Source organism: Methylobacterium sp. E-016, from assembly GCF_022829745.1.
Lineage (GTDB): Bacteria > Pseudomonadota > Alphaproteobacteria > Rhizobiales > Beijerinckiaceae > Methylobacterium.
Genome location: NZ_JAKSYF010000151.1, coordinates 1 through 54,698, shown reverse-complemented (window position 1 = coordinate 54,698; position 54,698 = coordinate 1). Strand labels below are relative to the sequence as shown.

Annotated in this window: 56 protein-coding genes, 1 pseudogene and 1 riboswitch; of the genes and pseudogenes, 36 read left to right on the top strand and 21 right to left on the bottom strand. The window is 69.6% G+C overall.

All coding sequences use genetic code 11. The features are described 5' to 3' along the window. Positions 1-299 precede the first annotated feature (299 nt). From recR to truA, 4 genes are all read left to right on the top strand, one after another. Entirely contained in the window at positions 300-905 is a 606-nt protein-coding gene (recR, locus tag MKK68_RS22190) for a recombination mediator RecR (protein WP_147730063.1), read from the top strand. Positions 906-1,009: 104 nt separating this feature from the next. Next, positions 1,010-1,525: a peptide deformylase gene (locus MKK68_RS22185; RefSeq protein WP_147859132.1), complete on the top strand. Its 516-nt coding sequence runs from the start codon at positions 1,010-1,012 to the stop codon at positions 1,523-1,525. A 13-nt stretch (positions 1,526-1,538) separates the two neighbouring features. Further along, complete coding sequence (gene fmt, locus MKK68_RS22180; protein ID WP_244032958.1) at positions 1,539-2,468, top strand: methionyl-tRNA formyltransferase; 930 nt, start codon at positions 1,539-1,541, stop codon at positions 2,466-2,468. Positions 2,469-2,577: 109 nt separating this feature from the next. After that, positions 2,578-3,366 (top strand): tRNA pseudouridine(38-40) synthase TruA, encoded by a 789-nt coding sequence (gene truA / locus MKK68_RS22175; protein ID WP_244032957.1) that lies wholly within the window; start codon positions 2,578-2,580, stop codon positions 3,364-3,366. On the opposite strand, the gene dapE is transcribed toward truA, so the two are convergent. After that, positions 3,321-4,517 carry a succinyl-diaminopimelate desuccinylase gene (gene dapE, locus MKK68_RS22170; RefSeq protein ID WP_244032956.1) on the bottom strand — a complete coding sequence of 399 codons (1,197 nt, stop codon included), beginning with the start codon at positions 4,515-4,517 and terminating at the stop codon, positions 3,321-3,323. The genes truA and dapE overlap by 46 nt on opposite strands. A 186-nt stretch (positions 4,518-4,703) precedes the next feature. On the opposite strand from dapE, the gene MKK68_RS22165 reads away from it, so the two are divergent. Then, positions 4,704-5,045 carry a PilZ domain-containing protein gene (locus MKK68_RS22165; protein WP_147859128.1) on the top strand — a complete coding sequence of 114 codons (342 nt, stop codon included), beginning with the start codon at positions 4,704-4,706 and terminating at the stop codon, positions 5,043-5,045. 55 nt (positions 5,046-5,100) lie between these two features. On the opposite strand, the gene MKK68_RS22160 is transcribed toward MKK68_RS22165, so the two are convergent. Both MKK68_RS22160 and MKK68_RS22155 read right to left on the bottom strand, forming a co-directional pair. Then, on the bottom strand, positions 5,101-7,419 hold the full coding sequence (locus MKK68_RS22160) for a glycogen debranching N-terminal domain-containing protein (protein ID WP_244033002.1): 2,319 nt from the start codon (positions 7,417-7,419) through the stop codon (positions 5,101-5,103). A gap of 226 nt (positions 7,420-7,645) precedes the next feature. After that, positions 7,646-8,779, bottom strand: coding sequence for a glycosyltransferase family 4 protein (locus MKK68_RS22155; RefSeq protein WP_244032955.1), 1,134 nt, complete (start codon positions 8,777-8,779; stop codon positions 7,646-7,648). A gap of 538 nt (positions 8,780-9,317) precedes the next feature. Between MKK68_RS22155 and rpmI the strand changes: the two genes are divergently transcribed. From rpmI to MKK68_RS22120, 7 genes are all read left to right on the top strand, one after another. After that, a complete protein-coding gene (gene rpmI, locus MKK68_RS22150) occupies positions 9,318-9,521 on the top strand; it encodes a 50S ribosomal protein L35 (protein ID WP_018044555.1) in 204 nt (67 codons plus the stop codon). Positions 9,522-9,569: 48 nt separating this feature from the next. Then, positions 9,570-9,947, top strand: a complete 378-nt coding sequence (rplT, locus tag MKK68_RS22145; protein WP_147725894.1) for a 50S ribosomal protein L20 — start codon at positions 9,570-9,572, stop codon at positions 9,945-9,947. A 140-nt stretch (positions 9,948-10,087) separates the two neighbouring features. Continuing rightward, positions 10,088-11,170 (top strand): phenylalanine--tRNA ligase subunit alpha, encoded by a 1,083-nt coding sequence (gene pheS, locus MKK68_RS22140; RefSeq protein WP_147725893.1) that lies wholly within the window; start codon positions 10,088-10,090, stop codon positions 11,168-11,170. 20 nt (positions 11,171-11,190) lie between these two features. Beyond that, on the top strand, positions 11,191-11,544 hold the full coding sequence (locus tag MKK68_RS22135; protein ID WP_243933787.1) for a hypothetical protein: 354 nt from the start codon (positions 11,191-11,193) through the stop codon (positions 11,542-11,544). Next, positions 11,544-12,029, top strand: coding sequence for a hypothetical protein (locus tag MKK68_RS22130; protein ID WP_243949159.1), 486 nt, complete (start codon positions 11,544-11,546; stop codon positions 12,027-12,029). The genes MKK68_RS22135 and MKK68_RS22130 overlap by 1 nt, the downstream gene beginning before the upstream one ends. 16 nt (positions 12,030-12,045) lie before the next feature. Next, complete coding sequence (pheT, locus tag MKK68_RS22125; RefSeq protein ID WP_244032954.1) at positions 12,046-14,466, top strand: phenylalanine--tRNA ligase subunit beta; 2,421 nt, start codon at positions 12,046-12,048, stop codon at positions 14,464-14,466. 76 nt (positions 14,467-14,542) lie between these two features. Further along, on the top strand, positions 14,543-15,418 hold the full coding sequence (locus MKK68_RS22120; protein ID WP_244032953.1) for a DUF1186 domain-containing protein: 876 nt from the start codon (positions 14,543-14,545) through the stop codon (positions 15,416-15,418). Here MKK68_RS22120 and MKK68_RS22115 read toward each other — a convergent pair. The 3 genes from MKK68_RS22115 to MKK68_RS22105 form a co-directional block, all read right to left on the bottom strand. After that, a complete protein-coding gene (locus MKK68_RS22115; RefSeq protein WP_244032952.1) occupies positions 15,407-16,192 on the bottom strand; it encodes a HesA/MoeB/ThiF family protein in 786 nt (261 codons plus the stop codon). The genes MKK68_RS22120 and MKK68_RS22115 overlap by 12 nt on opposite strands. A gap of 154 nt (positions 16,193-16,346) precedes the next feature. Continuing rightward, positions 16,347-16,868 (bottom strand): translation initiation factor IF-3, encoded by a 522-nt coding sequence (gene infC / locus MKK68_RS22110; RefSeq protein WP_243933822.1) that lies wholly within the window; start codon positions 16,866-16,868, stop codon positions 16,347-16,349. Between the two features lie 257 nt (positions 16,869-17,125). Continuing rightward, complete coding sequence (locus MKK68_RS22105) at positions 17,126-18,355, bottom strand: glycosyltransferase family 4 protein (protein WP_244032951.1); 1,230 nt, start codon at positions 18,353-18,355, stop codon at positions 17,126-17,128. 157 nt (positions 18,356-18,512) lie between these two features. Between MKK68_RS22105 and MKK68_RS22100 the strand changes: the two genes are divergently transcribed. Next, entirely contained in the window at positions 18,513-19,304 is a 792-nt protein-coding gene (locus MKK68_RS22100) for an alpha/beta hydrolase (RefSeq protein ID WP_244032950.1), read from the top strand. Here the strand turns inward: MKK68_RS22100 and MKK68_RS22095 are convergent. Together MKK68_RS22095 and MKK68_RS22090 are read right to left on the bottom strand one after the other, a co-directional pair. Beyond that, complete coding sequence (locus MKK68_RS22095) at positions 19,291-19,575, bottom strand: DUF1150 family protein (RefSeq protein ID WP_147729167.1); 285 nt, start codon at positions 19,573-19,575, stop codon at positions 19,291-19,293. The genes MKK68_RS22100 and MKK68_RS22095 overlap by 14 nt on opposite strands. 111 nt (positions 19,576-19,686) lie before the next feature. Beyond that, complete coding sequence (locus MKK68_RS22090; protein WP_147729168.1) at positions 19,687-20,115, bottom strand: Hsp20 family protein; 429 nt, start codon at positions 20,113-20,115, stop codon at positions 19,687-19,689. Positions 20,116-20,491: 376 nt separating this feature from the next. Between MKK68_RS22090 and MKK68_RS22085 the strand changes: the two genes are divergently transcribed. The 7 genes from MKK68_RS22085 (at position 20,492) to MKK68_RS22055 (ending at position 25,026) form a co-directional block, all read left to right on the top strand. Continuing rightward, a complete protein-coding gene (locus MKK68_RS22085) occupies positions 20,492-20,983 on the top strand; it encodes a hypothetical protein (RefSeq protein ID WP_243949163.1) in 492 nt (163 codons plus the stop codon). 115 nt (positions 20,984-21,098) lie between these two features. Next, complete coding sequence (locus MKK68_RS22080) at positions 21,099-21,593, top strand: Tat pathway signal protein (RefSeq protein WP_405044425.1); 495 nt, start codon at positions 21,099-21,101, stop codon at positions 21,591-21,593. Positions 21,594-21,714: 121 nt separating this feature from the next. Continuing rightward, the gene (locus MKK68_RS22075) at positions 21,715-22,404 is read left to right on the top strand and encodes a MotA/TolQ/ExbB proton channel family protein (RefSeq protein WP_244032948.1); all 690 of its coding nucleotides are present in this window, start codon (positions 21,715-21,717) and stop codon (positions 22,402-22,404) included. Positions 22,405-22,518: 114 nt separating this feature from the next. Continuing rightward, a complete protein-coding gene (gene tolR / locus MKK68_RS22070; RefSeq protein WP_147729000.1) occupies positions 22,519-23,016 on the top strand; it encodes a protein TolR in 498 nt (165 codons plus the stop codon). 3 nt (positions 23,017-23,019) lie between these two features. Next, positions 23,020-24,057 carry a TonB family protein gene (locus MKK68_RS22065; protein ID WP_244032947.1) on the top strand — a complete coding sequence of 346 codons (1,038 nt, stop codon included), beginning with the start codon at positions 23,020-23,022 and terminating at the stop codon, positions 24,055-24,057. Positions 24,058-24,384: 327 nt separating this feature from the next. After that, the gene (locus MKK68_RS22060) at positions 24,385-24,765 is read left to right on the top strand and encodes a hypothetical protein (RefSeq protein ID WP_147842349.1); all 381 of its coding nucleotides are present in this window, start codon (positions 24,385-24,387) and stop codon (positions 24,763-24,765) included. A gap of 9 nt (positions 24,766-24,774) precedes the next feature. Next, positions 24,775-25,026, top strand: coding sequence for a BrnA antitoxin family protein (locus tag MKK68_RS22055; protein WP_147842350.1), 252 nt, complete (start codon positions 24,775-24,777; stop codon positions 25,024-25,026). Between the two features lie 12 nt (positions 25,027-25,038). On the opposite strand, the gene MKK68_RS22050 is transcribed toward MKK68_RS22055, so the two are convergent. The 3 genes from MKK68_RS22050 to MKK68_RS22040 are packed head-to-tail and all read right to left on the bottom strand — an operon-like array spanning position 25,039 to position 26,806. Next, the gene (locus tag MKK68_RS22050; RefSeq protein WP_244032946.1) at positions 25,039-25,503 is read right to left on the bottom strand and encodes a YaiI/YqxD family protein; all 465 of its coding nucleotides are present in this window, start codon (positions 25,501-25,503) and stop codon (positions 25,039-25,041) included. Next, positions 25,500-25,736, bottom strand: a complete 237-nt coding sequence (locus tag MKK68_RS22045) for a hypothetical protein (protein WP_243933859.1) — start codon at positions 25,734-25,736, stop codon at positions 25,500-25,502. Before MKK68_RS22045 ends, MKK68_RS22050 begins: the two co-directional genes overlap by 4 nt. Next, complete coding sequence (locus MKK68_RS22040) at positions 25,733-26,806, bottom strand: adenylate/guanylate cyclase domain-containing protein (RefSeq protein ID WP_244032945.1); 1,074 nt, start codon at positions 26,804-26,806, stop codon at positions 25,733-25,735. Before MKK68_RS22040 ends, MKK68_RS22045 begins: the two co-directional genes overlap by 4 nt. Positions 26,807-27,100: 294 nt before the next feature. Here MKK68_RS22040 and MKK68_RS22035 point away from each other — a divergent pair, with 294 nt between their 5' ends. Both MKK68_RS22035 and MKK68_RS22030 read left to right on the top strand, forming a co-directional pair. Then, entirely contained in the window at positions 27,101-27,940 is an 840-nt protein-coding gene (locus MKK68_RS22035) for an aldo/keto reductase (RefSeq protein ID WP_147729258.1), read from the top strand. A gap of 134 nt (positions 27,941-28,074) precedes the next feature. Continuing rightward, the gene (locus MKK68_RS22030; protein ID WP_244032944.1) at positions 28,075-29,298 is read left to right on the top strand and encodes an OprO/OprP family phosphate-selective porin; all 1,224 of its coding nucleotides are present in this window, start codon (positions 28,075-28,077) and stop codon (positions 29,296-29,298) included. A 29-nt stretch (positions 29,299-29,327) separates the two neighbouring features. Here the strand turns inward: MKK68_RS22030 and rfbH are convergent, their stop codons facing one another. Further along, complete coding sequence (gene rfbH / locus MKK68_RS22025; RefSeq protein WP_244032943.1) at positions 29,328-30,674, bottom strand: lipopolysaccharide biosynthesis protein RfbH; 1,347 nt, start codon at positions 30,672-30,674, stop codon at positions 29,328-29,330. 164 nt (positions 30,675-30,838) lie between these two features. Here rfbH and rfbF point away from each other — a divergent pair, with 164 nt between their 5' ends. The 10 genes and pseudogenes from rfbF to MKK68_RS21980 all read left to right on the top strand — a co-directional run bounded on the left by rfbF (position 30,839) and on the right by MKK68_RS21980 (position 40,273). Beyond that, the gene (gene rfbF / locus MKK68_RS22020; RefSeq protein ID WP_244032942.1) at positions 30,839-31,606 is read left to right on the top strand and encodes a glucose-1-phosphate cytidylyltransferase; all 768 of its coding nucleotides are present in this window, start codon (positions 30,839-30,841) and stop codon (positions 31,604-31,606) included. Then, positions 31,591-32,682 (top strand): CDP-glucose 4,6-dehydratase, encoded by a 1,092-nt coding sequence (gene rfbG, locus MKK68_RS22015; protein ID WP_244032941.1) that lies wholly within the window; start codon positions 31,591-31,593, stop codon positions 32,680-32,682. The genes rfbF and rfbG overlap by 16 nt, the downstream gene beginning before the upstream one ends. After that, on the top strand, positions 32,679-33,539 hold the full coding sequence (locus MKK68_RS22010; RefSeq protein ID WP_244032940.1) for a class I SAM-dependent methyltransferase: 861 nt from the start codon (positions 32,679-32,681) through the stop codon (positions 33,537-33,539). The genes rfbG and MKK68_RS22010 overlap by 4 nt, the downstream gene beginning before the upstream one ends. A gap of 167 nt (positions 33,540-33,706) precedes the next feature. After that, positions 33,707-34,033 carry a hypothetical protein gene (locus MKK68_RS22005; RefSeq protein WP_244032939.1) on the top strand — a complete coding sequence of 109 codons (327 nt, stop codon included), beginning with the start codon at positions 33,707-33,709 and terminating at the stop codon, positions 34,031-34,033. Between the two features lie 10 nt (positions 34,034-34,043). Next, a pseudogene (locus MKK68_RS29585) lies at positions 34,044-34,733 on the top strand (N-acetylneuraminate synthase family protein); the annotation flags it as partial. 168 nt (positions 34,734-34,901) lie between these two features. Further along, positions 34,902-35,234 (top strand): cupin domain-containing protein, encoded by a 333-nt coding sequence (locus MKK68_RS29580; RefSeq protein ID WP_279605466.1) that lies wholly within the window; start codon positions 34,902-34,904, stop codon positions 35,232-35,234. 55 nt (positions 35,235-35,289) lie between these two features. Beyond that, on the top strand, positions 35,290-37,164 hold the full coding sequence (locus MKK68_RS21995; protein ID WP_244032938.1) for a thiamine pyrophosphate-binding protein: 1,875 nt from the start codon (positions 35,290-35,292) through the stop codon (positions 37,162-37,164). Positions 37,165-37,195: 31 nt separating this feature from the next. Then, positions 37,196-38,032: a sulfotransferase gene (locus MKK68_RS21990; RefSeq protein ID WP_279605460.1), complete on the top strand. Its 837-nt coding sequence runs from the start codon at positions 37,196-37,198 to the stop codon at positions 38,030-38,032. Positions 38,033-38,102: 70 nt separating this feature from the next. Beyond that, positions 38,103-39,215, top strand: coding sequence for a class I SAM-dependent methyltransferase (locus MKK68_RS21985; RefSeq protein WP_244032936.1), 1,113 nt, complete (start codon positions 38,103-38,105; stop codon positions 39,213-39,215). A 5-nt stretch (positions 39,216-39,220) separates the two neighbouring features. After that, positions 39,221-40,273 (top strand): NAD-dependent epimerase/dehydratase family protein, encoded by a 1,053-nt coding sequence (locus MKK68_RS21980; protein WP_244032935.1) that lies wholly within the window; start codon positions 39,221-39,223, stop codon positions 40,271-40,273. Positions 40,274-40,388: 115 nt separating this feature from the next. Here the strand turns inward: MKK68_RS21980 and MKK68_RS21975 are convergent, their stop codons facing one another. From MKK68_RS21975 to MKK68_RS21965, 3 genes are all read right to left on the bottom strand, one after another. Next, a complete protein-coding gene (locus MKK68_RS21975) occupies positions 40,389-41,537 on the bottom strand; it encodes a hypothetical protein (protein WP_279605465.1) in 1,149 nt (382 codons plus the stop codon). A gap of 30 nt (positions 41,538-41,567) precedes the next feature. Beyond that, positions 41,568-42,551, bottom strand: a complete 984-nt coding sequence (locus MKK68_RS21970) for a tetratricopeptide repeat protein (protein WP_244032934.1) — start codon at positions 42,549-42,551, stop codon at positions 41,568-41,570. 139 nt (positions 42,552-42,690) lie between these two features. Continuing rightward, positions 42,691-43,890: a flagellin gene (locus MKK68_RS21965; RefSeq protein WP_244032933.1), complete on the bottom strand. Its 1,200-nt coding sequence runs from the start codon at positions 43,888-43,890 to the stop codon at positions 42,691-42,693. Between the two features lie 210 nt (positions 43,891-44,100). Here MKK68_RS21965 and MKK68_RS21960 point away from each other — a divergent pair, with 210 nt between their 5' ends. Next, a complete protein-coding gene (locus MKK68_RS21960) occupies positions 44,101-44,478 on the top strand; it encodes a flagellar biosynthesis repressor FlbT (protein ID WP_147729760.1) in 378 nt (125 codons plus the stop codon). Positions 44,479-44,571: 93 nt separating this feature from the next. On the opposite strand, the gene MKK68_RS21955 is transcribed toward MKK68_RS21960, so the two are convergent. Then, positions 44,572-46,770: a transglycosylase domain-containing protein gene (locus MKK68_RS21955; RefSeq protein WP_244032932.1), complete on the bottom strand. Its 2,199-nt coding sequence runs from the start codon at positions 46,768-46,770 to the stop codon at positions 44,572-44,574. Positions 46,771-47,041: 271 nt separating this feature from the next. Here MKK68_RS21955 and MKK68_RS21950 point away from each other — a divergent pair, with 271 nt between their 5' ends. Further along, the gene (locus MKK68_RS21950; RefSeq protein ID WP_244032931.1) at positions 47,042-47,293 is read left to right on the top strand and encodes a PilZ domain-containing protein; all 252 of its coding nucleotides are present in this window, start codon (positions 47,042-47,044) and stop codon (positions 47,291-47,293) included. Positions 47,294-47,322: 29 nt separating this feature from the next. On the opposite strand, the gene MKK68_RS21945 is transcribed toward MKK68_RS21950, so the two are convergent. From MKK68_RS21945 to MKK68_RS21935, 3 genes are all read right to left on the bottom strand, one after another. Continuing rightward, a complete protein-coding gene (locus MKK68_RS21945) occupies positions 47,323-48,408 on the bottom strand; it encodes an acyltransferase family protein (RefSeq protein WP_244032930.1) in 1,086 nt (361 codons plus the stop codon). A 125-nt stretch (positions 48,409-48,533) separates the two neighbouring features. After that, complete coding sequence (locus tag MKK68_RS21940) at positions 48,534-48,902, bottom strand: HNH endonuclease (RefSeq protein WP_244032929.1); 369 nt, start codon at positions 48,900-48,902, stop codon at positions 48,534-48,536. Positions 48,903-48,969: 67 nt separating this feature from the next. Further along, complete coding sequence (locus MKK68_RS21935) at positions 48,970-49,803, bottom strand: alpha/beta hydrolase (protein ID WP_244032928.1); 834 nt, start codon at positions 49,801-49,803, stop codon at positions 48,970-48,972. Between the two features lie 118 nt (positions 49,804-49,921). Beyond that, a riboswitch (TPP riboswitch) is annotated at positions 49,922-50,030 on the top strand. 75 nt (positions 50,031-50,105) lie between these two features. Between MKK68_RS21935 and thiC the strand changes: the two genes are divergently transcribed. Continuing rightward, positions 50,106-51,995 carry a phosphomethylpyrimidine synthase ThiC gene (gene thiC / locus MKK68_RS21930; protein ID WP_147727249.1) on the top strand — a complete coding sequence of 630 codons (1,890 nt, stop codon included), beginning with the start codon at positions 50,106-50,108 and terminating at the stop codon, positions 51,993-51,995. 365 nt (positions 51,996-52,360) lie between these two features. Beyond that, complete coding sequence (locus tag MKK68_RS21925) at positions 52,361-52,651, top strand: hypothetical protein (RefSeq protein WP_147727250.1); 291 nt, start codon at positions 52,361-52,363, stop codon at positions 52,649-52,651. Positions 52,652-52,815: 164 nt separating this feature from the next. Here MKK68_RS21925 and flaF read toward each other — a convergent pair whose 3' ends face one another. Continuing rightward, entirely contained in the window at positions 52,816-53,178 is a 363-nt protein-coding gene (gene flaF, locus MKK68_RS21920) for a flagellar biosynthesis regulator FlaF (RefSeq protein ID WP_147727251.1), read from the bottom strand. A gap of 197 nt (positions 53,179-53,375) precedes the next feature. After that, positions 53,376-54,566 (bottom strand): ABC-F family ATP-binding cassette domain-containing protein, encoded by a 1,191-nt coding sequence (locus MKK68_RS21915; protein WP_244032927.1) that lies wholly within the window; start codon positions 54,564-54,566, stop codon positions 53,376-53,378. Positions 54,567-54,698 lie beyond the last annotated feature (132 nt).

Sequence of the window (54,698 nt, the reverse complement as noted above, 5' to 3'; positions counted from 1 at the left end):
TCCGGGCGCGCCAGGCGCCGGATCATGGGAGCGTCCGTGCGGTCGTACAGGACCGCCGCACGCAGGTTCGCCGCTCCCGGCTCGTCTTGGATAGGCGGCAAGCTTTCGCCGTCAACTTGGACGAAGGGCGGTGGGGGGACAGACGAGGGCCGCTTGTCAGGGGGCCGGAAACCGTTCACCCGAGCGCATCGCATCGCCGCCGCGTGGGACCCCACGCCGCCTTCATCCCGGCCGCGTTCGGCGGTATCGCATGGGCGCCCCCGCCCCGACCCGGCCCCGCCCAGGAAAACGAACCGTTCATGCCGCAAGCCGTCGCCGGCCCCGAGATCGAGCGCCTGATCCAGCTGCTCGCGCGGATGCCGGGCCTAGGGCCCCGCTCCGCCCGGCGGGCGGCCCTGCAGCTCATCAAGAAGCGGGACACGCTGCTCGCGCCGCTGGCCGACGCCATGCGGGTCGCGGTCGAGCGCATCGTCGTCTGCCGCGAATGCGGAAACGTCGACACCTGCGATCCGTGCACGATCTGCAGCGACCCGTCGCGCGATCCGACGCTGCTGGTCGTGGTCGAGGACGTGTCCGATCTCTGGGCGCTGGAACGCTCGGGCGCGGTGCAGGCGCGCTACCACGTGCTCGGCGGCGTGCTCTCGGCCCTCGACGGGGTCCGGCCCGAGCACCTCAACATCGCCAGCCTCGTGGAGCGGGCGGCCCGGCCGGAGGTGAAGGAGATCATCATCGCGCTGAACGCCACGGTCGACGGGCAGACCACGGCCCACTACGTCACCGACGCGATCAAGGACCTCGGCCTGACGGTGACGCGGCTCGCCCACGGCGTGCCGGTCGGCGGCGAGCTCGACTATCTCGACGAGGGCACGCTGACGGCGGCGATCCGCAGCCGCACGGCGTTCTAGGACCTGCCGCGGCGGCGGCGGCGCGGGCATTTGACCGCCCTCCCCCCGCATCCTATTCCGGCGACACGCCCGCCCCGCCACCTGCCCCGTCACCCGGTCGAGCCATGACGATCCGTCCCCTCGTGATCCTGCCCGATGCGCGCCTGCGCCTGCCGTCGGAGCCGGTCGGCCCCGTGACGAAGGAGATCCGCACCCTCGCCGACGACATGCTCGAGACGATGTACGACGCGCCCGGCGTCGGCCTCGCGGCGATCCAGATCGGCGTGACGAAGCGGATGGTGACCATCGACACCTCCAAGGAGGAGGGCGTGCGCAACCCGCAGATCTTCCTCGATCCCGAGATCGTCTGGGCCTCCGAGGAGACGCGGGTCTACGACGAGGGGTGCCTCTCGATCCCGGAGGTCTACGGCGAGGTCACGCGGCCGGACAAGGTGCGGGTGCGGTTCCGCGACCTCGACGGGGCGGTGCAGGAGATCGAGGCGTCCGGCCTGCTCGCCACCTGCATCCAGCACGAGATCGACCACCTCAACGGCGTGCTGTTCATCGATCACCTGTCGAAGCTCAAGCGCGACCGGATCGTGAAGAAGTTCACCAAGGCGGCCAAGCGCGACGCGGCCTGATCGGACACCGGACATGCGCGTCGTCTTCATGGGCACCCCGGATTTCGCGGTGCCGACGCTCGCGCGTCTTTCCGAGGACGGCCACGCCATCGCGGCGGTCTACACCCGCGCGCCGGCGAAGGCCGGGCGCGGCATGGCGCTGCGCCCCTCCCCCGTCCATGCGCTCGCGGACCGGCTCGGCCTGCCGGTCCTGACCCCGTCGACCCTCAAGGACGCCGAGGCCGCCGAGACCTTCGCGCGCCACCGGGCCGACGTCGCCGTCGTCGTCGCCTACGGCATGCTTCTGCCGCAGGCGATCCTCGACGCGCCGCGCCACGGCTGCCTCAACCTGCACGGCTCGCTGCTGCCGCGCTGGCGCGGGGCGGCGCCGATCCACCGCGCGGTGATGGCGGGCGACGGGATGAGCGGCGTCGGCGTGATGCGGATGGAAGCCGGCCTCGACACCGGGCCGGTGGCGCTGGAAGCCCGCATCCCGATCCGCCCCGGCATGACCACGGGCGACCTGCACGACGCGCTGATGCCGGCGGGCGCCGACCTGATGGCGCAAGCTCTGCAGGAGCTCGACGCCGGCACCCTGACCTTCCGGCCGCAGGACGAGGACGGCGTGCTCTACGCCAGGAAGATCATCAACGACGAGGCGCGGATCGACTGGGCCCGGGATGCCGCCGCGGTCGCGGCGCAGATCAACGGGCTGAGCCCGTTCCCGGGCGCTTACTTCGAGGTGGACCTCGGGAAGGGCGCCGAGCGGGTGAAGGTGCTGCGGGCTCTGCCCGCCACCGGATCGGGCGTCGCCGGAACGCTCCTCGACGCCGACGCCACGGTCGCCTGCGGCTCGGGCGCCGTGCGGATCCTGGAGGTCCGACGCGCCGGAAAGAGCGGCAGCGCCAGCGGCGCGGAGTTCCTGCGCGGGGCGCGGGTGATTGCCGGCGCGCGTTTCGGATGAGGGAAATCGACAACCGCCCGTTCCCTCCCCCTTCTGCGGGGGAAGGTACCCTGCGCCGCAGGGGGGGAGGGAAAGGCGCGTCCTCCGCTCACCCGCAGAGACGACCCTGATGCCGCGCTACAAGCTCGTCATCGAGTACGACGGCGCGCCCTTCCGTGGTTGGCAGCGGCAGGCCGACGCGCCGAGCGTGCAGGGCGCGATCGAGACGGCGGTGACGCGGTTCTCGGGCGAGACGCAGGGGCTGACCTGCGCCGGGCGCACCGATTCCGGCGTGCACGCGACGCATCAGGTCGCCCATCTCGATCTCGCCAAGGCGTGGCGGACGGACGTGGTGCGCGACGCGCTGAACGCGCATCTACGCCGGGTGCCGGTCTCGATCCTCTCGGCGGAGATCGTCCCCCCCGACTTCAACGCGCGGCATTGGGCGATCCGGCGGCACTATCGCTACCGCATCCTCGACCGGCGCAGCCCGCCGACCTTCACCGGCGGCCAGGTCTGGCACGTGCCCTGGGCGCTCGATGCGGCGGCGATGCACGCGGCCGGGCAGAGCCTGCTCGGCCTGCACGACTTCACCGCCTTCCGCGCCGCCGAGTGCCAGGCCAACAGCCCGGTGCGCACCCTCGACCGCCTCGATGTCACCCGCCGTGCGATGGGATCGATGGAGGAGATCGTGGTCGAGACCCACGCCCGCTCCTTCCTGCACCATCAGGTCCGCAGCATGGTCGGCACGCTGATGCTCGCCGGAAGCGGACGCCTCGATGCGGCCGGCGTCGCCGACATCCTGGCCTCGCGCGACCGCAGCCGCTGCGGCCCGATGGCGCCCGCCTGCGGGCTGTGCTTCGTCGGCGTGGATTATCCCGCCGAGGGCCCACCCGTCTGGCCCGACGCCGGGAAGTAGGCGTCGAGCATCCGGCCGTAGATCGCCGTCAGGCGGTCGAGGTCGGCGACCGGCACGCACTCGTCGACCTGATGCATGGTCTCGCCGACGAGGCCGAACTCGATGACCGGGCAGAAATCCTTGATGAAGCGCGCGTCCGAGGTGCCGCCGGTGGTCGAGAGCTTCGGGCGCAGCCCGGTCTCGGCCTCGATCGCGTCGGAGACGAGCGCGACGAAGGCGTCGGGCTGGGTCAGGAAGGCCGGAGAGTTCGAGGGCGCGAGGTCGAGGGCGTAGCGGACCGTGCCGCCGGCGGCCGCGTCGAGGCGGCGGCGGATCTCGGCGGCGAGCGTCTGCGCGTCCCATCCCTCGTTGAAGCGGATGTTGAACACCGCCCGCGCGTCGGCCGGGATGACGTTGGTCGCGGGGTTGCCGACGTCGATCGTCGTGAACTCGAGGTTCGAGGCGTCGAAATGCGCGGTGCCGCCGTCGAGCGGGTCCGCGGCCAGCGCCGAGGCGAGGCGCAGCATGCTCGGGATCGGGTTCTCGGCCCGGTGCGGGTAGGCGACGTGGCCCTGCCGCCCGTGGACGGTGAGCTTGCCGGTGAGCGAGCCGCGCCGCCCGATCTTGATCATCTCGCCCAGGGTGCTCGGGTTCGTCGGCTCGCCGAGCAGGCAATGGTCGAAGCGCTCGCCCCGGGCCTTCGCCCAGTCGAGCAGCTTGACGGTCCCGTTGACCGCCGGTCCCTCCTCGTCGCCGGTGATCAGGAAGGCGATCGAGCCGTGAAGACCCGAGCCGCGCGCCTGCAGGAACCGGAGTGTGGCGGCGAGCATGCAGGCGATGCCGCCCTTCATGTCCACGGCGCCGCGCCCGTAGAGAACGCCGTCGGCGACCGCGCCCGCGAACGGGCCGCTCCGCCACGCGGCGGCGTCTCCCGGCGGCACCACGTCGGTATGGCCGGCAAACAGCAGGCAGGGCGCGCCGGTGCCGATCCGGGCATAGAGGTTCTCGACGTCCGGCGTGCCGGACTCGGAAAAGACCGGGCGCGAGACGGCAAACCCGGCCGCGGTGAGGATCCGGTCGAGCAGCGCGAGCGCCCCGCCCTCCTCCGGGGTCACCGAGGGGCAGCGCAGCAGCGCCTGCGCCAGGTCGAGCGGGCTCGCCTCGGCGCTCACGCCGACACCTCAACGATCACCGAGGCCTCGCCCGTGGAGCTACCGTGACGGTGTGGATCCGTCGGCGCGATGGGGGAGGACGGCGGCTGCATCTTCAACCCTTCTTGAGAAACCGAGCTTACGACAACCCGGAGCAGGAACAGGCACCGCACCGCAAGGGCCGCGGCAGGATAGGAGCATCGCGGCATGGTTGCGAAGGCGTGGTCCGAGCTCGCCGCTTCCCGCAACCATCTCAGTCTGATGGAGCCTCCGCCGGAGAAGCGATCGGGCGGGGGCCGCCACACGGTGATGATCCCGGCGACGATCACCTGTCCCGACGGGACGACCCATGCCTGCGTGATCCGCGACATGTCGGTCGCGGGCGCGAAGCTCGCGATCTCGCGCCGCCATCGCCTGCCGCCGGGCTTCGCCCTCACCGTGCCCGGGTACGACCATGCCTATCCGGTCGCACGCAAGTGGCAGCGCGGAGACTTCGCCGGCGTGGTGCTGACGCTTCCAAAGCCCGACGGCGAGCCGCATCCGGAGTGATGCGCGGCTGCGCGAGGCGACCGCCGCCTCGCGCTCCGAGACCCGCGCGCGGCGGCTACTTCAGCACCGCCACCTGTGCGTCGCCGAGGCGACGCGTGACGCTGACGGTGACGTCGCTGCCGTGGCGTTGGAACCGCAGGTCGACCCGCGAATCGCCCAGGCGCACGTTGTAGAGCGAGACCCCGTCGAGGAACGCCGGCAGGATCGGGTTGCGCAGGCGGACGCGGTTGCGCGCGTGGTCGAGCTCCAGCCCGAGGCAGGCCGAGAGGAAGGCGAACGGCGCCGCCGCGGCCCAGGCCTGCGGGCTGCACGCCACCGGGTAGGAGACCGGCCCGCGCTGGCGCCGGCGCATGAAGCCGCAGAACAGCTCCGGCAACCGCTTCTGGTCCTGGTACAAGGCGGTCTCGAACATGCCCTGGAAGATGCGCGCGGCCTCGTGCTTCAGGTCGTAGCGGGCGAGCCCCATCGCGATGATCGCGTTGTCGTGCGGCCAGATCGAGCCGTTGTGGTACGACATCGGGTTGTAGCGCGCCTCGCCGCGGGCGATCGTGCGCACGCCCCAGCCGTTGAAGCCGTCCTTCGACAGCAGCGTCGCCGCCACCTGCGCCGCCCGCTCGGGCTTGGCGATGCCGGTGAACAGGGCGTGGCCCGCATTGGACGAGCGCACGGCGCATTGGCGCTTCTCGCCGTCGAGCGCCAGCGCGTAGGTGCCGATCTCGGCGTTCCAGAACGCGGCGTCGAACTTTTCGCGCAGGTCGTTCGCCTCGAGCGTCAGGCTCTCGGCCATGGCGTCGTGGCCGAGCATCGCAGCGAGCTTGGCCATGCCGTTCTTGGCGGCGTAGACGTAGCCCTGGACCTCGCACAGCGCGATCGGGCCCTTGGCCAGGTGCCCGTCGGTGTGGAAGATCGAATCGTGGCTGTCCTTCCAGCCCTGGTTCTCCAGCCCCTTGTCGGTGTCGCGGGCGTACTCGACGAAGCCGTCGCCGTCGCGGTCGCCGTACTCGTTCATCCAGGCCAGCGCGAGCTCGAGCGCGGGCCAGATCCGGGTGATGGTCTCGCGGTCGCCGGTGACGGCGTAATAGTCCCAGGCCAACATCACGAAGAGCGGCGTGCCGTCGATGGTGCCGTAATAGTGCCGGAACGGCACCTCGCCGAGCATCGCCATCTCGCCGCGGCGGGTCTCGTGCAGCACCTTGCCAGGCTGCGCGTCGGCGGCCGGATCGACGGTCTTGGCCTGCGTCACCGCGAGGTAGCGCAGCACGCCCTTGGCGAACTTCGGATCGATCCACAGCGCCATCATCGCGGTGATGATGCCGTCGCGCCCGAACACCGTGGAGTACCAGGGGATGCCGGCGAACGGGTAGATGCCCTCGGGCGTCCGGCTCGCCAGCATGTAGAGGTCGGCGGTGGCGCGGCAGGCGGCCTCGTTGAATTGGTCGTTCGACGAGATGATCGTGGTGATGCCGGCGGTCAGCTCGCGCAGGTCGCGCCGCGCGTCGCGGTAGGCGCGGGCGAAGACCATGCCTTCGTAGAGGCCCTTCGGCGGCCGCACCGCGGTGCTGCCCGAGGCGAGCGAGAGCGCGGCGGCGGCATCCTCGCCGGTCTTCTCGGCGGACGGCGCGCTGGTGAAGGCGCGATGCGCCTCGCACACCACGCGGACGAACAGCGAGGCGCGGCCCTCGGGCGCCAGCGTCACCTCGAAGACGGCACGGCCGGGCTCGAGCAGCTTCGGCTTGGGCCCGAAATGCAGGGCGGTGGTGCGCACGATCTCGTCGAGGCCGACGTAGCGGAACTGCACCTCCTGGTCGCTCGCGACCTGCACCGCGCGCTTGCCGCGGCTGGTGCGCGCCGTGCCGCGGACCTCGAACAGGTCGCGGTAATCGGCATCGAACGTCACCTCGATGCGCAGGGTGCGCTGGCGGGAATCGTAGGAGCGCAGGCCGATCCGGTCGTAGCAGGCGCCGCGGAACAGAAATTTCGTGCGCTCGATCGCGATGATCTCGCGCGCCAGCGTAATCTCGTCGCCGCCGTCGAGGCGGATGTCGGGGGTCGTCATGTCGACCGAGAGCGCGCCGTTGTCGTCCTGCATCACCGAGGACAGCATCAGCGGGCGCTGGCCCTCGATGGTGAAGTGCAGGCGCGACAGGTAGCGCGTATCCTGAAAGTACAGGCCTTCCGGGCCGGGCTGCACGCCGATGTCGCCGAACGAATCCAGCACGGCGAAGGCCTCGCCGAACTTGAGCGAGCGCAGCGGCCGGTCCACCAGCGAGGTCTGCGCCTCGATGTGGTACTGCGGAAGCACCTCGTCGGCATCCTGGAAGCCGCGCGGAATCTTCTGCTGCGCCTCGCTGCCGGGCTGCGCCTTTGCCGTCATCGTGTCCGCCATGCGTGACCTGCTCCGCGCATCCTGGAATGCGAATCGAAAGGGCCGCCGGATCGCGCCTTTGCGATGCGGCGGCCCTGGTGACCGTCTGATTGAGCCGTTTGTACGACGGGGCGAGGACGGAGAAAACCCTGCCCGCGCCGCTTCGACGGCCCTTGGGCGGCCCTTGCAAGCCGAGTGCCGGATGCGGCGGCGGGCGAGGCCCGCCGCGACCGGATCAGGCCGGCATCGCGGCGATCGAGATCGCCGGGCGGGCCGAGCCGTTCATCTCGCCGTAATGCGGGGCGAAGGCGGAGGCGGTCGGCAGGGCGATCACCGAATCGCGGGCGGCGAGCAGTTCCTCGTAGGCCGCGACGTACTTCTTGACCATGCACTCGGCGGTGAACGCGCTCTCGAAGTGGCGGCGGACGCCGGCGCGGCTCATGGTCTTGACCTTGGCCACCGCGGCGACCGCGTCGTCCATCGTCTCGCACAGCACGCCGCTGACGCCGTCGGCGATCACCTCCGGCACGGAGCCGTTGCGGAAGGCGATCACCGGGGTACCGGCCGACATCGCCTCGATCATCACCAGGCCGAAGGGCTCCGGCCAGTCGATCGGGAAGGCGAGCGCCAGGGCATTGCCGAGGAATTCCTTCTTCTGCTCCTCGTTGATCTCGCCGATATACTCGATCAGCGGGTGGTGGATCATCGGCTCGATGACCTCGTCCCAGTAATCCTGATCGGCCTTGTCGACCTTGGCGGCGATCTTCAGCGGCGTGCCGGAGCGGATCGCCATCTCGATGGCGCGGTCCGGGCGCTTCTCCGGCGAGATGCGGCCGAGGAAGGCGAGGTAGCCGCCCTTGGCCTCGGGGGAATACGGGCAGTTCTGGGCCGGCAGGCCGTGATGGATCGTCGACAGCCAGTTGACGTTCGGCGGCATCGGCTCGCGCTGGTTGTCGGAGATCGACACCAGCGGCATCCCGGTGAAGGTCTTGTAGACGGGCATAAAGTCCGGCACGTCGAGGCGGCCGTGCATCGTGGTGATGCACTTGTGGTTCAGATCCTCGAACATGGGATACTGAAGCAGATCGATGTGAAAATGCAGGATGTCGAACTCGTGCGCCCGACGATGAACCTGGTGCAGCATCGCGAGATGGCTCGCGGTATGATCGCGATAGCCCAGAAGACGCAGACCTTCGGGCGTGCAGGCCGCGAGCTTGGCGGACGTCTCGGAATCGCCGCTCGCGAACAAGGTGACGTCGTGGCCCTGGCGGACCAGTTCTTCGGTGATCCAGCTGACGACGCGCTCTGTGCCGCCGTAGAACTTGGGCGGTACGGCTTCCGAGAGCGGGGCGATCTGGGCAATGCGCACGAAAGGTCTCCTGAGTAGCCTGCGTTTCGGGGATCTAACCCGACCCGGGCTGAGTGGGACATGAACGAAACCCACGGCCAAGGTTATGGTTCCTTGTGCGGTGCAAAGGCAGCGCTTCGTCGTCATCGCCGGGACTTGTCCCCGGTATCCTCGACGACCGGTCGCGCGCCCTCGGCTCGCGAGGATCCGGTACTGAGGTGAGCGTTTCGAGCGCAGGACGAAAGGCCGGCGACACGCGGGCTTCGAACGCGGTCGACGGCCTCCTCCTGCAGCGAAGCCGACGATCGGGCGCCTCTCTCACGCGACCGAGCCGGAGGCGAGCGCAGCGGGCTCCGGGTGCTGCGGGCCGACGGGACGGACCCGTTGGGGCGCCGGGCATTGAAGCGGCGCGCGGTTTCTGCCATAAGCCGCCCCGCGTGGAACCGCCCGGCCGGTTAGGGCTGCCGTGGCGGTTCATGCTGCTCCACCAGAAGCATCCATCGAGCGCACCCCTCCGGCCATCGTCGGACGGCTGGGGTTTCGCGCAGCGGAGAGCCAAATGCCCAAGCTGAAGACCAAATCGGGCGCCAAGAAGCGCTTCAAGATCACCGGGACCGGCAAGGTCATGTACGCCCAGGCCGGCAAGCGCCACGGGATGATCAAGCGGACGACGAAGCAGATCCGCAACCTGCGCGGCACCACCACCCTGTTCGAGGGCGATGCCGCCAACGTGAAGAAGTACTTCCTGCCCAACAGCCGGTAAGCCCTTCACGACCGCCGAGACTGCTTTTTTCGATCCAGGAGATACACCATGGCCCGCGTCAAACGCGGCGTGACCAGTCACGCCAAGCACAAGAAAGTCCTCAAGGCCGCCCGTGGCTATTACGGCCGGCGCAAGAACACGATCCGCATCGCCAAGCAGGCGGTCGAGAAGGGCATGCAGTATGCCTACCGCGACCGCAAGAACAAGAAGCGCACGTTCCGCGCCCTCTGGATCCAGCGCCTGAACGCTGCCGTCCGCGAGCACGGCCTGACCTATTCGCGCTTCATCGACGGCCTGGCGAAGTCCGGCATCGCGGTCGACCGCAAGGCGCTGTCCGACCTCGCGATCCACGAGCCGGCGAGCTTCGCCGTCGTGGTCGAGAAGGCCAAGGCCGCCCTGCCCGCTCAGTCCGCCAAGGCCGCCTGAGCCTCATCCGAGCGACGAACCGGCGAAAGGCGCGGGGCTCCCTCGGGGAGCGCCGCGCCTTCGTCATGTTCGCACACCCTGTGACCACGAGCCTGCGCGCCGACGGCGCCGGGCGGTGAACCGCACGCGATGGGACAGCGATGACCGATCTCGACACCCTCGAACGCGACCTGCTCGCCCAGGTCGCGGCCGCCGCCGACGAGGCGTCGCTCGAGGCCCTGCGCGTCGCGGCGCTCGGCAAGAAGGGCAGCGTCTCCGAGTTGCTGAAGACGCTGGGCGCGATGAGCCCGGAGGAGCGCAAGCAGCGCGGCCCGCTCATCAACGGCCTGCGCGACCGGGTGCAGGGCGCGATCGCCCAGCGCCGCGACGCGCTCGCCGAGGCGGCCCTCGAAGCGCGGCTCGCGGCCGAGCGCATCGACGTGACCCTGCCGCTGCGCGAGGCGCCCGAGTCCCGCGGCCGCATCCACCCGATCAGCCAGGTCATCGACGAGATCACCGCGATCTTCGCCGACATGGGGTTCTCGGTCGCCGAAGGCCCGGACATCGAGACCGACGAGCTGAACTTCACCGCGCTGAACTTCCCGCCCGGGCATCCGGCGCGGGAGATGCACGACACCTTCTTCCTGGCGCCCGACGCCGAGGGCAAGCGCAAGGTGCTGCGCACACACACCTCGCCGGTCCAGATCCGCACCATGCGGTCGCAGACGCCGCCGATCCGGGTGATCATCCCGGGCCGGACCTACCGGCACGATTCCGACCAGACCCACACGCCGATGTTCCATCAGGTCGAGGGGCTGGTGATCGACAAGGCGGCCAATATCGCCAACCTGAAATGGGTGCTCGAGGCGTTCTGCAAGGCGTTCTTCGAGGTCGACGCGGTCAAGATGCGCTTCCGACCCTCGTTCTTCCCCTTCACCGAGCCCTCGGCGGAGGTCGATATCCAGTGCTCGCGCAAGGGCGGCGAGATCCGCTTCGGCGAGGGCACCGACTGGCTCGAGATCCTCGGCTGCGGCATGGTGCACCCGAACGTGCTGCGGAATTGCGGCCTCGACCCGAGCGAGGTCCAGGGCTTCGCCTTCGGCGTCGGCATCGACCGCATCGCGATGCTCAAGTACGGCATGCCGGACCTGCGGCCGTTCTTCGAGGCCGACCTGCGCTGGATCGAGCATTACGGCTTCCGCCCGCTCGACGTGCCGAGCCTGATCGGCGGCCTGACGGGGTGACAACGCACGAGGTCGAAGCGATGACCGAACAGGAATTGACGACGCTCGCCAACGACATCCTTCGCGACGTTCTGGCGCCGCACGGCTTCGAGCACGCGGACATGATCGCCGGGTCCGATCACGACGGAGAACCGTCGCTCGTGGTGATCGCGCATTTCAAGTCGGATGCGGGCGTCACCGACGGTGCCGTATCGACGAAGGCCCTATCGCGGCTCCGGCAGGGATTGCTGGATCGCGGAGAAACCCGTTTTCCCTACATCCGCTACGACTATCCCGGAGACGAAGTCCTCGGCGACGATGTTTCCGACGAGGACCACCACGACGTCGGGATTGCCGGCAAAGGTGCGCCGGACCGACTGCCGGGACACGGCTGATGCCGCGGCTGGGCAACCCGATCGTCTACGATCTGTTGGACGTCGCTTTCGGGCTTGCCGAGACGCGCGGTCGGCCCAACCTGCGCAAGGCTGCGCATCGGCGAGCGGTCAGCAGTGCCTACTACGCCGTGTTCCATGCGTTGTGCTTCGTCTGCGCGAGCGAGCTGCTCGGGTGGACGCAGCCGAACACCTTGGTGGAGCCCGTCTACCGCCTGCTCGACCACGGTGCTGCCAAGCAGCGCCTGAAAGGCCGAGGCGCCTTGGCAATCGGCCCGCAGATCGTCGATATCGGCAACAATTTCATCGACCTACAGGAAGCGCGAAACCTCGCCGATTATAGTCCGCCCGGACTCCTGGTCCGTCACGACGAGACGCTGCGATTGATCGCTCTCGCCGCTCAGACCGTCACGCTCATCGAGCAATTGCCCACATCCGATCGCAAGCAGCTTGCGGTTCTCCTCATCGCGAAGCCCCGCCTGGCTTGAGCGGAAGCATTCAAACATGAAATTTACCCTCTCCTGGCTCAAGGACCACCTCGACACCGAGGCGTCCCTCGACGTGATCGCCGAGACGCTCACCCGCATCGGGCTCGAGGTCGAGGGCATCGAGGACAAGGCGGCGGCGCTGAAGCCCTACGTGGTGGCGAAGATCCTCACCGCCGAGCAGCATCCCAACGCCGACCGGCTCAGGGTCTGCAGCGTCGACGCCGGGGACGGGCAGCCGCTCCAGGTGGTCTGCGGCGCGCCGAACGCGCGCGCCGGCCTGCTCAGCGTGTTCGCGCCGCCGGGCACCTACGTGCCGGGCAAGAACATGACCCTCTCGGTGGGCAACATCCGCGGCGTCGAGAGCCGCGGCATGCTGTGCTCGGGGGCCGAGCTCGGCCTCGGGGACGACCACGACGGCATCCTCGAGCTGCCGGCCGACGCGCCGGTGGGCACGCCCTACGCGCTGTGGGCCGGGCTCGACGATCCGGTGATCGAGATCAACCTGACGCCGAACCGCCCGGATTGCGCCTCGGTCCACGGCATCGCCCGCGACCTCGCCGCCACCGGCATCGGTACCCTGAAGCCCCTGGCCGAGCCGCGGATCCGCGGCGAAGACCCCTGCCCGGTCGCCGTCGCCCTCGACATTCCCGAGGCGGCGCGCGACCTCGCCCCGCACTTCGCCCTCCGCCGCGTGCGCGGCGTGCGCAACGGGTCCTCGCCGGACTGGATGCAGGCGCGGCTGCGTGCGATCGGCCTTCGCCCGATCAACGCGCTGGTCGACATCACCAACTACATGACCTTCGACCAGGGCCGGCCGCTGCACGTGTTCGACGCCGCCAAGGTGGCCGGCGGCCTGACCGTCCGGCTCGCCCGCGAGGGCGAGACCCTGAAGGGCCTCGATGGGCGCGAGCACACGCTCGGCGGCGAGATGGTCGTCATCGCCGACGACAACGGCGTCGAATCCATCGCCGGCATCATCGGCGGGGCGGCCTCGGGCTGCGACGCCTCCACCACCGACGTGCTGATCGAATCGGCGCTGTGGAACCCGGCCAACATCGCGCAGACCGGACGGCGGCTCGGCGTGATCACCGATGCGCGCTACCGCTTCGAGCGCGGCGTCGACCCGGCCTCGACGCTGCCCGGGCTCGACCGCGCGACGCAGCTCGTCCTCGACCTCTGCGGCGGGATCCCGTCCGAGGCGACGATCGCCGGCGCGATGCCCGAGACCGACCGCGTCGTCGACTTCCCCTGGACCGAAGTGCGGCGTCTGGCCGGGATCGAGCTGTCCCGCGCCGAGATGACCGTCACGTTGGAGGCGCTCGGCTTCCAGGTCTCCGGCACCGGCGACCGGGCGAAGGTGCTGCCGCCGTCGTGGCGGCCCGACATCGAGGGCGAGGCCGACCTCGTCGAGGAGATCATCCGCATCGCGGGCCTCGACCGGATCGAGCCGAAGCCGCTGGCGCCGCTGGCCGGCCTCGCGCGCCCGACGCTGACGCTGATCCAGAAGCGCACCCGCCGCGCCAAGCGCGCGCTGGCGAGCCGCGGCCTGATGGAAGCGGTGACGTGGTCGTTCATCCCGCACGACGACGCGGTGCTGTTCGGCGGCGGCGGCACCGACCTGGTGCTGGCCAACCCGATCGCCTCGGAACTCTCCGACATGCGGCCGAGCCTGGTGCCGGGCCTGCTGCGCGCGGCGCAGCGCAACGCCGACCGCGGCTATCCCGATGCCGCCCTGTTCGAGGTCGGGCAGTGCTTCGCCGGCGACACGCCGGAGGGACAGACCATCCGCGCCGCGGCCGTGCGCCGGGGAACGGCCAACCTCGCGGGCGGCGGGCGCCACTGGGACGGCACCGCGCCGACCGTGGACGCCTTCCAGGCCAAGGCCGACGCGATGGCGATGCTGGCCGCCCTCGGCGTTCCGACGGGCGGGCTCCAGGTCGTGGCGGGCGGCCCGGACTGGCTGCATCCCGGCCGCTCGGGCACGCTCCAGTTCGGCCCGAAGAACCCGGTCGGCTTCTTCGGCGAGGTGCATCCGCGGGTGATGAAGGCGCTCGATCTCAAGGGCACCCTGGTGGCGTTCGAGATCGTCCTCGACGCGATCCCGGCCCCGAAGCTGAAGCCGACCAAGACCAAGGGCGCGGCGACGCTCTCGGACTTCCAGCCGCTGTCGCGCGACTTCGCCTTCGTCGTCGGCCGCGACGTCGCCGCCGGCGAGATCGTCAAGGCGGCGGCCGGCGCCGAGCGCAAGCTCGTCACCGGCGTCGACGTGTTCGACGTCTACGAGGGCACCGGCATCCCGGACGGCTCGAAATCGGTGGCGATCGCGGTGCGGCTGCAGCCGCTGGAGCGGACGCTGACCGATGCGGAGATCGAGGCGGTGAGCGCCCGGATCGTCGCCGAGGTCGGCCGCAAGACCGGCGCGACGTTGCGCGGCTGAACCCCGCGCCCCGACGACCATACCGGCGCGCGACCTGCACGCGACGCGATCGGCACGCAACGAGGGCGACCCGACCATGACCGACGCCGAAGCGCTCCGCCAGGCACTGTCCCTTGCCGAGACCCTGCCCGAGCCGCTGCTGCGTCGCGCCCTGGCCGAGCCGGATCTCGTCGCGGACGAGACCCTTCGCCTCCTCTCGGTGGCGGCCGAGGGCGCCGAGCTGACGCCGGAGCAGGAGAACCTGCTGTTCTGGGGGCTGCATGTGCTCGCCCATGCCCGCGATCCGCGGCTGCTCGCTCCGCTCCTGCGCTTCCTGCGCCAGGACGAGGAGAGCGTGGACGCGGTGCTCGGCGACGCCGTCACCACGACGCTCGCCCGCATGATCGCGAGCCTGTTCGACGGGCGGACCGACGGGATCTTCGCGCTGATCCTCGACAGCACGGTCGACGATGCGGTGCGCCAGGCGCTGCTGTCCGCCTGCGTCTTCCTGGCGATCGAGGGTCGGATTCCGCGCCAGACCCTGCGCGACCTGCTGGTCCGCTTCGACGACGCGAAGGCCGCCGTCGAGGAGACGGTCGGCTGGATCGCCTGGGAGGAGGCGATCGCCTATCTCGGCCTGCGCGAGCTCGCCCCGCGGGCCGAGGCGGCCCGGCGCGACAAGCGCATCACCGACGAGTTCAGCGATGCCGCGTGGTTCAAGGAGACCCTGCGCGAGGCCGAGCGCAAGCCCAACGACCGGTCGCGCCTCGACGCGTGGAACCACGGCTACCTCGACGACCCGATCGTTCAGCTCGCCTGGACCAAGGCCGGCTACGGCCTGCCGACGGTCAACCCGTTCAAGGACGTCGGCCGCAACGATCCCTGCCCGTGCGGCAGCGGCAAGAAGTTCAAGAAGTGCTGCCTCGGCAAGGTGGATGCCGAAGCGGAATGGACCCCGCCATCAGGCTTGTGACGGCACCGCGCCGCTGAGCGGGTTCGCCTCGTCCCAGGCGTAGCCCAAGGTCTCGAACCGCATCGCGCGGGCATCGACCATCAGCAGCCGCCCGACCAGCGGCTCGCCGAAGCCGGTCACCGCGCGGATCACCTCCATCGCCATCAGCGAGCCCATCACGCCGGCGAGCGCCCCGAGCACGCCGGCTTCCGCGCAGGGCGGCACGGTGCCGGGCGGCGGCGGGTTCGGGAACAGGCAGCGGTAGGTCGGGTTCGGGGCGCCGTCCGGCCCGGTCTCGTGGGCGCGGATCGTCGTCAGCGTGCCGTCGAAACGGCCGAGGGCGGCGGTGACCAAGGGGCGGCGCGCCCGGTAGCAGGCGTCGGACACGGCGTAGCGGGTCGCGAAGTTGTCCGAGCCGTCGGCGACGACGTCGTACGCGGCGGCCAAGGCTTCGGCGGATGCGGCATCGATCCGGATCGGATGGGCGACCACCGTCACGTTCGGGTTGAGGCGGGCGACGGCGTCCGCGGCGCTCTCGACCTTCGGGCGGCCGAGATCTGGTGTGCCGTGGATGATCTGGCGCTGCAGGTTCGAGAGCGAGACCGTGTCGTCGTCGATGATGCCGATCGTGCCGATGCCGGCGGCGGCCAGGTACTGGATCAGCGGGGCGCCGAGCCCGCCGGCACCGATCACGAGCACGCGCGCCGCCTTCAGCCTGCCCTGCCCGGGGCCGCCGATCTCCGGCAGCACGAGGTGGCGGGCGTAGCGTTCGATCTCGTCGGATGTCAGGGCCATGCGCAGCAGATAATCCGCGCGACCGGCCGGTGAAAGCGCGACGGCCCGTGAAAGGCGCATGGTCTGGGAATGGCGACGCGCGACCGCATCATGAAAAACGCCGCCTCGCGGAGCGAGACGGCGTTTTGGAATTCCACGGGCCTCGGCGGAGCGATCAGCGCGGCGCCAGGATCATGATCATCTGGCGGCCTTCGAGCATCGGCTCGCTTTCCACCTTGGCGATCTCGGCGGTCTCGGTCTTCACCCGCTCGAGCAGGCGCAGGCCGATATCCTGGTGCGCCATCTCGCGGCCGCGGAAGCGCAGGGTCACCTTGACCTTGTCGCCCTCCTCGAAGAAGCGCTGCACCGACTTCATCTTGGTGTCGTAGTCGTGCTTGTCGATGCCGGGGCGGAGCTTGATCTCCTTGACCTCGACCGTCTTCTGCCGCTTGCGGGCCTCGTTCTGCTTCTTCTGTTCGTTGAAGCGGAAGCGGCCATAATCGAGCAGCTTGCAGACGGGAGGAACGGAGTTCGGTGCGATCTCGACGAGGTCGAGGCCGGCCTCTTCGGCCAGGGCCAGAGCATCGAAGAAGGCGACGACGCCCCGGTTCTGGCCGGTGTCGTCGATGAGCTGCACTTCGCGCACGCCGCGGATATCCCGGTTGGCGCGAGGCCCGTCCTTCTGCGGGGCCGGCATGGCTCTCATGGGTCTACGAATGGCGGTGTTCTCCTGATGCAACGACGAAACGGCGGCCCCTGGCATCCCGTTCCAGGCTGCCCAGACCACCGATCGCTCCGGCCTATCCCGGACAGCTTACCTTGGCCGAACCGTGCGGCAAGTCAACACATGCCGCCGTTTCAACGCAAAACCATACCGGCTCCCGCGATGCGAAAACCTTTTCCCCGATGTGAAGCCTGCAGGCCAAAAGAACAAGCCCCCATCGCGACGCGGGGTCAGGCGGGCTCCGATCGGCCGAGCAGCTTGGCGTAGATCGCCAGCGTGTCGCCGACCATGCGCTCCAGGGAGAAGTTCGCCTCCACATGGGCGCGCTCGCGGCGGGCCAGCGCGTCGCGCGCGCTGGCGCCGAGCGACAGCGCCTCCGTGAGTGCCGCCGCGAGCGCCGCCGCATCGCCGGCGGGAACGCGCCAGCCGGTGCGCTGGCTGGCCGACACTTCGGGCGGGCTCAAAACGGTTTCGGGGACCGCGCCGAGATCGGACACCACCACCGGCGTGCCGAGCGCCTGGGCCTCGACGGCGGAACGGCCGAACGCCTCCGGCTCGACGGAGGGCACCGCGACGACCGAGGCGGCCCGGAAGGCCGCCGGCATGTCGGTGCAATGCCCGACGCGGCGGACGACGCCCTCGAGCCCGCGCGCCACGACCAGCGCGTCGAGCTCGCGCTCGTAGGCGACCCTGCCCTGGGAGTCGCCCGCGAGCACGATGGCGAAATCGGCGACGCCCTGCGCGCGCATCAGCGCCGCCGCCTCGATCAGGATGCGCTGACCCTTCCACGCGGTGAGGCGGGCCGCCAGCAGGACGACGCGCTCGTGGGGGGCGACGCCCCAAACGCGGCGCAACGCCTCGACCCGCGCGGCGCCGACCGAGACGGGAGTGAAGGCGGAGAGGTCGGTTCCGCGGTGGATCACCTGAACCCGGTCGCCCGCCTGCTCGGCATGCAGGCGACGGATCAGGTCGGCGGTGTAGTGCGAGTTGGCGATCACCACGTCGCCGCGCGCCATCACCGAGTTGTACAGCACCTTCACGCCGGTACGGCCGGAATAGCTGCCGTGATAGGTCGTGACGAAGGGCAGCTTCAGCCGTCGCGCGGCGCCGAGCGCGACCCAGGCCGGGGCGCGGGACCGCGCATGGATGATCTGCACGCCCTCGCGCCGGCACAGGCGCGCCAGGCGGCCGACGTTGAGGGCCATATGAACGGGGTTCTTCGACGCCGCCGGGAACGGCAGGCAGATGCCGCCCTTGGCCTGAAGCTCGCCGACGAGGCGCCCGCCTTCCGTCGCGACCAGCGCACGCGCACCCGCCGCCGCGAGGCCGGCCGCGATGTCGACGGTGGTGCGCTCGGCACCGCCGGCGTCGAGCTCGGGAATGATCTGGAGGACGCAGGCACCGGCCAGCGGCGACGCGTCGCCGGGGAAGCCGACCGACGGACGGGAATCGCCGTTCATCGGCGGCTGCGCGGCGAGAGGGCGCAGGCGGGCCGCGGCCGCAGGGAAGCGTTCATTGTCATAGGATCACGGGTACGCTTTACGGTCTGGTAAACGGCGGCTGAAGACGCGGCGTTCAGGTCGGGAACGCGCGGGCCGGGCGAATCGGGAGAGCGGGATGCGGGACGGGACGACGTTGGAGCACGTCGACGTCGGCGAAGGAGCGGACCGACGCCGGATCGCCGTGCGCGTGCGCGACGGGGCGGGTCCGGCGATCGTCTGGCTCGGAGGCTTCCGCTCGGACATGGGCGCCACCAAGGCGATGGCGGTCGACGCCTGGGCCGCCGCCGAGGGGCGGCGCTTCGTGCGGTTCGATTATTCCGGCCACGGCGAATCCGAGGGCGAGTTCTCGGCCTGCACGATCTCGACCTGGCTCGCCGACGCCGAGGGCGTGCTCGCCGCGCACGCGCCGGAAGCGCCGGTGCTGATCGGATCCTCGATGGGCGGATGGATCGCCTGCCTCGCGGCGCGAAACCTCGCGGCGCGCGGGGCGTCGGCGCCGACCGGCCTCGTGCTGATCGCGCCGGCCCTCGACTTCACCGAGGATCTGATGTGGGATCGGTTCCCGCCGGAGGTGCGCAGCACGCTGGAGCAGGACGGCGTCTGGCTGCGCCAGAGCGCCTACGCGCCCGAGCCCGACGCGATCACCATGGCGCTGATCGAGGATGGCCGGCGCAACCGCCTGCTGACCGGCGCCCTCGACCTGCGCTGCCCGGTCCACATCCTCCAGGGGATGAACGATCCGGACGTGCCGCACGCCCACGCCTTCCGCATCCTGGACCGGCTGCCGGCGGCGGGCACGGTCCTCACGCTGATCGCGGACGGCGACCACCGCCTGTCGCGGCCGCAGGATATCGCGCGGCTGCTCTCGGCGGTGGCGGAGATGGCGAGACCGGCTAGTGCAGGCTGACCGGGAAGAGGTCGTGCTCGGCGGCGTTGGCGAGGATCACCTCGCGCGAGTCCGCGAGCAGTATCGGCGCGCCGCTGGCCGACAGGAGCGCGAACAGGTCGAGGCCGGGCGTCAGCTGCGGCGCCTGCGGGAACAGCCGCATCACCTCGTCGGAGCGGATCGAGCGGACGTAGGCGATGTGCCCTTCGCCCAGGGCCGCGAGGTCGGCAGCGTTGAATTCGGCCGGATCGAGGTCGGCGGCCGTCAGCGGGGAGGTGTTGAGGTCGGTCATGTCGTGCCCTCCTTTCGAGGCAGAGCAATCGGCCCGGAAACGATCCCGTCTTGATCGAACCGATCCGGCGATCGTGGGCCTGATCCTGATGTGGGGTGCTTTTCCCGCGGATCAATCGCGCTCGAGGATGGCGATGCGGCGCACCACCCGCTCGGGCTCGGGCCGCGCCAGATCGATCGAGAGCAGCCCGTTCGACAGGTCGGCGCCGAGCACCTCCATCCCGTCGGCCAGCAGGAACGCACGCTGGAACTGCCGCGCCGCGATGCCGCGGTGGAGGAACAGCCGCTCCTTGTCGTCGACCTGACGGCCGCGGACGATCAGCTGGTTCTCCTCCAGCATCACGTCGAGCTGGTCGCGCGTGAAGCCGGCCACCGCCAGGGTGATCCGCAGGCGGTCCGGCTCCCGATCGGTGCGGGCCAGACGCTCGATGTTGTAGGGCGGGTAGCCGTCGTTGGCGGCCTTGGAGACCCGGTCGAGGGCCTGCTCGATCTCGTCGAACCCGAGCAGGAACGGGTGTCCGAACGGAGATGGACGGGTCATCGGCGGCAACACCCCTGTGGAGGCCCCGTGCCCGAATGCCGGTGGACGCCTCGTCGCGGGGCCCGCTGGCGGCAGCGCCCCTTCCGGCCCAGCGGCCCGGCACGCCAAGATATGGACGAGGCGACCCGGCCCATCAAGGGACGCCGCGCCGCGCCGAAGGCGGGAAGCACGGGCAGAAGCGGCAACGGACGGCGGGATCTTTCGGCAACAGACGACGGCCGAGAACAGGGATGTATTCGTAACAGTTTGGAACGGCTCTGATTTTCGGCCGTGCCCTTGATCCTTGCCCTCCACCTCGGATACTTCCGCCCCGCAGGCACATTGCGGTCCGTTTCAGCGTGACGAAGCGGTGCGGCAGGCACTTTCCGGAGGCCGAATGTCCGCACCGATCCTGTCGAAGCATGCGCCGATGCCGCGGGTGGCGGAGGTCTGCGGCGACGACGCGGAGGTGCTGGCGCTCTCGGTCGCCCGGTTCGTGGCCGCGGGCTACATGACGCGGGACATCGCGTGCTGGGATGCGGCGTTCGACGGTGCGGAGACGCTCCTCGGCGCCGAGGCCGGCGGCCGCTTCGTCTCCGGGATCGTCGGGGTCGTCCGCGCGCTGCGCGCCGAGCGGGCCGATGACGGGCCGTTCATGCCGGCGACCTGCTGCCGGCTGACCGGGCACGAATGCGCGCTGGTCGGCCTGATCGGGCGCGGCCGGCGCAGGCTCTGGGGCGAGGTCGAGCGCGGCGCGGCCGCGATCACCGGCCGGCCCGAAGCGCCGCGCCTCGTCGCCGCGCTGCGTGCGGCGGTCGGGCCGATCGACGAGGCCGCGGGGCGTCTCGGAGCCTCGAAGCGCCGGCCGGACGGTGCGGCCCTGCACTGACCGGACGGAGCCGGACCCGACCGGATCCTTCCGGGGCGAACGAGATCGATGCGGCGCAGGGCGCCGGGAGACCGCCGCGGGGCGGAGGATGGAAAGCGAGTCGATGGCTGAACAGATGCTCGGGCGAGGCGTCCCGCTCTACCGGCGCCGGATCGGGCGCCTCGCGCTCGACACGGCGGCCAGTGCCGGGCTGTCGCTCGTGCTGGCGGCCTCGCTCGTCGTGTCGGCGACGGCGCAGGACGCCGGATCCGCCGACAAGGCCGCGCCGATCAAGCTCCAGCTCAACCGGCTCGAGCCCGCCGACGATTCGTGCCGCGCTACCATCGTCGTCGACAACAGCCGTGGGACGGCCCTGAAATCCTACAAGCTCGACCTGTTCGCCTTCGACACCGACGGGATCGCGCAGAAGCGGGTCGCCGCCGAGCTCGGCCCGATCCCTGCCCGCAAGACCACCGTCAAGATCTTCAACTTCCCCGGGATCGCGTGCCCGAAGCTGAGCCGCGTGCTGCTCAGCGACGTGCTCGCCTGCGAGGGCGGGGACGCCACCCGCGAATCCTGCCTGGAGCGCACCGAGACCGAGACCAAGGCGAACGTCCCGTTCGATCGCTGAGCCGACCTCGCCGGCGGGCACGCCGGCGAGACCTCGTGAGAACCGACCCGCCCGACGGCCTCGCGCCGCCGGGCGGCCCGCGGCCGTTGCCGCATCCGAATGACACCCGAGGGAACCCGCAATGGATCCGACTTCCGCCCCGATCGACGCCGGTCACGACTTCTCGTTCGTGGGCCTGTTCCTGCAGGCCGACCCGATCGTGAAGGGGGTGATGATCCTGCTGGTGGTCGCCTCCCTCGCCTGCTGGACCGTGGTGTTCGAGAAGATCGTCCGGCTCGCAGCCGCCCGGCGGCAGGCCAAGGCGTTCGATGCGCTGGTGCGCTCGGGCGGCAACCTCGAGACCGGGATGAAGGGCATCGCCGGCCACGTGGTGAAGGCGGCCCTCGACGCCTGGCGCGACCAGGACGCCTCGGAGACCCGCGCCGAGCGGCGCGACCGCATCGAGCGGGCCATGCGCGCCGCGCTGACGCTGGAGGTCAAGCGCCTGCAGAACGGCCTCGCGCTCCTGGCGACCTCCGGCTCGACGGCGCCGTTCGTCGGCCTGTTCGGCACGGTCTGGGGCATCATGAACTCGTTCTCGTCGATCGCCCGCAGCCAGGACACCTCGCTCGCGGTGGTGGCGCCGGGCATCGCCGAGGCGCTGTTCGCCACCGCGATCGGCCTCGTCGTCGCGATCCCGGCGGTGATGGCCTACAACAAGCTCGCCAACGACGTCGGGCGGATCCAGAGCACCTTCGTCTCCGGCATCGGCGTGCTCAGCAACCGTCTCGCCCGCGACCGCGGCGTCCAGCACCGCGCCGCCGCCGAGTAGCGCCCCCCGGCGATCTCACTTTGCGCGAGCCCGGCCCCGCGAAGGGCGGCCGGGCCTTCCATTCCCGCAGCGGCCGCCCTCGAGGGCCGGGCCGCCGATCCCGGAGGACGCCGCATGGCGATGGGTTCGATCCGCGCGAGCGGTTCCGACGATGACGATCTCGACACCGCACCGATGTCGGAGATCAACGTGACGCCGATGGTTGACGTCATGCTGGTGCTGCTGATCATCTTCATGGTCGCGGCGCCGCTGATGACGACGGGCGTGCCGGTGCAGCTGCCGAAGACCTCGGCCGCCAAGGTCGCGCAGTCGCAGAAGCCGGTCGAGGTGACGATCGACAAGGACGGCAAGCCGTCGATCGCCAAGGAGATCTTCACGAACGAGACGCTGATGCCGCGCCTCCGCGCCATGGCGGCCGAGAACAAGGACCAGGTGATGCTGGTCCGCGGCGACAAGGACGTGCCCTACGGCAAGATCATGGAAGTGATGGGCCTCGTCGGGCAGGCGGGCTTCACCAAGGTCTCGCTGATCGCCCAGTCGCCCGGCGGTGCCGCGCCCGGCGCGGCTCCGGCGGCGGCCGCAGGTGGGGCGGCCAACGGGGCGGCTCGGTAAGCCATGTCCGTCATCGCCGACACCGGGGCTCCCGAACCCCGCACGTCCGGGCTCGTGCCCGCCTTCCTCGTCGCGCTCGTGCTGCATCTCGGCGCGCTGGCCGGCCTCGCCCTGTTCAAGCTGACCCCGCCGGCTCCCCCCGGCGAGCAGCAGATCTCGATCGACCTCGCCCCGCTGATGACCGACGCGGACACGCAGGCGCCGAGCGAGACGCAGGCGAGCGAAGCCGCTCCGCCGGAAACCAAGCCGGTCGAGGACCCGGCCGAGGCGGAGCCGACCAAGCCGCCGCCGGAGGTGGCCGAAGCGAAGCCCGACGAGGCCGTGGTCGCGCCGCCGCCGCCCGCGTCCGTCGCGGAGGTCCCGCCCGACGCCGTCGCGGTCGAGCCCGAGAGCCAGATCATCACCTCCCAGGCCGAGCAGGCCGAGCCGCTGGCGCCCCCGCCGCCGGTGGTCGCGCAGGCGCCGGAGCCCGAGAAGCCGGCCGAGCCCCAAAAGCCGAAGGTCGACCTCGCCAAGCTCAAGGCCGAGCGCGAGGCGAAGCTCCGGGCGCAGAAGCGCCGGGAAGAGCTCGAGGAGGCCCGCCGCGAGGCCATCGAGGAGCGCAAGGAGGCGGTCCGCGAGGCGAAGGCCAAGGCCGCTCGCGAGGCCAAGGCGAAGCAGGCCCAGGCCCAGGCCCAGGCCCGCGCGGGCGCGGAGAGCCGGAGTTCCGCATCGTCCTCACGCGAGAACGCGTCGGGCCGGGCCTCGGCCGGGAGCGATCCGAGCGCCATGCGGCAATGGACCGGGGCGATCAGCTCGGCGATCCATGGCCGGATGAACCCGGGTGCCGCGAGCGGCACGGCCGGCGGCACGGCGATGGTGCGCTTCACCGTGCTGCGGTCCGGCCAGGTGACGAGCGCCGGCCTGGCGCGCAGCAGCGGCGTCAGCCAGATCGACAGCGCGGCGCTCGGCGCCGTGCGCGGGAGCCTGCCGGCGGCGCCCGCCGGCGTGACCCAGTCGAGCCTGTCGGTGACGATCCCGCTCAATTATCGCGTGCGCTGAACCGACGTCCGAGCCGCCGGCGGAAGGTGCCGCCGGCGGTCATACGTTCGTTCGTCGAAGGTTAGGCTACGGCTGCACGGGAAAAGTCGCCGTGACTTGCCTTCGACCAGGCCGCGGCATTCGCCATCGGGGCCTCCGGCGTGCTACACAATCACTCGTTCCGCACGCCGCGACGGGTTCGCGGTGGATCGGCGGAGACGATGCGAACCGGCCGCCCACCTGTCCTCGGGTTGCGCCGAGCCTGCCCATCCCGACGCAACGGCGCGCTCCTGCGGAGCGTGGAGCGCCCTTGTCGTGACGGGACCCGGACGGGACGAAAGGAATATGATGAGCGACGAGATCGATACGGGCGCGGACGCCGAGGACGAAGTCCGGACGCCGGAAGAGGAAGCCAAGCACAAGGCCGAGGAGCGGGCCGAGCGCGCGGAACGGGCCGAGCGCATGCAGCGCGAGGGCGCCCAGGCCATGGCGGAGCACATCGCCTCGATCAAGGCCGTCGACGAGCGCACGGTCCGCCTGCGGGCGCTGCGGCTCGCCAAGGAGGCCGCCGACGCGCAGGCCAAGGCCGCCGAGGTGAAGCCGCTGACGAAGGCGGCCGCCGCGAAGGCCAAGGCGGCGGAGAAGGCCGCAGACAAGGCGGCCGACAAGGCCGTCGCCGAGAAGGCGGCCGCGAAGAAGAGTGCGGCCAAAGCCGCCAAGAAGGCCTGAGGCGCGACCATGGCCTTCGACCGCACGCGCCGCATCACCGATCCGCGTCAGGCGGCCGAGGCCGCCTTCAAGGCGGCCACCACCGCCAAGCCCGCCCCGGCGGCCGCACCGCCGGCCCCGCGCCAGCCGCAGGCCGCCCCGGGCGCGCGGGAATCGGTGACGCTCCGCCTCGACAGCGCCGTGCTCGCGCATTTCCAGAAGGACGGCCCGGGTTGGCAGGACCGCCTCAACGACGCGCTCAAGGCGCTCGTCGCCGGCTGACGCGCCACGCCGTCAGGTCGAGCCGCGCCGGATGCGGTTCACCGCACGGTCGAGGGCGCCGAGGAACTCGGACCGGTCGCGCGCCGAGAACGGGCGCGGCCCGCCGGTGATCGCGCCGGCCTCGCGCAGGTCCTGCATCAGGTTGCGCGTCGCCAGCGCCATGCCGATCGACGCGTCCGAGAACGGCTTGCCGTTCGGCCCGATCACCGTCGCGCCCGCCTTCACGCAGCGGCTGGCCAGCGGCACATCGGCCGTGACGACGATGCTGCCCGGCCCGGCACGTTCGGCGATCCAGTCGTCGGCGGCATCCATCGCGTCGCCGACCACCACGCGCTCGATCCAGGGCTCGCGCGGCACGTTCAGGAAGCTGTTGGCGACGACGTAGACGTGCAGCCCGTAGCGGGCGGCGACGCGATAGGTCTCGTCCTTCACCGGGCAGGCGTCGGCGTCGACGTAGATCGCCGTCGAGCCGATCATGACGGCCGCCTCGCGGCGGCGCGCCGCTCCGCCGTCGCTCTCGGCCGACGGGCCTTCGGCACCAGGCGCGCCGAGAATCCCGCGACCATCAGGAGCACGCCAAGGGCGAACTGCGCTTTCGAGATCTCGCCGCCGATCGACAGCACGATCGCCCGGCCGACCACGACGATGCCGGCGAGCGGCAGGCCGTAGCGCAGCAGCATGCGCAGGGCGGTGAGCCAGCGTCCGCTCATCGCGCGACCCGAAGCGCCGGCCGCTCCGCCTGGATCGGCTGGGGCATCTCGGGGGCCGGCCGCTCCAAGGTCGCCACCGAGAGCGGCTGGCCGCGCCCGCGCAGGGCGTGGGCTCCGAGGGACCGCGCCGCGATCCCGGGCGGCAACCCGCCGAGGCGGGTGAGCAGGTCCTGCGAGATGAGGATGTTCACGCCGAGCGGCCGGCACAGCGCCTCGATCCGCGAGGTGACGTTCACCGCGTCTCCAAAATAGGCGATCTTGTGCCGGTCGACGCCGACTTCCGCCGTGACCACCGATCCGCCGTGCAGGGCCGCGCGCAGCCGCGGCACCGTGCCGAAGCGCGCGGTCCACGCCGGCGCATCCGCCTCGATTCGGTCGAGCACGTCGAACACGCAGGCGACGCAGCGCGCCTCCTTGAGGCCGCGCGCCATCGGCCAGGTGATCATGGCGAGGTCGCCGATGTAATCGTCGGTGGAGCCGGCGTTGCGCCGCACCGGCTCGGCCAGCGTCGCGAAGATCGCGCCGAGATATTCCTGCGCCCGGAGGTCGCCGTGGGTCTCGGCGAAGGCGGTGGAGCCGACCACGTCGAAGAACAGGAAGATGCGCTCCTCCCGCACCGGCTTGTGGTAGCGCCCGACGAGAAAGTTCACGAACACCTCGCCGCCGATCAGGTCGCGCATCCGCACGACGAAGACTAGCAGCGCCGAGACCGCGAGCGAGTAGGCCAGCACCCGCGGCGTGATCCGGACCGCCGCCGACAGGCTGTCGGCGGTGAGCCCGAGCGACCAGACCACGAGGCCGCCGAGTGCGCAGCCGAGCGCGATCATCAGCACGTAGAGCAGCTCGGCCGAGGGCACGTACAGCATCGCCGGGAGGCGGCGCAGGCGCGTCTGAAGCCCGGAGAGAATCAGCCCGCGATCGAACGACAGCACCGTCACGCCGACGGCGAGACCGTAGATCAGGCCGGCGGCGAGCGAGGTGCCGCCGACGAACAGGAGGTTGTAGAGAAGGCCGGCCCCGCCCGATGCGACGACGATCAGGGCCCAGAACCAGCGATGCTGCGGCAGCATTCAGCGATCCGCCTGGGCGGGGAGCGGGACGGGAGGCGGACAGGCAGCGTGCACGAAACCGATCCTGAAGCGTTCTCGAACCGGAGAAGGACGTAGCCCGCGGGACGGCGCCCCGTTTCGGAAACGGGACATCGTCCAAAGTCTAGGTCCGGACCCCGTGCCGAGCCATTGCTCAACGTCCCATGATGGCGCGATTAAGGCGCGGGCGCCATCCGTTCGCCGATCGGGCGGCCGCGCCGCAGACATCGGACCTTCGGGGCGCGCCGCGCGCCCTAGCGAGACAGGATCCACGCGATGCACGCCAGACCCTTCGGCTCGACCGGCCTCAACGTCCCGGTCATCGGGCAGGGCACGTGGCACATCGATGCCACGGCCCGCGACGGCGCGGTCGCCGCCCTGCGGGCGGGCATCGATGCCGGCATGACCCACATCGACACGGCCGAGATGTACGGCGACGGCGAGGCCATCGTCGGCGAGGCGATCCGCGGCGTGCGCGAAGAGGTCTTCCTCGTCTCCAAGGTGGTTCCGGGCAACGCGACGCGGCGCGGGGTGGCGCGGGCCTGCGAGCAGTCGCTGCGGCGGCTCGGGACAGACCGGCTCGACGCCTACCTGCTGCACTGGCCCGGCAGCCATCCGCTGGAGGAGACCATCGCCGGGTTCGAGGACCTGCGGCAGGCGGGCAAGATCCTGGCCTGGGGCCTGAGCAACTTCGACGTCGACGACCTCGACCGGGCGCTGCGCATCGCCGGCCCCTACCGCATCGCCTGCAACCAAGTGCTGTACCATCTCGGCGAGCGGGCGATCGAGCACGCGGTGCTGCCGTGGTGCGCCGCGAACGGGGTCGCGCTCGTCGGCTACTCGCCCTTCGGCAGCGGCGACTTCCCGAACCCGTCGAGCGCCGGCGGCCGCGTGCTCGCCGGCATCGCCGCGGCGCACGGGACGACGCCCTACGCCGTGGCCTTGGCGTTCCTGACGCGGATCGAGAACACCTTCACCATCCCGAAGACCGGCCGCGCATCGCGGGCGATCGAGAATGCGGGCGCGGCGAAGCTTCATCTCAACGCGGCCGAGATCGCGATGATCGAGGCGCAGTTTCCGCGCGGGCCACGGCCGCGAACCCTGCCGATGCTGTGAATCGCGTGCGGTCGGCGCCGCCCTGTCGCGATACCGTCAGCGATCCCGGGCTATCGGTCGTCCTGGGCACGGGCGGGGAGCTCTCGGAGACGATGATGGCGAAGCGGTCGATCGCGCGTCGATGCCTGGCCGCCATGCTGGCCGGTGGTGCGGCCGTCGCCGCCGGCAGCGTCGCGGCCGCGCCGCTGGCCGGACCCTACGGCGAGACGCTGACGATCGACGACAAGGGCATCACGCTGCGCTTCCCGGACGACGCGGCCCAGCTTCGGATCGGCGGCAAGCTGCAGCTCGATTTCGGGGCGGCCGGCATCCGCCAGCCGGGGTTTGCCGAGCCGTTCTCCGACAACGTCGGCGTCCGGCGCTCGTGGATCGAGAGCTACCTGACGCTCGGCAAATCCATCGAGATCGCGTTCCAGTACGATTTCGCCGACCCGATGCGGCCGATCAACGATGCGGCGATCGCCTGGAAAGGCATCCCGGATATGATCCTCACGGTCGGCAACATGAAGGAGCCGTTCAGCCTCGATCAGCTGATCAGCGACAACAACACCGTCTTCACCGAACGCTCGCTCGCCGACGCGTTCGCGCCGGCCCGCAACTTCGGCTTCGCGATCGGCCGGAGCGGGGCGGACTGGAGCGTCGTCACCAGCGTCTTCGGCGGCAACGCCAACACCGGCATCCGCAGCGAGGGCGTGGCCTCGACCACCCGCGCCACCTTCGCGCCCATCCACACCGACGACGCGGTGCTGCATCTCGGCATCGCCGGGAGCTATCGCAGGCTGCCGCGGGACGAGACGCCGCTCGCCCTGTCGAGCCGCTCCGAAGCCTTCCTGTTCGCCCGCCCGTTCGTGAACACCGGCGACATCCGCGATGCAGCGAGCATCGGCCGGATCGGGCTGGAGGCGGCCTACCGCACCGGACCGCTGCTGATCCAGGCCGAGTACATCCGCACCGAGGTGTCGCGCTTCGACGGGGCGCGATCGGTCGCGTTCCAGGGCGGCTACGTCGAGGCGAGCTACGTGCTCAACGGCGCCGGCCGCGCCTACGCCGTGACGCCGAAATACGGCACGACCTACGCGATCTTCGAGGGCGTCAAGGTCGGCGAGGACGCGCGGGTGAGCCGCGGCGGGATCGGCGTGTTCGAGGTCGCCGCCCGCGTCAGTGCGATCGACCTCGACGACGGCACGGTCCGCGGCGGGATCGAGCGCGACGTCAGCGTCGGGGTGAACTGGTACCCGGACCGCAACGTGCGGATCATGGCCGACTACGTCCGCTCGCGGACCGCGCCGTCGGCGCTCCAGGGCGGCCGCGCCGTCGATGCCGACGTCTTCATCGGGCGGTTCCAGCTGTACTGGTGACGCCGACGCCGCGCGGCCGGTGCACGCGCTCAGCCGGCGAAGAACGCGCCGATGCTGTCGACCATGTAGGCGATCGCGTCCGGCGAGATCCCGGGATAGACGCCGATCCAGAAGGTGTCGTTCATCACCCGATCGCTCGCCGAAAGGTCCCCCACCGTCCTGAAGCGCCGCTCCAGCATGTAGGGCTGGCGGGTGAGGTTGCCGCCGAACAGCAGCCGCGTGCCGATCCGGTGACGGTTGAGGTGCTTCAAGAGGTCGTTGCGCCGGCCGCTCTCGCGCAGCGTCAGGGGGAAGCCGAACCAGGACGGCTCGCTCAGCGGCGTCGCCTCGGGGAGGATCAATCGGTCCTCGAACCGGCGCAGGCCGTCCCTCAGCAGCGCGTAGTTGCGCTTGCGCAGCGCGATGAAGCCGTCGAGCCGGTCGAGCTGGGCGACCCCGACCGCGGCCTGCATGTCGGTGATCTTCAGATTGTAGCCGAGATGCGAGTACGTGTATTTGTGATCGTAGCCGTGCGGCAGGTCGCCGAGCTTCCAGTCGAAGCGCTTCTTGCAGGTGTCGTCCTGGCCCGGCGCGCAGTAGCAATCCCGGCCCCAGTCGCGCAGGGATTCCAGCGCGCGCTTGAGCCGGCTCGACCCGGCGAAGACCGCCCCGCCCTCCCCCATGGTGATGTGGTGGGCCGGATAGAAGCTGAGCGTGCCGACATCGCCGAAGGTGCCGACCATGCGGCCGTCATAGGTGGCCCCGAGCGCGTCGCAGCAATCCTCGACGAGGAACAGGTCGTGCGCCTTGGCGAAGGCCGTGACGGCGCCGAGGTCGAACGGGTTGCCGAGCGTGTGGGCGACGACGACCGCCCGCGTCCGCGGCGAGAGCGCAGCCTCGAGCGCGCGGACATCGAGATTGTAGGTCGGGATCTCGACGTCGAGGAAGACCGGGACGAGGCCGTTCTGCAGGATCGGGTTGACGGTGGTCGGAAAGCCGGTGGCGCAGGTGATCACCTCGTCGCCGGGCACGAGCCGCCGGTCGCCGAGCAGATGCGAGGTCAGCGCGGTCACCGCGAGGAGGTTGGCCGAGGAGCCGGAATTGCAGGTCAGGCAGTAGCGGGCGCCGATGAAGCGCGCGAGGCGCCCCTCGAACGCCGCGTTGAAGCGGCCGGTGGTCAGCCAGAATTCGAGCGCGGAATCGACGAGCAGCCGCATCTCCGGGGCGCCGTAGACGCGGCCCGAGACCGGAACCGGCGATGCGCCGGCCTCGAACGGGCGCGGTGCATGGGCCTTCGACGCGTAGAGATCGACGAGGCGCAGGATCTCGTCGCGGATCCGGTCCGCGCTGGCCGTGGCGTCGAGAGTGGGCGCTTCCGTCCCGTCACCGTCCGCCATGCACCGACATTCCCCATTCCTGTCGCACGGGCGGCTGTTCGAGGCCCCTGCATCGCGCGAGAGCCGCGCGCGAGCTATCGTCCGGTATGGTTAACGGAATGGAAACGCCCTGACACTACGGGGTACCGTCGAACCGGTGCGGGCAGGGTGGGAGCACGGCACTCATGAAGGTCGTCATTTTGGCCGGCGGCCGCGGCACACGGCTCGGCGAGGAGACCATGATCCGGCCCAAGCCAATGGTCGAGCTCGGCAACAAGCCGATCCTTTGGCACATCATGAAGTACTACTCGTCCTTCGGGCTGACGGAATTCGTGATCTGCCTCGGGTATAAGGGGTACATGATCAAGGAGTTCTTCTCGAACTATTTCCTGCACACGTCCGACGTGACGATCAACCTGAAGAACAATTCGACCGTGATCCACAACAGCGTCGCCGAGCCCTGGCAGATCACGCTGGTCGAGACCGGCGAATCGACGATGACCGGCGGCCGCCTGCGCCGCGTGCGCAACTACGTCGGCGACGAGGACTCCTGCATGACCTACGGCGACGGGCTGTCGGACGTCGATCTCGACGCGCTGCTCGCCTTCCATCGCGCGCACGGGAAGCGCGCGACGGTGACGGCCGTGTCGCCGGCGGCACGCTTCGGGGCCATGGCGCTCGACGGCGAGCGCGTGGCGGTGTTCCAGGAGAAGCCGGCCGAGACGAACGACTTCATCAACGGCGGCTTCTTCGTGCTGTCGCCGCAGGTGCTCGACCTCGTCGAGGGCGACGACGTGATGTGGGAGCAGGAACCGATGGAGGCGCTTGCCGCGCAGGGCGAGCTCGCCGCGTTCCGGCACCACGGCTTCTGGCATCCAATGGACATGCTGCGCGACAAGATCCATCTCGACGGGCTCTGGGCCGACGGCACCGCGCCGTGGAAGCGGTTGTGATCGCCGGCGCCCTGCCGAGCCCCGCCTTCTGGCGCGGGCGCCGCGTGCTGCTGACCGGCCATACCGGCTTCAAGGGCACGTGGCTCGCGCACTGGCTCGGCGCTCTCGGCGCCGTCGTGACGGGCTTCTCGCGCGATCGCCTCGAAGGCCGGAGCCTGTTTCGAGACGCCGGGCTCGGCGACGGCCTCCTCGACCGCAGGGGCGACGTGCGCGACCTCGCGGTGGTCCAGGCCGTGATGGCGGAGGCGGAGCCGGAGATCGTCCTCCATCTCGCCGCGCAATCCCTGGTGCGGCGCTCCTACGCGGATCCGGTCGAGACCTACGCGACCAACGGCATGGGCACGGTGAACGTGCTTGAAGCGGCTCGCCTACTCGGGAACGGCTGCCTCGTCCTCGTGGTCACCAGCGACAAGTGCTACGAGAACCGCGAATGGCCGTGGGGCTACCGGGAGAACGAGGCGCTCGGCGGCCACGATCCCTACAGCGCGAGCAAGGCCTGCGCCGAGCACGTCGCCTCCGCCTACGCCCGGTCGTACGGACCCGGGGCCGGCCTGCGCACCCTGACCGCGCGTGCCGGCAACGTCTTCGGCGGCGGCGACTGGGCGCCGGACCGGTTGATCCCGGATCTGGTGCGGGGCTTCCGCGATGCGCGGTCTGTGGCGATCCGGAACCCGGATGCGGTCCGTCCGTGGCAGCACGTGCTGGAACCGCTCTGCGGCTACCTGGTGCTGTGCGAGCGCGCCCACGACGCGCCGGACCTGCTCGGCCAGGGCTGGAACTTCGGCCCGACGGCGGGAGGCGAGGTGTCGGTCCGCCACGTCGCCGATGCGGTCGCCAGGCTGTGGGCGGCCGACGCGCGCTGGCACGAAGCCGGTGTGCCGGGGCAGCTCCACGAAGCCGGATTGCTGCGCCTGGATTCGACGCGGGCCCATCGCATCCTGGGCTGGCATCCGCGCTGGAGCCTGGAGCAGGGCCTGGCGGCGAGCGTCGCGCTGTATCGCTCGGACCTGACCGGCGCGCCGCTGCGCCGGCTCCTGTCGAGCCAGATCGCGCGCTACACGGGGATGCCGACATGAAGATCGCGAAAAGCTGCGTCTGCTGCGATGGGACGGCGCTGCGCCGCGTCCCGGCGGTGCTGATGCCGTTCCTCGCCCATCGGATCTTCGGCTGGGACAGCGTCGAGATCACGCCGGACTGGGCGATGCGCGACCTGACGCTCGGTCGCGCCTACAGCGTCTGCAACACGCTGGCCTGCGAGGGCTGCGGCCTGCTCTTCCTCGACATGCGCTTCGACGACGCGGAGATGGCCGCGCTCTATGCCGATTATCGCGGCCCCGCCTATCGTGCCCAGCGCGAGCGCTTCGAGCCGGGATACGGCGCCCGCAACGACATCCTGCTGAGCGGCAACGCTTACGGGCCGACGATCGAAGCCTTCCTCGCGCCCTTCGTCGGCGCCTCGCCCCGTGTTCTGGACTGGGGCGGCGATACCGGCGTCAACACGCCTTTCAGAGGCAAGGCCTCGGCCCACCACATCTACGACATCTCGGACAGACCCGTCGTCGCCGGAGCCGAGAGGGTCAGCTCAGATCGCGCACGGAACGGTGAATACGATCTCGTCGTATCGAGTCATGTTCTCGAGCATGTCCCCTTCCCGCTCGATCAGCTGCAACAGATCGTTGACGCCATGACGCCGAAATCGGTTTTCTATCTCGAGATCCCGCACGAGGACATCGTTCGCGACATCGCCGAGCTTCCCCAGCGCGCAGCGGCGAAACGACATTGGCACGAGCACATCAATTTCTTCAGCGTGTCGTCGGTCGAGGCGATGTTCAGGAGGGTCGGCCTGACAGCATTGAAGCAGGAATCCCATCCGCTTCGTGCAGGCGGAAAAGATTTTCACGGGCTTTCGATCGTCGCTCGTTTGACCGCATGACTGCGGTTCTCGACACCCCGCCGATTTTCAGGGCGGACACATCGACCGAGGTCAGGCGTCCGCACGACGATGGCCATCCTAGCCCACTGTCATGCTAGAGCTGCTTCGAGAGGAGCTGTCGCAGGCAGTCGAAGGTCCGACGCGCGCGGCCGAGCGAGACCCAATTCATGTCCCAATCCCAGACGCCGCATGCCGCCTCCCGGATCCCGGAGCGCCTGTTCATCTTCGAGCTGGCCAACAACCACATGGGCGACGTCGAGCATGGGCTCCGCATCATCGATGAATTCGCAGCCCTGGCCCGCGGCTACGATTTCGCCTTCGCGATCAAGCTCCAGTTCCGCGAGCTCGACACCTTCATCCACCCGGATTTTCAGGGCCGGACCGACATCAAGTACATCAAGCGGTTCTCCGAAACCCGCCTGGACCGCGCGCAGACGCGCCGCCTGGTCGCGCGGATCAAGGAGCACGGGCTGATCGCCATGTGCACGCCCTGACGAGGCCTCCGTCGATCGCATCGTCGCGGACGGCTTCGACATCCTGAAGATCGCGAGCTGCTCGTTCACCGACTGGCCGCTGATCGAGGCGATCGGGCGGACCGATCTGCCCGTCGTCGGCTCGACCGCCGGGATCGAGCTGCTCGACATCGACAACATCGTGTCCTTCATGCGCCACCGCGAGCGCGATTTCGCGCTGATGACCTGCGTCGCGCAGTATGCGACGCCCGCAAGCGACCTGCAGCTCAACCAGATCGATCTCCTGCGCGCGCGCTATCCCCACCTGCGCATCGGATACTCGACGCACGAGGACCCGAACGAGACGCTGCCCGTCGCGATGGCGATCGCGAAGGGCGCCACGCTGTTCGAGAAGCATGTCGGCGTCCCGACCGAAACCTACGCGCTCAACGCCTACTCCGCATCGCCCGCCCAGGCGCGGGCCTGGCTGGATTCGGCCCGGAAGGCCTATGCCTGCGCCGGGGTGACGGGAGAGCGGGTCGAGCCGTCGCGGGAGGAACGCGACGCCCTGCGCGACCTGCGCCGGGGCGTGTTCGCGAAGCGACCGATCGCCAAGGGACAGCGGCTCAAGGCCGAGGACGTGTTCTTCGCGATCCCCGCGCAGCCGGGCCAGGTCACCGCCAACGACTGGTCGAAGTACACGCACTACACCGCGACCGACGACATCCCCGCCGCGGCCCCGGTCACGTCCGCCGCCACGCGGCGGGAGGAGGTCCGGGCACGGATCCTGTCGATCGTCGAGCGCGTGAAGGCCCTGCTCAGCGAGAGCCGCGGGGTGGTGCCGGGCGAGGCCGAGCTCGAGATCTCGCACCATTACGGTCTCGACCGGTTCGATCGGGTCGGCATCACGATGGTGACCGTGGTCAACCGCGGCTATTGCAAGAAGCTCATCGTCGTCCTGCCGGGGCAGTCGCATCCCGAGCAGTACCACGCGCGCAAGGAGGAGACCTTCCACATGCTGCACGGCGATCTCGTCCTGCGGCTCGACGGCGAGGATCAGGTCTGCCGGCGGGGCTCGGTGGTGACGATCACGCCGGGCACGCGGCACGCCTTCGAGAGCCGGACCGGGGCGGTGTTCGAGGAGATCTCCTCCACCCACGCGATCGACGACTCGTTCTACACCGATCCGGCGATCGGGCAGAACCCGGATCGCAAGACCTTCCTGCGCTACTGGCTCGCCTGACCGACGCCCCCGGCCGATCTCCGAGCCTGCCGCACCACCGAGAGACCCACCCGCGATGACCACCCATCTCCGGCGCCTGGCCGATTACGTCGCGGAGTTCGTGGCCGCCCAAGGGGTCGGCTGCGTCTTCCTCGTGCCCGGCGGCGGCGCGATGTACCTCGTCGATGCCGTCGGCGCCTGCCCCGCCCTGACCTACGTCCCGAACCATCACGAGCAGGCCTCGGCCATCGCGGCCGAAGCCTATGCGCGGGTGAACGGGCGCCTCGGCTGCGCCCTGGTGACGACGGGCCCGGGGTCGACGAACGCCATCACCGGATGCGCCGGCGCCTGGATCGAGTCCGTGCCGCTGCTGATCATCTCGGGCCAGGTGAAGCGCGACGACCTCATCGGCACGAGCGGCGTTCGGCAGATGGGGCCGCAGGAGGTCGACATCGTCTCGATCGTGCGGCCGATCACCAAATACGCCGCGACGGTGATGGAGCCGGCGGCGATCCGCCGGCATCTCGAGGAGGCGGTGCACCGCGCGACGACGGGGCGGCGCGGGCCGGTCTGGCTCGACATTCCGCTGGACGTGCAGAACGCGACGATCGACGTCGCCGCGCTCGCCGGCTTCGCGCCGCCGTCGCCCGACGCGAGCACCGGCCCGACCGAGGCGCAGCTGGATGCCGTAATGGGCATGGTGGCGCGGGCGGAGCGGCCGATCATCCTGGCGGGGCACGGCATCCGCTTGGCGGAGGCGGCGGGCGCGTTCCGCGAGCTCTACGAGACGTTGCAGATCCCGGTGGTGACGACGTGGAACGCCGCCGACCTGATCCCGGCGGCCCATCCCCTGAGCGTCGGCAAGCCCGGCACGGTGGCGCTGCGCGCGCCGAACTTCGCGGTCCAGAACGCCGACCTCGTGATCGCGATCGGCGCGCGCCTCGACAACGTCGTCACCGCGCACAACCCGGCCAAGTTCGGCCGCCACGCGCAGAAGGTCGTCGTCGACGTCGATGCCGCCGAGCTGGCCAAGTTCTCGGAGAATGCCGGCTTCTCCTTGAGGATCGAGGCCGACGCGCGCAACTTCATCGGACGGCTCCTGCCGCGGGCGCGCGAGGCCGCGCCGGTCGACCGGTCCGGCTGGCTCGCGCGCTGCGCCGACTGGAAGCGGCGCTATCCGATCAACGACGGCGCGCCCTTCCCGACAGAAGGGCCGATCGGCCATTTCCACCTGACCCAGATGCTGTCCGAGGAACTGCCGGAGGACGGCCTGATCGTCACCGGAAGCTCCGGCCTGGCGGTCGAGTTCTTCCACACCGGCTTCCAGAACAAGCCGGGCCAGCGGGTGTTCCTGACCTCGGGTCTCGGCGCGATGGGCTACGGCCTGCCGGCGATGATCGGCGCCTACATGGCGTCCGACCGCCGGCCCTTCGTCGGGATCGAGAGCGACGGCTCGCTGATGATGAACGTGCAGGAACTGCAGACGATTGCCAGCCTCGGGATGCCGGTTCGGATGTTCGTGTTCAACAACAACGGCTACGCCTCGATCCGCACGACGCAGCGTACCTACTTCGAGGGCCGCTACGTCGGCAGCGGGCCGCAGGCCAAGCTCGACTTCCCCGATCTCGTCGCGCTGGCCAAGACCTTCGGCTGGGACGCGTTCGCGATCTCGGACGTCGCCGACCTTCGCGACGGCATCCGGCGCGCGCTCGATCACCCGGGGCCGCTCCTCGTCGACGTGCGCGTGATCGAGACCGAGGCGCTGTTCCCGAAATCGGCGGCCCTGCCCCAGGCCGACGGATCGATGCGCTCGATGCCGCTGGAGGACATGTCGCCGCTGCTGCCGCGCGACGAGTTCCGCGCCAACATGATCGTTCCCCTCGATCCGGCCTCGGAGACCGTGCCCGAGTACCTGATCGTCCGGCACCGATCGACAGATCGAACCGACTGACGATTCTCGCCCGCGATAAGGCACTAAGACAATGGGAACGCACACAAAGCCCGTTTTCATCGTGGGCAGCGGCCGGAGCGGCACGCGGACGATGTTTCGGATGCTCACGGGCGCCGAAGGGCTCGAGATCCACCACGAATATCTTTGCAACGCCATCCAGCGGATCGCGGCCCGATACTACATGGGATTGACGTCCGAGGACGAGGCCAAACGACTGATCGCTCCCCTGCACGGCGCGGCGATACACTACGCGTCGGACGCCGTCTGGGCCGATTCATCCAACAAGTTGTCGTGGTTGATACGACCCCTCGGCGAGATGTTCCCGACCGCGAAATTCCTGGCCATCGTCCGCGATGGGCGAAAGGTCACGAGCTCGTTCTACTACAAGCTTCGGGAAGAAATGTACGACGACGATAGCGTCGAGATTCTCAGGACCTGGTTGAGAGACCAAGTGAGCCTTCCGGAACCGCCGCCCGAGAAGCGCTACTGGTGGAATATTCCACGTTCCGATCAGTTTTTAGGAAGCGCTTTTCCGAATTTCGACCGTCTTCGACGCGTTGCTTGGCATTGGGCCGAGAATTGTCGCGAGATCACCGAACGTTTTGCGGAATTGCCGGATGATCGCGTCAAACTCGTTCGACTGGAGGAGCTCACACGTGATGAAGAGCTTCTTAAACGGACGATCGATTTCATCGGCATCGACTACGATCCCGTCTATTACGACTATCTTCAGACTCCGCGAAATGTATTCGTTCCCATCGATTTCCAGCTGACCCGTGATCAGGAGGCCGCCTTTCAAGAGATCGCCGGGCCGATGATGACGCGCATGGGATACGTCGGAGAGAAAGCCTATCATGTCTCCTACTAGTCTCTCCTGCGACGCATGCGCGGCGCCTCTGACATCGGCCCTCTATAGCCCTCTTCATTCACGCCGCGGCGTGGCGGTATTCGTCTGTTCGCAATGCGGCCTCACGCAAAGCGGTTTCCAGCCCTACGCCCGCGACCGCCGCCAGACTTTGAGCGCGGATGCAGATTGGGGCAACGTGCGCCATGGCAAAGGGCTTCGTTTGCAAGCCGTCCGCGGTTTGGTGGAGGGCCTGGACTTGTCTCGAGTCTCCGACATCCTCGATGTCGGATCGAACCGTGGCGATTTCGTCCGTTGGGTTCAGCAACGACATCCACATGCGGCGATCTGGGCGGTCGAGCCCGACGAACGGATTATCGATTATCGGCATTCACCGGGCGTCAATTACCGGAAGGGCAAGCTGGAGGACTCCGACCTCCCGCAAGAAAAATTCGGGTTCGTCTACAATTGCCAAACATTGGAGCATTCGAATTCTGCGGTAGCAATGCTGCAGACGATCTGGCGCGCCATGCGCCCAGGCGCTCTCATGCTGTTGGACGTGCCGAACATCAGTTCGATCGGGCACTCGGATATCGTCGAGGAATTTTTCATCGACAAGCACGTGTTTCATTTCGATCCGTCGAGCCTCCGACGGCTTGTCGAGGCTGCCGGCTTCGAGATCGTGTCTCCGAGGGGTGGCGAAGATCCATTCAACATCACGCTTTTCGCCCGCAAGATCGAGATGATGCCCGAACCCTCCGGCTACGGACAGGGGACACCTCCGCTCGACAATGCGGCGCTGATCCGAGCATACGCGGATACGCTGCACCGGAATCGCGAACGCCTCGCGAGGCTCGTCGAGACGAAGCTGCGCCCCTTGGCGAAACGGCAAAGAGTCGCATACTGGGGTGCAGGTCGGATCTTCGATGCTCTCGTCAAGTATGGTGGCCTCACCTCGTCGGATCTTCATCTTCTGGTCGACAAGTATCTGGCCGGATTGATGCCAGAAACGCATGGGATCCCGATCCAACGACCGGAGACGCTTCGATTGCATGAACCGCAGGTCGTGATCGTGCTGGCGCGTTCAGGGGAGAGCGCCATCGCCTCGCGCGCCTATGCGATGGGCATACGCCACGTGTTGAAGTTCAGTGAGCTTCTGGAGCAAGTGACCGACATCGCGGTCACGCCAGCGGCCATAGATCTCTAATCGGGATGCTCGATCGCATCGGACCCATGCACCACCTGCCCAGAGCGGACATCGACGAAGTCTTGCGGAGGAATTCCGTCGATTGGTCTCGCCTCGTCGATGCGCGCATATTCATCACCGGGGGGACCGGGTTCTTCGGTCGTTGGCTGATCGCGGTTCTCTCGGCGGCCGATGCCGCCTTCGCGCTGAATTTGAAGATCACCCTTCTCACCCGAAACGTCGCATCGGCGCAGCGCCGTATCCCAGGGCATGAGAAAGTGTCTTGGCTTGAGGGCGATGTACGCAGCTTTCCTCTTCCGCCAGGGCAATTCGACTATCTCATCCACGCGGCGACCGATTCCAGCCAGGCGGGACAACGCGATCCAGACGGCCTGACTGCGCAGGTCGTGAATGGAACGCGGAGGGTGATCGACTTTGCACGGCAGGCCGGCGTTCATCGGTGTCTCTATGTGAGTTCCGGTGCCGTCTACGGTCGTCAGCCTTCGCAGCTCGAAGCGATGGCGGAGACGTGCCCCTGCCGCCCGTCGACCGGCGCCTCCGCAGTCTACGGGCAGGCCAAGCTCGCCGCCGAGGACCTGATGCTGGCGGCCGGGCGGCATCACGATCTCAATGCGGTCGTCGCACGCCCGTTCGCCTGCGTCGGCCCTGGCTTGCCGCTGGACACGCATTTCGCCATCGGCAACTTCATCCGGGACGCCCTGCGCGGCGGCGATGTCGTCGTCGCGAGCGATGGCCGGCCGTTACGATCCTACCTGTATGCGGCAGATCTCGCGGACTGGCTGCTCACCTTGCTGGTGCGTGGCGATGCCGGACAGGTCTACAACGTCGGCTCGGATCGGGCGATCAGTATCGCCGACCTCGCAGGCCTCGTGTCGTCCCTGGTCTCGCCAACGGGCCGGATCGTCATCGAAAGCCCGGTGGTGGGCGGCTCGAGCGCGCATCGGTACATACCGTCGATCGAGAAGGCCCGACTCGGCCTGGGCCTCGATGCCTGGACGTCCCTCGAGAGCGCGATCTGCAAGACCGTCGATGATGCGCGTCTGCGGGGCGCATTCTGAACGCCTCACGCATCGTGGACATCCAGAAGGAACTTTCGGAAGAAGGGTTCTGGCACAAGGCGGTGAGGCGCCGATCGCATGTCGCGTTCGCCGTTTCGATCGCGTGCGGTGGGACCTAGCCCGAGGGACGCTCCTGAGGCGCGGCCCAGCGCCGCCACATCTGGCGGAACGCACCTTCGACATCGGCGGCCAAGGTCGCATGGCTCATGTGCGGACTGCGGGCCAAGCGGCCGCGCAGGTCTCGGCGCACCGCTCGGAGCCGGTCCGGGTCCAGTGCCAGCGTGGCTGCGATGTCGATGTACGCCGCGGTGCTGCGACCTGAGAGTTCCGGCAGGCCGAGGATGGCCAGGGCAGAGCATCCCATCCGGGACACGACGTGCTCGCCTTCGAGGGCGATGAACGGCACGCCCATCCATAGCGCGTCGAAGCTCGTCGTTCCTCCATTGTAGGGAAACGGATCGAGGGCGATGTCGATCCGATTGTAGAGGACGTAGCGATTGCTGGGCGAGCGATGGATCAGGATCACGCGGTCGAGCGGGAGACCGAGGCGCTGCAGCCTCGCCCTCACCTGCGCACCGACATCCGGATCATCGACGTCGGCAATCTCCAGCAGCAGCCTCGATCCCGGAACCCGCAGGAGAATGTCGCGCCAGGCCACGAGCGCCGGGTCGCTCACCTTGGTGTAGCGGTTCACGCATCCGAAGGTGATGTAGCCGGCGTCTTCAGAAGGCGGACGACCTGAAAGCGGCAGGTCGGCCGCGGGAGCCTGATAGCAGGCCACCACGTGAGGCAGGCGCCAGAGCGTCTCGACGCTGACATCATCGCCGGTCCCGTCCGGCTCGATGAAGATATCCGTGAACCGATAATCGATCGCCGCCATGCCGGTCGTTCCGGGATAGCCGATCCAGCCGACCTGGATCGGGGCGGGCTTGCGGGCGAAGACGAGGATGCGGTTCTCGGCCGTGTGGCCGGACAGGTCGACGAGGATGTCGATCGCCTCCGCCTCGATCAGGTCGGCCGCCTCGTCGTCGGTGAGGCCGCACAGGCAGTGCCAGTGGGCGAAGCTCGCCTTGAGGCGCTCCGTCGCCGCATCCTCGTTCACCGTGTTGGAGAAGGCGAAGGTCTCGATCCGCGTCGTATCGAACCGGTGCAGCGCAGGCTCGAAGAAGTAGTTGACCGCGTGCTCGCGGAAATCGCCCGAGACGAAACCGACCCGCAGGCGGCGCTCGGGATCGCGATCGTTCGCGAAGGGGCGGCGGCGCAGCAGCGGATCCGCGAACCGATGGCCGAAGGCCTAGGCGTCGGCGAAGCGTTCCTCGGCGGTATAGTCGGCGGAGTACAGCTTGGTGAACAGGCGGTTGCTGTGGACGAAGGATAGGCTCGGGTCGATCCGCAGCGCCTCGTCGTAGGCGGCGATAGCCTCGTCGAGCAGGCCCATGTCCATCAGGGCGCTTCCGCGGTTGCTGTGGGCTTGCGCGAAGTCGGGGCAAAGCCGAAGCGCCTCGTCGAAGCGGTCGATCGCGTCGCGGAGGCGGCCCTGCTTGCGCAGGGCGACCCCGAAGTTGCTGAAGGTGTTCGGGTTGTTCGGATCGATCTCGATCGATCGGTCGAAGCAGGCATTCGCCTCGCCGTAGCGTCCCTGGCGCGCGAGGATCGTGCCGAGGTTGCCCTTGATCACCGGCGCGTCGTCGTCGAGGGAGACGGCGATCTGCAGGAGGTCAACGGCGAGGGTCAGGCGGTTCGTCTGCGCGGCGATGCTGCCGGCCATGTGGAGCGCTTCGACGTGGCCCTCGTCGAGCATCACGATCATGTCGATCAGCGGCTCGGCGTCCTTGAACAGCCGGTCCTCGTAATGCTGGTGCGCTTCGGTGAACAGGTTGGCGATCAGCGCCGTCAGCGTCGCCTGGGTCTCGGCATCGGCGAAGCGCTTCTCGCGGAAGCGCTCGAGCACGGAGCGGGCGTCGCCGACCCGGCGGGCGCCGAGCAGGGCGGTGGCGAGCGAGAGCCAGTAATGCGGCTGGTCCGGTCCGGCTTTCAGGGCCGCCGCGAAATGCGGCACCGCCAGCGCGACGCGATCGGTCTGGCTCGCGATGATGCCGAGCTTGTAGTTGGCTTCGGCGTTCTGCGGGTCGGCATCCAGCACCCGGCGATACTGCCGCTCGGCCGCCGTGAGCCGTCCGGCGCGCTGCTGGAGCGAGGCATCCTTCAGCAGCCTCGCGGTCGTGGATCGTCGCTGGGACGCGACCGGCAGGTCGCGATGATTCGTGCGTCGGGCCATGATGCCTCCCCCGCGCGACTGTCGCGTTGCGATGGTTAACGAACCGTTCCGGCTTCGCCCCCGATCGCCGCCGGGCCTCATGCATGAAAAAAGGCCGGGGCGATGCCCCGGCCTCGCTCCGAACGCGCGTGGGCGCAGCCTACCGCAGGAGCTGGAGGATGCCCTGCTGCGCTGTGTTGGCCAGCGAGAGGGCCGAGATGCCGAGCGACTGGCGGGTCGACAGGGCCTGGGAGTTCGCGGCCTCCTCGTTGAGGTCGGCATCGGTGAGCTTGGAGGCGCCGGTGTCGAGCACGTTCTGGAGGTTCTTGGTGAAGTCCTGACGGTTCTGCACCACCGACAGGTTCGAGCCGAAGGTCGAGGCCTGCGAGCGCAGGGTCGAGGACGCGTTCGTCAGGCTGGTGAGCGTGGTCTTCACGTCGTCGTCGATCAGGAAGTTGCCCTGACCGTTCGAGGACGCGCCGGAGTTGCCGGTGATCTGCGTCAAGAGCAGGCCGCCCGAGGTGGCGTCGACGCCCTGGACGTCGAGGTTCGAGGTGTCCTTCTCGTTGAAGGCGATGTGCAGCTTGTTCGTGGCCGCGCTGCTCGACAGCAAGTTGGTGCCGTTGAAGCTGGCATCCTTGGCGAGCTGGTCGATCTGCGTCAGCAGGCTGTTGTATTGCTTGGCGAGCGCAGCCCGCTCCTTGACGCCGGTCACCGTGAGATCCGAGCTCTGCCCGACGGTGGAGACGGCGCCGTATTGCGGGCCCGAGTTGGCGACGCCGCTGGTGAAGCCGAGGTTGGTCTGGTCGGCCGCCGCCGAGAACTCGATGTCGGCGCTGCCGTTGAGGACGATCTTCGTGCCCGTGGAGTCCTTGCTGAAGGCGTTGCCCGCCCCCTTGGTGTTGACGGCGGTGTTCAGCGCGGTGATCGCCGCATCGATGGTGCCGCTGGCGGGGATCGTCGCGGTGGCGGCCGTGCCGTTCACCTCGAGGTTGATCGTCGTGGACGAAGCCGAGACCGAGTACTGGTTCTTCGCCGTTCCGCGGGTGGTGATCTGCGTCGCGAGCGCCTGGTTGGCGGTCGACTTGGCCGAGTCCACGAGCTTCTGGATCGAGGTCAGGCCCTGGTTGGCCGCCTGGATCGTCTGCACACCGTTGGAGATGCTGTCGAGCAGGGTGCCGAGGTCCGAGGAGCGGTTCGACAGGCTCTGCGCGGTGAAGAAGTTGACCGGGTTGTCGAGGGCCGAGGAGACCTTCTTGCCGGTGGAGAGGCGGTTCTGGGTGGTCGAGGACAAGGACGCCGTATCCTGCAGCGAAAGCAGGTTCTGGCGGGTAGCAGCGGTGAGAGAGACGCCGGACATGAGGTGAGATCCATATTTGATCAGAAGACCGGCTTTCTGCCGGCCTCACGAAGAAACATGTCGCCACCTACCGACGCGTTAAATCGACCGGTCGAATCCGGCATATCGCGGGTGTGCAGGGCGTATTGCGCCCAATTACGCGATGAGATTTCAAACAACATTAACAGATCGTGTCGATGGTCGTGGCGTCTCTAGAATGGAGTTGCCGGCATGGCCCTACGCATCGAGCTGAAGCCCGCGGAGCGACTGATCATCAACGGAGCGCTGATCCGCAACGGCGATCGGCGGTCGGTCTTCCTCGTCGAGACCCAGTGCAAGTTCCTGCGCGAGAGCGAGATCATCCGCGAGGCGGACGCCGACACGCCGTGCAAGAAGCTCTGCGTGACCCTGCAGGTGATCTATCTCGCCGACGATCCGGCGGAGGCGGAGAACCTGTTCGTGATGCAGTCGACCGAGATCCTGAAGACGATCCCGGGCGCGGCCCCGTATCTCGTGGCGATCCACGACGCGGTCGCGGCCAAGCAGTACCACCTGGCGATCAAGACCGGGCGGAAGCTCATCGCCTACGAGGAGGAGCTGGCCGCCTGAGGGCGTCCGCCCGAGCGAGGCGTCGCGCAGCGCGACGCCTCGGGGGCCAGGTCCGCCGCGCGACGCGGGCGCCGGCCGGGCCGTCCGCTCACGTCACTCGCCGATGCCGAACAGCTTCTCGATGAAGTTGCGGTCGTCCGAGTCGCGGGCCGCCGGACGGCGGGCCGCATTCGGGCGGGGCGCCGGCGCCGGGGGCTCGCCGAAGATCTGGCCGAGGATGTTGCCCGGGCTCGGCGCGCTCGCCACCGAGGCAGTCGTTTCGGGCGCCTTGCGCCAGCGGTTGAGGCCGGGCAACGGCACCGGCGTCTGGCCCTTCAGCGCGACGCTCATGTAGGACTTCCAGATCTCGACCGGCAGGTTGCCGCCGGACGCCTTCTTGGTCGGCTCGCCGTCGTCGTTGCCGAGCCAGATCCCGGTGACGAGGCTGCCGGAATAGCCGATGAACCAGGCATCGCGGAAATCCTGGCTGGTGCCGGTCTTGCCGGCGAGGTCCCAGCCCGGGATGTCGCCCTTCTTGGCGGTGCCGATCACGAAGGTCTCGTGCATCATCGCGTTCATCATGCCGACGGCGTTCGGATCGATGACCCGGCCGAGGCCGCCCTCCCCGCGCTTGTACAGCACCTTGCCGTCGGCAGCCTTCACGCCGGCGACGACGTAGGGGATCACGCCGGTGCCGCCGTTGGCGAAGGCGCTGTAGGCGCCGACCATCTCCAGCGGCGTCACCTCGGAGGTGCCGAGCGCGATCGAGCCGTTGGCCTGCAGCGCCGAGGTGATGCCGAGGCGCTGCGCGGTCTGCACCACCGCCTTGGCGCCGACCTCCTGGCCGAGGCGCACCGCGACGGTGTTGAGCGACAGGGCGAGCGCGGTCCGCAGCGTGACCGGGCCCTCGTACTGGTGCGAGTAGTTCTCCGGCTGCCAGTTGCCGATCTTGATCGGCGCGTCCTCCTTCACCGTGTCCGGCGTCGCGCCGCGCTCGACCGCGGCGAGGTAGACGAACGGCTTGAACGAGGAGCCGGGCTGGCGCTTGGCGGTGGTGGCCCGGTTGAACTGGCTCTGCGCGTAGTCGCGCCCGCCGATCAGCGCGCGGATCGCGCCGTCCGGCCGCATCGAGACCAGCGCGCCCTGGCCGACGTTGTAGCGGCCGCCCTTGGCGTTCAGCTCGTCGACGAGCGCCTTCTCGGCGGTCGCCTGAAGGTTGGTGTCGACCGTAGTCTGCACGACGATGTCGCCCTCGATCGTGCCGACGAAGTCGTCGAGCACGTCCATCACGAGGTCGGCGACGTAGTTCGCCGAGCCGCCGCCGCGGGTGCTCGCCGGCCGGGCCGGCTGGGCGAGCGCCACCTTCGCGTCCTGGGCGGTGATGAAGCCGAGCTCCTGCATGGCCGCGACCACCTGGGCGGCGCGCGCCTGGGCCGCCGGCAGGTTGCGGTTCGGCGCCAGCCGCGAGGGCGCCTGGACGAGGCCGCCGAGCATCGCGGCTTCCGCGACGCTGACGGTCTTGGCCGGCTTGCCGAAGTAGCGCTGCGCCGCCGCCTCGACGCCGTAGGCGCCGGCGCCGAAGTAGACCCGGTTCAGGTAGAGCTCGAGCAGCTCGTCCTTGCTGTACTTGTGCTCGAGCCACAGGGCGAGGATCGCCTCCTGGATCTTGCGCGAGGCCGACCGCTCGGGCGTCAGGAACAGGTTCTTGGCGAGCTGCTGCGTCAGGGTCGAGCCGCCCTGGGCGACGCCGCGGCGCGTCAGGTTCTGGCCGATGGCGCGCAGGATGCCGACCGGGTCGACGCCGAAATGGCTGTAAAAGCGCCGGTCCTCGATCGCCACGAAGGCGCGCGGCAGGTAGCTCGGCAGCTCCTTGATGCCGACGACGCGACCGCCGGTCTCGCCGCGGTTGGCGAGCAGCGAGCCGTCGGAAGCGAGAATCGCGATGTTCGGCGGGCGCTTGGGCACCGCGAGCTGGTCGATCGGCGGAAGCTGGGAGGCATGGTAGGCGATCAGGCCGGCGATCCCGACCACCGCCCACAGGCCGAGCACCCAGCCGGCGTAGACCACACGCCCGAGCAGCGAGCGCCGCCGGACCTTCTTCGACGAAGCGCCACGCCGCGCGCCGCCCTTGGCGGCCGGCTTCGCCCGGCGGCTGCCCGCGTCCTCGCTGTCTCGGCTTCTGCTGGCCACGCCGCCTCCCGGGCGATCGGCCCGCGACAGGCGAAGGTCCGCGCCGCCCCGACCCGCGCCGCGCCCCTCGGGCACGTCGAAGTTCGGTTCGCCCCGGCCGTCCCGTCCGCGTCCGTTCGCCATGCGTCCCGTCTGTCCTGAGGCCCGTCCGAGATGCCCTGCGAAGGCGGTGCGGCGGCGATCGTCGGAGGCCCGGTTCCGCACGGTAAATGCGGCGGGTTTAAGGGATGTTAACCGCCGATTTTCAGAACCCGTTGACGATCAGGGACTTGGCGTTCGCGCTCCGCGATGCGGCCCAGCGTCGCCGAGTTCATGGGGTTTTTGGCGCCGGACGCGGCTTTTGCTAAGCGATTGCGCGCAAGATGCGCTCCGCCTTCGACCTTGGGGTGATGCCATGAGCGACAATCGACGCAGCACCCCGCGCAAGGACGCCTTCCAGGTCGCGAGCCTGATCGCGGACGAATGCGGGGAGCCCTGCGAATGCCTGGTCTGGGACGTCTCCGAGACCGGCGCGCAGATCGAGGTCGCGGCCAAGATCGTCGCCCCCGATCGGTTCACGCTGCGGGTGACCGCTTACGAGCCGCCGCGGCGCTGTCGCGTCGTCCGGCGCGAGGGCCGGCGGCTGGGAGTACGGTTCGAAGGCTGAGACGGACCGCGAAACCGGCGCGCGCCGGCTCAGGCCGGCTGCAGCGCCGGAGCGGGGTCCTGCCGGGCCCTCGCGATGCGGAACGCCTTCGGGCGGGCGAACAGGAAGCGGAGGGCGGTGCCGCGCACCGCGCGCTCGAGCGCCAGCGGCACGATCACGGCGACGACCATCACCGTCAGGCTGGCGAGGCCGACATCGTCGATCAGCCCGACCTTGACCAGCAGCGTCCGCGTGACCGCCATCGGCAGGAAGAACGCGAGGTAGATCACGATCGAGCGTTGCCCGCAGGCGCGCAACGCCGCGGTGACCGGCCCCCCGGCCGACGTCAGCAGGGCGGCGCCGGCGACGATGGCGAGCGCGCCGGCGCCGCCGAGGATCAGGCTGACCAGCGGCAGGCTGGCGAGCGTCGGGTACCCCGGCAGCTGCGAGGGCGTGAAGGCGAGCCACGCCTCGATCCCCGCCCAGAGCATCAGCCCGGCACAGGCCGCCCCCGGGTGGCGCGCGACCCGGTCGGCCAAGGCGAAGATGCGCCCGGCGAACAGGTATCCGGCCACGAAGTAGACGTAGCGGGCGCAGAATTCCTCCGCGAGATAGGAAGGGGTCGCGATCGGCACGACCTGCAGCAGGGCGGCGCCGGCCAGGAGCACCGCCGCCGGCACGCGGCGCAGCAGCTTGGTCACCACCGAGAACACCGCGAGCAGGTAGATGAACCACAGCGTCGCGTACGGCTCGATCAGCGTGTGGACGAGATGGGCCGCGAAGGCGCCGGGCCCGGCCTCGCCGACGATCGCCGGATACTTCGCGAGCGACTGGACGACGACCCAGAGCCCGTAGAAGTAGGCGAAGTGGACGACACGCCGGTCGGCGAACAAGCGCCAGTCGCGGTCGATCACCCGGCCGACGAACAGGCCCGACAGCAGGAAGAAGTCCGGGATCCGGAACGGCTTCGCGAAGCTCACCACCGTGTGGAGGAAACCCTCGCCGTCCATCGCCTCGCCGGTGCCGAGGGTGGAATGCATCATCACCACGAGGAGGATGCAGATGCCCTTGGCGACGTCGACCCAGGCGAGACGCATCGCATCCCCCGGCCCCGCCGTGCCCGCCGCCCCCGCCATCACCGCCTCCGCCCGGTCGCCCCGTCGGCGCAACCCTTGGGCGGGATGCGTAAAGGCCGCCTGAGCCCCGCAGCGCCATCGCGCGGCATGGCGAACGCGGGGTGAATCCGCTCCGGGGCCCGGCGTCAGCTCTTGCGCTTGGCCGAGCGACGGTCCCGCGTCATCCGCGTGGCAGCGTGGAAGTCGTCGGGCTTTGTCCGCACCCAGGCGATGAAGCGCGCGATCTCCGGCTCGGCGCGGAGCGCGCTGACGTCGGCGAGGCGCCGGGCGAGCTCGGCTTCGCTGTGCCGGGCATGGATCGCCGAGTGGCAGACCTGGTGCAGCCGCACGGTGGTGCCGTGGGTGCCGCCCTTCAGCTTCGGCACGAGGTGATGCAGGCTCGAGCGGGCGCGGGGCGGGATCGGGCGCTCGCAGAGCGGGCAGATCACCGGCTCGGGGCTGCGCGCCTGCGTCTCGGGATCGTCCTCGCGCCAGCGCCGCTCGCGTCGCCCCACCGCCTCGCCTCCGTTCGCATCGGGTCCGACCGGCGATATGGGATTGCGGGAAAACCGCGGCGCGGCGTCAAGGCGTCGCTGCGGCGAGCGCCGGGCAGCCCGGCCGGACGCGGTCGCCGAACAGGGTTTCGGCCAGGCGATCGCGGGTTCCGAGCACCGAGACGTGGTCGCCGGCGACCGCCTCGAAGCGGGCGCTCGCGCCCGCCGCGATGGCGAGGCGGCGCCCGAGCTTCACCGGCACGACGCCGTCCGCCGTGCCGTGGACGATCAGCACCGGCCCGCCGGCCCGCGCGATGCGCGCATCGGAGCGCCAGGTATCGCGCAGGAGGAATGTCGGCGCGTAGGGGAAGGCGAGGCGCACGATGCCGGGCAGCGAATCGAACGGCGCCTCGAGGTAGAGCCCGAGATGCGGCACCCGCTCCGCCACGGCGACCGCGACCGCGGCGCCGAGGGAATGACCGTGCAGCATGATGGGCGCGCCGGGCGCCCGCCGCGCGGCCTCGGCGACGGCCGCGAGCCCGTCGGCGATCAGCCCCTCCTCCGTCGGCGTGCCGGTCGATCCGGGAAAGCCGCGATAGGCGATCGCCAGCACGCCCCATCCGGCGCCGGACCAGGGCGCGGCGGCGAAGCGCACGGCCGCGGTCTCGGGGCGCGAGCCGTTGCCGTGGAAGCTGACCACGACGCCGCAGCCGGGGCGCGGCGCCCGCCACAGGGCATGCAGGCGCTCGTCGTCGGCGGTGACGAGCGAGATCGCTTCGGTGCCCGGCGGCACCGGCAGGCGTGCGCGCGGGCCGGCGATGAAGGCGCCCGGGTAGATGAGGTTGCGCTGGAAGACGGCCAGCGCGGCGATGGGGCCGCCGAAGACGATGGCGGCCGCCGCCAGGACGAGCAGGATGCGCATGGGTCTCCGCCGGGTCTCGCGGGCGGACCCTAACCGTTCCGCGGCGACGCCGGCAGCCGTCCGTCCCGGCATGGTCTGCCGCACGCATTGACAAAGTCCGGCGGCACGCGGAGATTCGAACCATTCCGAGGGGGGCCCCGCAACCGGGGGCTGAGAGTGGACGCGACGTCCTGACCCTTGAACCTGATCCGGCTCGTACCGGCGGAGGGACGGGAACCTGCGGCGCCGATCCCGGCGTCTGCCGCTTCATCGCATCTCCATCGACGCGTGCCGGGTCGCCCCAAAGCCGGGAGACCCACTCGATGAACGCGCCCGTCCTGTCCAAAGACGTCAAGGGAAGTCCCGAGACCGTGACCACGGGTCCGGTGACCGGCTCGCGCAAGGTCTACGCGAGCGTGGCCGGCCGGGAGGACATCCGGGTGCCGTTCCGCGAGATCGTGCTGACCGACCCGAACGAGCCGGCGGTGCGGGTCTATGACCCGTCCGGCCCCTACACCGAGACCGACGCCCGCATCGACCTCGCCAAGGGCCTGCCGACCCTGCGCGACCCGTGGATCGCCAAGCGCGACTACGCCGCCGTGCAGCCGCGCATCGTGAAGCCCGAGGACAACGGCTTCGTGCCGGCCGACAAGCTGGTGGCCCCCTGCCCCGCCGAGCGGACGATCCGCAAGGCCGGCCCGGGCCAGATGGTGACGCAGTACGAGTTCGCCCGCGCCGGGATCGTCACCGAGGAGATGATCTACGTCGCCCACCGCGAGAACCTGTGCCGCGAGCAGATGCTCGACCGGGCGCACGCGGCGCTCGCCGATGGCGAGAGCTTCGGCGCCTCGGTGCCGCCGTTCATCACGCCCGAGTTCGTGCGCGACGAGGTCGCCCGCGGCCGGGCGATCATCCCGGCCAACATCAACCACACCGAGCTGGAGCCGATGGCGATCGGCCGGAACTTCCTGGTGAAGATCAACGCCAACATCGGCAACTCGGCCGTCACCTCGTCGGCGGCGGAAGAGGTGGAGAAGCTGGTCTGGTCGATCCGCTGGGGCGCCGACACGGTGATGGACCTGTCGACCGGCCGCAACATCCACAACATCCGCTCGTGGATCATCCGCAACTCGCCGGTTCCGATCGGCACGGTGCCGATCTACCAGGCGCTCGAGAAGGTCGGCGGCGATCCGCTCAAGCTCGACTGGGAGGTGTTCAAGGACACGCTCATCGAGCAGGCCGAGCAGGGCATCGACTACTTCACGATCCATGCCGGCGTCCGCCTCGCCCACGTGCCGCTCACCGCGCGGCGCGTCACCGGCATCGTGTCGCGCGGCGGCTCGATCATGGCACGCTGGTGCCTGGCCGGGCACCGCGAATCGTTCCTCTACGAGCGCTTCGAGGAGATCTGCGACATCTGCCGCGCCTACGACGTCTCGTTCTCGCTCGGCGACGGCCTCCGCCCCGGCTCGATCGCCGACGCGAACGACGCAGCGCAGTTCGCCGAGCTCGAGACGCTGGGCGAGCTGACCAAGATCGCCTGGAACAAGGGCTGCCAGACGATGATCGAGGGGCCGGGCCACGTGCCGATGCACAAGGTCAAGGTCAACATGGAGAAGCAGCTCGCCGAGTGCGGCGAGGCGCCGTTCTACACTCTCGGCCCGCTGACCACCGACATCGCGCCGGGCTACGACCACATCACCTCCGGCATCGGCGCGGCGATGATCGGCTGGTTCGGCTGCGCGATGCTCTGCTACGTCACGCCCAAGGAGCATCTCGGGCTGCCCAACCGCGACGACGTGAAGACCGGCGTCATCACCTACAAGATCGCCGCCCACGCCGCGGATCTGGCCAAGGGCCACCCGGCGGCGCAGCTGCGCGACGACGCCCTGTCGAAGGCCCGCTTCGACTTCCGGTGGGAGGACCAGTTCAACCTCGGCCTCGACCCGGACACGGCGCGCGCCTACCACGACGAGACCCTGCCCAAGGACGCCCACAAGGTCGCGCATTTCTGCTCGATGTGCGGGCCGAAGTTCTGCTCGATGAAGATCACGCAGGACCTGCGCGCCGAGGTGCTGGCGATGGAGGCCGCCGGCGAGGTGCTCAACACAGCGCCGATCCTCACCAGCGCCGAGCGCGAGGCCGGGATGGCGGAGAAGTCGCGCGAGTTCCTGGCCGAGGGCGGCAAGCTCTACGTCGACGCCGCCGAGTGACGGCGCCACACTGGGACGCATGACCGAGCGCTCCGCCCCCGCCCGCCGACAGGCGCGCGGGGGCGGATCGCTTCCAAGGCCTCGCATCCGCTCGACCGGGCCCCGGGAACGCGGCGCATGCCGGGGCGAACCGTTAAAATTCGATCCGCGTCGTTGCCTGATTCTTCAGGATGATCCCGCTCAGTCGGGTACCGGGGCGAAGTCTTAAGATACGATTCACGCGCCGCACGGCTTCTGGTCTCATGCCGCAACGGGACCCGTAGAGGTGCGCGATGAGTACCTTCGAAGTGACACCCCCGACGCCGACGCGCCTGAGCGCACCGCCCGTCGTCCAGCCTGCCAGACTCATCGAGGCGGCGGCTCCGGTGGCGCTCGATCCGGCCGTTCGCGTCGACATCGGCAGAAGCGATCGCAGCGGCGCTGCGGTCTCCGATGACGGACGGTCGCGCGGCGACGCCGCGTCGGATCGGACCAACGACGAGCGGCGCATCACCATCGACCGGGATACGAAGAGCGTCGTGTATCAGGTGCTCGACCCCGGCACCGGTGCGGTGCTGGTCCAGCTTCCGGACGTGTCGGTGCTGCGGTCGCGCGCCTACGCCGAGGCTCAGGCGGAGCGCAGGACGGCCGATAAGCCCGTCGATCGCGAAGCGTGAGCGGTGCCTCCGCCGGTCGTGACGCCGAGCGGAACGAAAGGGCCGGGGCTGTGCGCCTCGGCCCTTTTTTGCGTTGCTATGCCTGTCGAGACCGGGTCGCCGAAGCCGAGGCGACGGGACGCGCCGCGTCCCGTGCCCGGTCGCGTCCGCCGGTCCGGCGCGGCCTACGAGGAGCGCAGGCCGGCGGCGATCTGCTGGTTGATGTTGATCAGCGCCGAGAGCTTGTCGGCGCCCGGCTCGATCAGCGTGTCGATGATCCGCCGGAACACGAAGACCGAGAGCTGGCCGATGTTGTTCTTGATCGCGATCGGAAGCGGGCTCTCGGGCGCCGTCGCGGCGCCCGCCAGGAGCGTCCAGACCTTCTGATTGAAGTTCAGCGCCTTGTTCAGGTTGGCGGACTGGTTGGTCCAGTCGTCCTTGACCATCTGAAGCTGCTGGGCCGCCTTGATCAGCACGGCGGCTTCCGCCTCGCGCGGGCTGAGGACGCTGTTCGCGGTTCTCGTGTAGGCGTTGGCGGCGAAACTCATCGGTCTGACGCTCCACCCGCAGGCCGGCGGGCACGGGGTGGGGTTATGGCAGCGCGCGCCTTAACATAGGGTAAGCGCCGCGGACGAGAATTGCATCGGCCGCCCGAGCGATTGTTCAAGCACAGCGTCGGCCGGACGGCGCCGCAGCGGAACGATCGACTGTATTCGATCGTCCCTATCATGATCCAGCCTAAGGATCACGCAGCCCGCTTCTTGCCCTTCTTCTCGCGCCCCTGCCCCGGCGCGCTCTTGCCGGCGCGGGAGCGGTCGAGGACGAACTTCGCGTAGTCGTCCATGTCGCCGGGAAACGGCTTCACGGTGTTGTCAGCCGCGAGCCAGAGGCGGTCGGCCACGAGCTCCATCAGCGAGCGGTCGTGGGTGATGAGGATGACGGCGCCCTCGTAGTCGTTCAGCGCGTCGAGCAGCGCCCGGCGACTGTCGATGTCCAAGTGGTTGGTGGGCTCGTCGAGGATCAGCAGGTGGGGCGCCCGCATCGCCACGAGGTTCAGCAGCAGCCGCGCCCGCTCGCCGCCCGACAGCGCATCGACCGTCGTCTCCTGCTTCTCGTAGGCGAGGCCGAAGCTCGCAAGCTTGCCTCGGCGGGCCGACTCGCCGTCCTCGGGCCGCTCGCGGCGGATGATGGCCAGCGGCGTATCCTTCGGGTCCATCGCCTCGATCTGGTGTTGGTGGAACCAGCCGACCTGCACCCGCCCTTCGCGCGTCATCCGCCCCGAGCGGATGTCGAGCGCGCCGGCCGCCATCTTCGCGAAGGTCGACTTGCCGGCGCCGTTGACGCCGAGCAGGCCGATGCGATCGTCGATGTCGAGCGTCAGGTTCAGGCCGCGCAGGATCGCGGGATCGTCGCCGTAGCCGACCTCGACGTCGGTGAGGTGCATCAGCGGCGGCGCCAGCGGGCGCTTCGGCGACGGCAGATGGAACGGCGCGACGTGCTCCTCGATCGTGGTGGCGATCGGCTCGAGCTTGGCCAGGCGCTTGACCCGCGACTGCGCCTGCGCGGCCTTCGAGGCTTTGGCCTTGAAGCGGTCGATGAAGCTCTGCAGGTGGGCGCGCTCGGCGTCCTGCTTGGCCTTGGCTGAGAGCTGGAGCCTCGCCTTCTCGGCGCGGCGCCGCTCGAAGTCGTCGTAGCCGCCGGTGTAGAGCTCGAGCTGCCCGTTGGCGACGTGCAGGATCGCGTCGACGGAGTTGTTCAGCAGCTCGCGGTCGTGGCTGATGATCAGCGCCGAGTGCGGGTAGCGCTTGAGCCGCGCCTCGAGCCAGAGCGCGCCTTCGAGGTCGAGATAGTTCGTCGGCTCGTCGAGCAGCAGCAGCTCGGGGGACGCGACGAGGGAGGCGGTGAGCTGCACCAGCATCCGCCACGAGACGGACAACTACGACCGCCGCGACTCGAGTGCGCCCACCGATACGAGAAGGCCTGCCAGGTACGGCTCGACGCGGGTGGCCTCCCGGACGTCGGCGATCTCGAGCAGACGGCAGTAGTTTTCTACTATTGGCTCTGCTAC

What these genes read in the sequence shown, in the direction of transcription:
- infC (WP_243933822.1), bottom strand. Translation starts at nt 16,868, where the DNA reads ATGCCGGCCCCGCAGAAGGACGGGCCTCGCGCCAACCGGGATATCCGC.
- MKK68_RS22165 (WP_147859128.1), top strand. Translation starts at nt 4,704, where the DNA reads ATGGTTGCGAAGGCGTGGTCCGAGCTCGCCGCTTCCCGCAACCATCTC.
- flaF (WP_147727251.1), bottom strand. Translation starts at nt 53,178, where the DNA reads ATGAGTTTCGCCGCCAACGCCTACACGAGAACCGCGAACAGCGTCCTC.
- pheS (WP_147725893.1), top strand. Translation starts at nt 10,088, where the DNA reads ATGACCGATCTCGACACCCTCGAACGCGACCTGCTCGCCCAGGTCGCG.
- MKK68_RS21990 (WP_279605460.1), top strand. Translation starts at nt 37,196, where the DNA reads ATGGGAACGCACACAAAGCCCGTTTTCATCGTGGGCAGCGGCCGGAGC.
- MKK68_RS21960 (WP_147729760.1), top strand. Translation starts at nt 44,101, where the DNA reads ATGGCCCTACGCATCGAGCTGAAGCCCGCGGAGCGACTGATCATCAAC.
- MKK68_RS22095 (WP_147729167.1), bottom strand. Translation starts at nt 19,575, where the DNA reads ATGACCGACCTCAACACCTCCCCGCTGACGGCCGCCGACCTCGATCCG.
- recR (WP_147730063.1), top strand. Translation starts at nt 300, where the DNA reads ATGCCGCAAGCCGTCGCCGGCCCCGAGATCGAGCGCCTGATCCAGCTG.
- MKK68_RS22030 (WP_244032944.1), top strand. Translation starts at nt 28,075, where the DNA reads ATGCTGGCCGGTGGTGCGGCCGTCGCCGCCGGCAGCGTCGCGGCCGCG.
- MKK68_RS22005 (WP_244032939.1), top strand. Translation starts at nt 33,707, where the DNA reads ATGTCCCAATCCCAGACGCCGCATGCCGCCTCCCGGATCCCGGAGCGC.
- MKK68_RS22075 (WP_244032948.1), top strand. Translation starts at nt 21,715, where the DNA reads ATGGATCCGACTTCCGCCCCGATCGACGCCGGTCACGACTTCTCGTTC.
- MKK68_RS21945 (WP_244032930.1), bottom strand. Translation starts at nt 48,408, where the DNA reads ATGGCGGGGGCGGCGGGCACGGCGGGGCCGGGGGATGCGATGCGTCTC.
- MKK68_RS29580 (WP_279605466.1), top strand. Translation starts at nt 34,902, where the DNA reads ATGGTGACCGTGGTCAACCGCGGCTATTGCAAGAAGCTCATCGTCGTC.
- MKK68_RS22135 (WP_243933787.1), top strand. Translation starts at nt 11,191, where the DNA reads ATGACCGAACAGGAATTGACGACGCTCGCCAACGACATCCTTCGCGAC.
- fmt (WP_244032958.1), top strand. Translation starts at nt 1,539, where the DNA reads ATGCGCGTCGTCTTCATGGGCACCCCGGATTTCGCGGTGCCGACGCTC.
- rfbH (WP_244032943.1), bottom strand. Translation starts at nt 30,674, where the DNA reads ATGGCGGACGGTGACGGGACGGAAGCGCCCACTCTCGACGCCACGGCC.
- MKK68_RS22010 (WP_244032940.1), top strand. Translation starts at nt 32,679, where the DNA reads ATGAAGATCGCGAAAAGCTGCGTCTGCTGCGATGGGACGGCGCTGCGC.
- MKK68_RS22160 (WP_244033002.1), bottom strand. Translation starts at nt 7,419, where the DNA reads ATGACGGCAAAGGCGCAGCCCGGCAGCGAGGCGCAGCAGAAGATTCCG.
- pheT (WP_244032954.1), top strand. Translation starts at nt 12,046, where the DNA reads ATGAAATTTACCCTCTCCTGGCTCAAGGACCACCTCGACACCGAGGCG.
- MKK68_RS22090 (WP_147729168.1), bottom strand. Translation starts at nt 20,115, where the DNA reads ATGACCCGTCCATCTCCGTTCGGACACCCGTTCCTGCTCGGGTTCGAC.
- MKK68_RS22060 (WP_147842349.1), top strand. Translation starts at nt 24,385, where the DNA reads ATGAGCGACGAGATCGATACGGGCGCGGACGCCGAGGACGAAGTCCGG.
- thiC (WP_147727249.1), top strand. Translation starts at nt 50,106, where the DNA reads ATGAACGCGCCCGTCCTGTCCAAAGACGTCAAGGGAAGTCCCGAGACC.
- MKK68_RS22055 (WP_147842350.1), top strand. Translation starts at nt 24,775, where the DNA reads ATGGCCTTCGACCGCACGCGCCGCATCACCGATCCGCGTCAGGCGGCC.
- MKK68_RS22035 (WP_147729258.1), top strand. Translation starts at nt 27,101, where the DNA reads ATGCACGCCAGACCCTTCGGCTCGACCGGCCTCAACGTCCCGGTCATC.
- MKK68_RS22115 (WP_244032952.1), bottom strand. Translation starts at nt 16,192, where the DNA reads ATGGCCCTGACATCCGACGAGATCGAACGCTACGCCCGCCACCTCGTG.
- MKK68_RS22065 (WP_244032947.1), top strand. Translation starts at nt 23,020, where the DNA reads ATGTCCGTCATCGCCGACACCGGGGCTCCCGAACCCCGCACGTCCGGG.
- MKK68_RS22085 (WP_243949163.1), top strand. Translation starts at nt 20,492, where the DNA reads ATGTCCGCACCGATCCTGTCGAAGCATGCGCCGATGCCGCGGGTGGCG.
- MKK68_RS21995 (WP_244032938.1), top strand. Translation starts at nt 35,290, where the DNA reads ATGACCACCCATCTCCGGCGCCTGGCCGATTACGTCGCGGAGTTCGTG.
- MKK68_RS22100 (WP_244032950.1), top strand. Translation starts at nt 18,513, where the DNA reads ATGCGGGACGGGACGACGTTGGAGCACGTCGACGTCGGCGAAGGAGCG.
- MKK68_RS21950 (WP_244032931.1), top strand. Translation starts at nt 47,042, where the DNA reads ATGAGCGACAATCGACGCAGCACCCCGCGCAAGGACGCCTTCCAGGTC.
- MKK68_RS22050 (WP_244032946.1), bottom strand. Translation starts at nt 25,503, where the DNA reads ATGATCGGCTCGACGGCGATCTACGTCGACGCCGACGCCTGCCCGGTG.
- MKK68_RS21935 (WP_244032928.1), bottom strand. Translation starts at nt 49,803, where the DNA reads ATGCGCATCCTGCTCGTCCTGGCGGCGGCCGCCATCGTCTTCGGCGGC.
- MKK68_RS22120 (WP_244032953.1), top strand. Translation starts at nt 14,543, where the DNA reads ATGACCGACGCCGAAGCGCTCCGCCAGGCACTGTCCCTTGCCGAGACC.
- MKK68_RS22080 (WP_405044425.1), top strand. Translation starts at nt 21,099, where the DNA reads ATGCTCGGGCGAGGCGTCCCGCTCTACCGGCGCCGGATCGGGCGCCTC.
- rpmI (WP_018044555.1), top strand. Translation starts at nt 9,318, where the DNA reads ATGCCCAAGCTGAAGACCAAATCGGGCGCCAAGAAGCGCTTCAAGATC.
- MKK68_RS21970 (WP_244032934.1), bottom strand. Translation starts at nt 42,551, where the DNA reads ATGGCCCGACGCACGAATCATCGCGACCTGCCGGTCGCGTCCCAGCGA.
- MKK68_RS22045 (WP_243933859.1), bottom strand. Translation starts at nt 25,736, where the DNA reads ATGAGCGGACGCTGGCTCACCGCCCTGCGCATGCTGCTGCGCTACGGC.
- MKK68_RS21965 (WP_244032933.1), bottom strand. Translation starts at nt 43,890, where the DNA reads ATGTCCGGCGTCTCTCTCACCGCTGCTACCCGCCAGAACCTGCTTTCG.
- MKK68_RS22130 (WP_243949159.1), top strand. Translation starts at nt 11,544, where the DNA reads ATGCCGCGGCTGGGCAACCCGATCGTCTACGATCTGTTGGACGTCGCT.
- MKK68_RS21980 (WP_244032935.1), top strand. Translation starts at nt 39,221, where the DNA reads ATGCTCGATCGCATCGGACCCATGCACCACCTGCCCAGAGCGGACATC.
- MKK68_RS22040 (WP_244032945.1), bottom strand. Translation starts at nt 26,806, where the DNA reads ATGCTGCCGCAGCATCGCTGGTTCTGGGCCCTGATCGTCGTCGCATCG.
- tolR (WP_147729000.1), top strand. Translation starts at nt 22,519, where the DNA reads ATGGCGATGGGTTCGATCCGCGCGAGCGGTTCCGACGATGACGATCTC.
- rfbF (WP_244032942.1), top strand. Translation starts at nt 30,839, where the DNA reads ATGAAGGTCGTCATTTTGGCCGGCGGCCGCGGCACACGGCTCGGCGAG.
- MKK68_RS22185 (WP_147859132.1), top strand. Translation starts at nt 1,010, where the DNA reads ATGACGATCCGTCCCCTCGTGATCCTGCCCGATGCGCGCCTGCGCCTG.
- MKK68_RS21955 (WP_244032932.1), bottom strand. Translation starts at nt 46,770, where the DNA reads ATGGCGAACGGACGCGGACGGGACGGCCGGGGCGAACCGAACTTCGAC.
- truA (WP_244032957.1), top strand. Translation starts at nt 2,578, where the DNA reads ATGCCGCGCTACAAGCTCGTCATCGAGTACGACGGCGCGCCCTTCCGT.
- rplT (WP_147725894.1), top strand. Translation starts at nt 9,570, where the DNA reads ATGGCCCGCGTCAAACGCGGCGTGACCAGTCACGCCAAGCACAAGAAA.
- MKK68_RS22105 (WP_244032951.1), bottom strand. Translation starts at nt 18,355, where the DNA reads ATGAACGGCGATTCCCGTCCGTCGGTCGGCTTCCCCGGCGACGCGTCG.